This is a genomic window from Streptomyces sp. NPDC045022 (assembly GCF_056432605.1).
On record NZ_JBWKIR010000026.1, the window covers coordinates 1 to 53,567 of the forward strand.

65 protein-coding genes, 2 tRNA genes and 4 pseudogenes (1 of these 71 running past the window's edge) are annotated in these 53,567 nt (G+C 67.7%); 28 read left to right on the top strand and 43 right to left on the bottom strand.

Annotation, left to right across the window (positions count from 1 at the left end; all coding sequences use genetic code 11):
* Positions 1-75: 75 nt before the first annotated feature.
* On the bottom strand, positions 76-657 hold the full coding sequence (locus AC07C1_RS32635) for a hypothetical protein (RefSeq protein ID WP_478944921.1): 582 nt from the start codon (positions 655-657) through the stop codon (positions 76-78).
* Between AC07C1_RS32635 and AC07C1_RS32640 the strand changes: the two are divergent.
* A pseudogene (locus AC07C1_RS32640) lies at positions 584-1,432 on the top strand (tyrosine-type recombinase/integrase); the annotation flags it as partial. The gene AC07C1_RS32635 and the pseudogene AC07C1_RS32640 overlap by 74 nt on opposite strands.
* Before the next feature lie 99 nt (positions 1,433-1,531).
* On the opposite strand, the gene AC07C1_RS32645 reads toward AC07C1_RS32640, so the two are convergent.
* A tRNA-Pro gene (locus AC07C1_RS32645) sits at positions 1,532-1,605 on the bottom strand.
* A gap of 106 nt (positions 1,606-1,711) precedes the next feature.
* Between AC07C1_RS32645 and AC07C1_RS32650 the strand changes: the two genes are divergently transcribed.
* Both AC07C1_RS32650 and cobF read left to right on the top strand, forming a co-directional pair.
* Positions 1,712-2,230 (top strand): DUF309 domain-containing protein, encoded by a 519-nt coding sequence (locus AC07C1_RS32650; RefSeq protein ID WP_478944923.1) that lies wholly within the window; start codon positions 1,712-1,714, stop codon positions 2,228-2,230.
* A gap of 86 nt (positions 2,231-2,316) precedes the next feature.
* Complete coding sequence (gene cobF, locus AC07C1_RS32655; RefSeq protein WP_478944925.1) at positions 2,317-3,090, top strand: precorrin-6A synthase (deacetylating); 774 nt, start codon at positions 2,317-2,319, stop codon at positions 3,088-3,090.
* A gap of 82 nt (positions 3,091-3,172) precedes the next feature.
* On the opposite strand, the gene AC07C1_RS32660 is transcribed toward cobF, so the two are convergent.
* Positions 3,173-3,919, bottom strand: a complete 747-nt coding sequence (locus AC07C1_RS32660) for a cobalt-precorrin-6A reductase (protein WP_478944927.1) — start codon at positions 3,917-3,919, stop codon at positions 3,173-3,175.
* A 60-nt stretch (positions 3,920-3,979) separates the two neighbouring features.
* On the opposite strand from AC07C1_RS32660, the gene AC07C1_RS32665 reads away from it, so the two are divergent.
* The gene (locus AC07C1_RS32665; RefSeq protein WP_478944929.1) at positions 3,980-4,759 is read left to right on the top strand and encodes a TIGR01458 family HAD-type hydrolase; all 780 of its coding nucleotides are present in this window, start codon (positions 3,980-3,982) and stop codon (positions 4,757-4,759) included.
* On the opposite strand, the gene AC07C1_RS32670 is transcribed toward AC07C1_RS32665, so the two are convergent.
* From AC07C1_RS32670 to AC07C1_RS32680, 3 genes are all read right to left on the bottom strand, one after another.
* A complete protein-coding gene (locus AC07C1_RS32670) occupies positions 4,748-5,524 on the bottom strand; it encodes a sulfite exporter TauE/SafE family protein (RefSeq protein WP_478944931.1) in 777 nt (258 codons plus the stop codon). The two genes, AC07C1_RS32665 and AC07C1_RS32670, sit on opposite strands and share 12 nt — an antisense overlap.
* A 62-nt stretch (positions 5,525-5,586) precedes the next feature.
* On the bottom strand, positions 5,587-7,098 hold the full coding sequence (locus tag AC07C1_RS32675; RefSeq protein ID WP_478944933.1) for a long-chain-fatty-acid--CoA ligase: 1,512 nt from the start codon (positions 7,096-7,098) through the stop codon (positions 5,587-5,589).
* A 73-nt stretch (positions 7,099-7,171) separates the two neighbouring features.
* A complete protein-coding gene (locus AC07C1_RS32680) occupies positions 7,172-8,359 on the bottom strand; it encodes a thiolase family protein (RefSeq protein ID WP_478944935.1) in 1,188 nt (395 codons plus the stop codon).
* A gap of 151 nt (positions 8,360-8,510) precedes the next feature.
* On the opposite strand from AC07C1_RS32680, the gene AC07C1_RS32685 reads away from it, so the two are divergent.
* From AC07C1_RS32685 to AC07C1_RS32700, 4 genes are all read left to right on the top strand, one after another.
* Positions 8,511-9,320: a lysophospholipase gene (locus AC07C1_RS32685; protein WP_478944937.1), complete on the top strand. Its 810-nt coding sequence runs from the start codon at positions 8,511-8,513 to the stop codon at positions 9,318-9,320.
* Between the two features lie 86 nt (positions 9,321-9,406).
* Positions 9,407-9,898 (top strand): Dps family protein, encoded by a 492-nt coding sequence (locus AC07C1_RS32690; RefSeq protein ID WP_478944939.1) that lies wholly within the window; start codon positions 9,407-9,409, stop codon positions 9,896-9,898.
* Positions 9,899-9,927: 29 nt separating this feature from the next.
* The gene (locus AC07C1_RS32695; protein WP_478944941.1) at positions 9,928-10,272 is read left to right on the top strand and encodes a DUF3140 domain-containing protein; all 345 of its coding nucleotides are present in this window, start codon (positions 9,928-9,930) and stop codon (positions 10,270-10,272) included.
* Between the two features lie 23 nt (positions 10,273-10,295).
* Positions 10,296-10,943 carry an endonuclease gene (locus AC07C1_RS32700; protein ID WP_478944943.1) on the top strand — a complete coding sequence of 216 codons (648 nt, stop codon included), beginning with the start codon at positions 10,296-10,298 and terminating at the stop codon, positions 10,941-10,943.
* Between the two features lie 136 nt (positions 10,944-11,079).
* Here the strand turns inward: AC07C1_RS32700 and AC07C1_RS32705 are convergent, their stop codons facing one another.
* The gene (locus tag AC07C1_RS32705) at positions 11,080-11,934 is read right to left on the bottom strand and encodes a Cof-type HAD-IIB family hydrolase (RefSeq protein WP_478944945.1); all 855 of its coding nucleotides are present in this window, start codon (positions 11,932-11,934) and stop codon (positions 11,080-11,082) included.
* A gap of 161 nt (positions 11,935-12,095) precedes the next feature.
* Between AC07C1_RS32705 and AC07C1_RS32710 the strand changes: the two genes are divergently transcribed.
* Genes AC07C1_RS32710 through AC07C1_RS32725 form a run of 4 tightly spaced genes read left to right on the top strand, consistent with a single transcriptional unit; the run spans position 12,096 to position 16,077 of the window.
* Positions 12,096-12,908, top strand: coding sequence for an SAM-dependent methyltransferase (locus AC07C1_RS32710; protein WP_478944947.1), 813 nt, complete (start codon positions 12,096-12,098; stop codon positions 12,906-12,908).
* A 39-nt stretch (positions 12,909-12,947) separates the two neighbouring features.
* The gene (locus AC07C1_RS32715) at positions 12,948-14,351 is read left to right on the top strand and encodes a glutamine synthetase family protein (protein WP_478944949.1); all 1,404 of its coding nucleotides are present in this window, start codon (positions 12,948-12,950) and stop codon (positions 14,349-14,351) included.
* Positions 14,352-14,354: 3 nt separating this feature from the next.
* Positions 14,355-15,533, top strand: coding sequence for an amidohydrolase family protein (locus tag AC07C1_RS32720; RefSeq protein ID WP_478944951.1), 1,179 nt, complete (start codon positions 14,355-14,357; stop codon positions 15,531-15,533).
* Positions 15,534-15,540: 7 nt separating this feature from the next.
* Positions 15,541-16,077 (top strand): NUDIX hydrolase family protein, encoded by a 537-nt coding sequence (locus tag AC07C1_RS32725; RefSeq protein WP_478944953.1) that lies wholly within the window; start codon positions 15,541-15,543, stop codon positions 16,075-16,077.
* A gap of 68 nt (positions 16,078-16,145) precedes the next feature.
* On the opposite strand, the gene AC07C1_RS32730 is transcribed toward AC07C1_RS32725, so the two are convergent.
* A tRNA-Pro gene (locus tag AC07C1_RS32730) sits at positions 16,146-16,222 on the bottom strand.
* 125 nt (positions 16,223-16,347) lie between these two features.
* On the opposite strand from AC07C1_RS32730, the gene AC07C1_RS32735 reads away from it, so the two are divergent.
* Both AC07C1_RS32735 and AC07C1_RS32740 read left to right on the top strand, forming a co-directional pair.
* Positions 16,348-17,055 (top strand): transketolase, encoded by a 708-nt coding sequence (locus AC07C1_RS32735; RefSeq protein WP_478944955.1) that lies wholly within the window; start codon positions 16,348-16,350, stop codon positions 17,053-17,055.
* Between the two features lie 33 nt (positions 17,056-17,088).
* Positions 17,089-18,012 (top strand): transketolase family protein, encoded by a 924-nt coding sequence (locus AC07C1_RS32740; RefSeq protein WP_478944957.1) that lies wholly within the window; start codon positions 17,089-17,091, stop codon positions 18,010-18,012.
* Between the two features lie 185 nt (positions 18,013-18,197).
* On the opposite strand, the pseudogene AC07C1_RS32745 reads toward AC07C1_RS32740, so the two are convergent.
* The 13 genes and pseudogenes from AC07C1_RS32745 to AC07C1_RS32805 form a co-directional block, all read right to left on the bottom strand.
* Positions 18,198-18,421: pseudogene (locus AC07C1_RS32745) on the bottom strand (MFS transporter); the annotation flags it as partial.
* Between the two features lie 95 nt (positions 18,422-18,516).
* On the bottom strand, positions 18,517-18,876 hold the full coding sequence (locus AC07C1_RS32750) for an MmcQ/YjbR family DNA-binding protein (RefSeq protein ID WP_478944959.1): 360 nt from the start codon (positions 18,874-18,876) through the stop codon (positions 18,517-18,519).
* A gap of 30 nt (positions 18,877-18,906) precedes the next feature.
* Positions 18,907-19,437, bottom strand: coding sequence for an N-acetyltransferase family protein (locus AC07C1_RS32755; protein WP_478944961.1), 531 nt, complete (start codon positions 19,435-19,437; stop codon positions 18,907-18,909).
* On the bottom strand, positions 19,434-20,000 hold the full coding sequence (locus AC07C1_RS32760; protein WP_478944963.1) for a helix-turn-helix domain-containing protein: 567 nt from the start codon (positions 19,998-20,000) through the stop codon (positions 19,434-19,436). The genes AC07C1_RS32755 and AC07C1_RS32760 overlap by 4 nt, the downstream gene beginning before the upstream one ends.
* Before the next feature lie 46 nt (positions 20,001-20,046).
* Entirely contained in the window at positions 20,047-20,949 is a 903-nt protein-coding gene (locus AC07C1_RS32765; RefSeq protein ID WP_478944966.1) for a LysR family transcriptional regulator, read from the bottom strand.
* 31 nt (positions 20,950-20,980) lie between these two features.
* Positions 20,981-22,174: a glycine C-acetyltransferase gene (locus AC07C1_RS32770; protein ID WP_478944968.1), complete on the bottom strand. Its 1,194-nt coding sequence runs from the start codon at positions 22,172-22,174 to the stop codon at positions 20,981-20,983.
* Between the two features lie 51 nt (positions 22,175-22,225).
* The gene (gene tdh, locus AC07C1_RS32775; RefSeq protein WP_478944970.1) at positions 22,226-23,254 is read right to left on the bottom strand and encodes an L-threonine 3-dehydrogenase; all 1,029 of its coding nucleotides are present in this window, start codon (positions 23,252-23,254) and stop codon (positions 22,226-22,228) included.
* A gap of 184 nt (positions 23,255-23,438) precedes the next feature.
* Positions 23,439-24,014 (bottom strand): GAF domain-containing protein, encoded by a 576-nt coding sequence (locus AC07C1_RS32780; RefSeq protein WP_478944972.1) that lies wholly within the window; start codon positions 24,012-24,014, stop codon positions 23,439-23,441.
* A gap of 61 nt (positions 24,015-24,075) precedes the next feature.
* A complete protein-coding gene (locus AC07C1_RS32785) occupies positions 24,076-24,675 on the bottom strand; it encodes a GTP-binding protein (protein ID WP_478944974.1) in 600 nt (199 codons plus the stop codon).
* Entirely contained in the window at positions 24,653-25,024 is a 372-nt protein-coding gene (locus AC07C1_RS32790) for a DUF742 domain-containing protein (RefSeq protein WP_478944976.1), read from the bottom strand. Before AC07C1_RS32790 ends, AC07C1_RS32785 begins: the two co-directional genes overlap by 23 nt.
* 2 nt (positions 25,025-25,026) lie before the next feature.
* Positions 25,027-25,461, bottom strand: coding sequence for a roadblock/LC7 domain-containing protein (locus AC07C1_RS32795; RefSeq protein WP_478944978.1), 435 nt, complete (start codon positions 25,459-25,461; stop codon positions 25,027-25,029).
* Positions 25,462-26,048: 587 nt separating this feature from the next.
* A pseudogene (locus AC07C1_RS32800) lies at positions 26,049-27,962 on the bottom strand (sensor histidine kinase); the annotation flags it as partial.
* A gap of 467 nt (positions 27,963-28,429) precedes the next feature.
* Positions 28,430-28,747, bottom strand: a pseudogene (locus AC07C1_RS32805) (MBL fold metallo-hydrolase); the annotation flags it as partial.
* A gap of 92 nt (positions 28,748-28,839) precedes the next feature.
* Between AC07C1_RS32805 and AC07C1_RS32810 the strand changes: the two are divergent.
* Complete coding sequence (locus tag AC07C1_RS32810) at positions 28,840-30,405, top strand: recombinase family protein (protein WP_478944980.1); 1,566 nt, start codon at positions 28,840-28,842, stop codon at positions 30,403-30,405.
* Positions 30,406-30,530: 125 nt separating this feature from the next.
* Here the strand turns inward: AC07C1_RS32810 and AC07C1_RS32815 are convergent, their stop codons facing one another.
* The 21 genes from AC07C1_RS32815 to AC07C1_RS32915 all read right to left on the bottom strand — a co-directional run bounded on the left by AC07C1_RS32815 (position 30,531) and on the right by AC07C1_RS32915 (position 44,396).
* Positions 30,531-31,010, bottom strand: coding sequence for a deoxycytidylate deaminase (locus AC07C1_RS32815; RefSeq protein ID WP_478944982.1), 480 nt, complete (start codon positions 31,008-31,010; stop codon positions 30,531-30,533).
* Positions 30,982-31,245: a hypothetical protein gene (locus AC07C1_RS32820; RefSeq protein WP_478944984.1), complete on the bottom strand. Its 264-nt coding sequence runs from the start codon at positions 31,243-31,245 to the stop codon at positions 30,982-30,984. The genes AC07C1_RS32815 and AC07C1_RS32820 overlap by 29 nt, the downstream gene beginning before the upstream one ends.
* 129 nt (positions 31,246-31,374) lie before the next feature.
* A complete protein-coding gene (locus tag AC07C1_RS32825) occupies positions 31,375-31,578 on the bottom strand; it encodes a hypothetical protein (protein WP_478944986.1) in 204 nt (67 codons plus the stop codon).
* A 10-nt stretch (positions 31,579-31,588) separates the two neighbouring features.
* Positions 31,589-33,382: a DNA polymerase gene (locus AC07C1_RS32830; protein WP_478944988.1), complete on the bottom strand. Its 1,794-nt coding sequence runs from the start codon at positions 33,380-33,382 to the stop codon at positions 31,589-31,591.
* Positions 33,383-33,900: 518 nt separating this feature from the next.
* Positions 33,901-34,587, bottom strand: a complete 687-nt coding sequence (gene thyX, locus AC07C1_RS32835; RefSeq protein WP_478944990.1) for an FAD-dependent thymidylate synthase — start codon at positions 34,585-34,587, stop codon at positions 33,901-33,903.
* 79 nt (positions 34,588-34,666) lie between these two features.
* Positions 34,667-35,194 (bottom strand): hypothetical protein, encoded by a 528-nt coding sequence (locus AC07C1_RS32840; RefSeq protein ID WP_478944992.1) that lies wholly within the window; start codon positions 35,192-35,194, stop codon positions 34,667-34,669.
* A gap of 81 nt (positions 35,195-35,275) precedes the next feature.
* On the bottom strand, positions 35,276-37,300 hold the full coding sequence (nrdJ, locus tag AC07C1_RS32845) for a ribonucleoside-triphosphate reductase, adenosylcobalamin-dependent (protein WP_478945148.1): 2,025 nt from the start codon (positions 37,298-37,300) through the stop codon (positions 35,276-35,278).
* Positions 37,301-37,304: 4 nt separating this feature from the next.
* Positions 37,305-37,856 carry a hypothetical protein gene (locus tag AC07C1_RS32850; RefSeq protein WP_478944994.1) on the bottom strand — a complete coding sequence of 184 codons (552 nt, stop codon included), beginning with the start codon at positions 37,854-37,856 and terminating at the stop codon, positions 37,305-37,307.
* Positions 37,853-38,662: a metallophosphoesterase gene (locus tag AC07C1_RS32855; protein ID WP_478944996.1), complete on the bottom strand. Its 810-nt coding sequence runs from the start codon at positions 38,660-38,662 to the stop codon at positions 37,853-37,855. Before AC07C1_RS32855 ends, AC07C1_RS32850 begins: the two co-directional genes overlap by 4 nt.
* Positions 38,659-39,117 (bottom strand): DUF3310 domain-containing protein, encoded by a 459-nt coding sequence (locus AC07C1_RS32860; protein ID WP_478944998.1) that lies wholly within the window; start codon positions 39,115-39,117, stop codon positions 38,659-38,661. Before AC07C1_RS32860 ends, AC07C1_RS32855 begins: the two co-directional genes overlap by 4 nt.
* Entirely contained in the window at positions 39,114-39,317 is a 204-nt protein-coding gene (locus AC07C1_RS32865) for a hypothetical protein (RefSeq protein ID WP_478945000.1), read from the bottom strand. The genes AC07C1_RS32860 and AC07C1_RS32865 overlap by 4 nt, the downstream gene beginning before the upstream one ends.
* On the bottom strand, positions 39,314-39,913 hold the full coding sequence (locus AC07C1_RS32870; RefSeq protein ID WP_478945149.1) for a toprim domain-containing protein: 600 nt from the start codon (positions 39,911-39,913) through the stop codon (positions 39,314-39,316). Before AC07C1_RS32870 ends, AC07C1_RS32865 begins: the two co-directional genes overlap by 4 nt.
* Positions 39,837-40,238, bottom strand: coding sequence for a CHC2 zinc finger domain-containing protein (locus tag AC07C1_RS32875; RefSeq protein ID WP_478945002.1), 402 nt, complete (start codon positions 40,236-40,238; stop codon positions 39,837-39,839). The genes AC07C1_RS32870 and AC07C1_RS32875 overlap by 77 nt, the downstream gene beginning before the upstream one ends.
* Complete coding sequence (locus tag AC07C1_RS32880; RefSeq protein ID WP_478945004.1) at positions 40,210-40,347, bottom strand: hypothetical protein; 138 nt, start codon at positions 40,345-40,347, stop codon at positions 40,210-40,212. Before AC07C1_RS32880 ends, AC07C1_RS32875 begins: the two co-directional genes overlap by 29 nt.
* Positions 40,340-40,777 carry an endonuclease VII domain-containing protein gene (locus tag AC07C1_RS32885; RefSeq protein WP_478945006.1) on the bottom strand — a complete coding sequence of 146 codons (438 nt, stop codon included), beginning with the start codon at positions 40,775-40,777 and terminating at the stop codon, positions 40,340-40,342. The genes AC07C1_RS32880 and AC07C1_RS32885 overlap by 8 nt, the downstream gene beginning before the upstream one ends.
* Positions 40,770-41,114, bottom strand: coding sequence for a hypothetical protein (locus tag AC07C1_RS32890; RefSeq protein ID WP_478945008.1), 345 nt, complete (start codon positions 41,112-41,114; stop codon positions 40,770-40,772). Before AC07C1_RS32890 ends, AC07C1_RS32885 begins: the two co-directional genes overlap by 8 nt.
* Positions 41,115-41,191: 77 nt before the next feature.
* On the bottom strand, positions 41,192-41,920 hold the full coding sequence (locus AC07C1_RS32895; RefSeq protein ID WP_478945010.1) for an AAA family ATPase: 729 nt from the start codon (positions 41,918-41,920) through the stop codon (positions 41,192-41,194).
* Between the two features lie 89 nt (positions 41,921-42,009).
* The gene (locus AC07C1_RS32900; RefSeq protein WP_478945012.1) at positions 42,010-42,168 is read right to left on the bottom strand and encodes a hypothetical protein; all 159 of its coding nucleotides are present in this window, start codon (positions 42,166-42,168) and stop codon (positions 42,010-42,012) included.
* A 56-nt stretch (positions 42,169-42,224) separates the two neighbouring features.
* Positions 42,225-42,998 carry a RecB family exonuclease gene (locus AC07C1_RS32905; protein ID WP_478945014.1) on the bottom strand — a complete coding sequence of 258 codons (774 nt, stop codon included), beginning with the start codon at positions 42,996-42,998 and terminating at the stop codon, positions 42,225-42,227.
* The gene (locus AC07C1_RS32910) at positions 42,995-43,498 is read right to left on the bottom strand and encodes a hypothetical protein (RefSeq protein WP_478945015.1); all 504 of its coding nucleotides are present in this window, start codon (positions 43,496-43,498) and stop codon (positions 42,995-42,997) included. The genes AC07C1_RS32905 and AC07C1_RS32910 overlap by 4 nt, the downstream gene beginning before the upstream one ends.
* A gap of 403 nt (positions 43,499-43,901) precedes the next feature.
* Complete coding sequence (locus tag AC07C1_RS32915; protein WP_478945017.1) at positions 43,902-44,396, bottom strand: hypothetical protein; 495 nt, start codon at positions 44,394-44,396, stop codon at positions 43,902-43,904.
* 438 nt (positions 44,397-44,834) lie between these two features.
* Here AC07C1_RS32915 and AC07C1_RS32920 point away from each other — a divergent pair, with 438 nt between their 5' ends.
* A complete protein-coding gene (locus AC07C1_RS32920; RefSeq protein WP_478945019.1) occupies positions 44,835-45,155 on the top strand; it encodes an HNH endonuclease in 321 nt (106 codons plus the stop codon).
* A gap of 1 nt (position 45,156) precedes the next feature.
* Here AC07C1_RS32920 and AC07C1_RS32925 read toward each other — a convergent pair whose 3' ends face one another.
* Positions 45,157-45,420, bottom strand: a complete 264-nt coding sequence (locus AC07C1_RS32925; RefSeq protein WP_478945021.1) for a hypothetical protein — start codon at positions 45,418-45,420, stop codon at positions 45,157-45,159.
* Between the two features lie 155 nt (positions 45,421-45,575).
* Here AC07C1_RS32925 and AC07C1_RS32930 point away from each other — a divergent pair, with 155 nt between their 5' ends.
* From AC07C1_RS32930 to AC07C1_RS32985, 12 genes are all read left to right on the top strand, one after another.
* On the top strand, positions 45,576-45,704 hold the full coding sequence (locus tag AC07C1_RS32930) for a hypothetical protein (protein WP_478945023.1): 129 nt from the start codon (positions 45,576-45,578) through the stop codon (positions 45,702-45,704).
* On the top strand, positions 45,701-46,129 hold the full coding sequence (locus tag AC07C1_RS32935) for a phage terminase small subunit (protein ID WP_478945024.1): 429 nt from the start codon (positions 45,701-45,703) through the stop codon (positions 46,127-46,129). The genes AC07C1_RS32930 and AC07C1_RS32935 overlap by 4 nt, the downstream gene beginning before the upstream one ends.
* Positions 46,130-46,148: 19 nt before the next feature.
* Positions 46,149-47,714 (top strand): hypothetical protein, encoded by a 1,566-nt coding sequence (locus AC07C1_RS32940; RefSeq protein ID WP_478945026.1) that lies wholly within the window; start codon positions 46,149-46,151, stop codon positions 47,712-47,714.
* Positions 47,711-49,213 (top strand): phage portal protein, encoded by a 1,503-nt coding sequence (locus tag AC07C1_RS32945; RefSeq protein ID WP_478945028.1) that lies wholly within the window; start codon positions 47,711-47,713, stop codon positions 49,211-49,213. Before AC07C1_RS32940 ends, AC07C1_RS32945 begins: the two co-directional genes overlap by 4 nt.
* A gap of 74 nt (positions 49,214-49,287) precedes the next feature.
* Entirely contained in the window at positions 49,288-49,872 is a 585-nt protein-coding gene (locus AC07C1_RS32950; protein ID WP_478945030.1) for a hypothetical protein, read from the top strand.
* Between the two features lie 20 nt (positions 49,873-49,892).
* The gene (locus tag AC07C1_RS32955) at positions 49,893-50,978 is read left to right on the top strand and encodes a hypothetical protein (RefSeq protein WP_478945032.1); all 1,086 of its coding nucleotides are present in this window, start codon (positions 49,893-49,895) and stop codon (positions 50,976-50,978) included.
* Positions 50,979-50,981: 3 nt separating this feature from the next.
* A complete protein-coding gene (locus tag AC07C1_RS32960) occupies positions 50,982-51,602 on the top strand; it encodes a hypothetical protein (RefSeq protein WP_478945034.1) in 621 nt (206 codons plus the stop codon).
* Positions 51,578-51,907: a hypothetical protein gene (locus tag AC07C1_RS32965; RefSeq protein WP_478945036.1), complete on the top strand. Its 330-nt coding sequence runs from the start codon at positions 51,578-51,580 to the stop codon at positions 51,905-51,907. The genes AC07C1_RS32960 and AC07C1_RS32965 overlap by 25 nt, the downstream gene beginning before the upstream one ends.
* Positions 51,907-52,275: a hypothetical protein gene (locus tag AC07C1_RS32970; RefSeq protein ID WP_478945038.1), complete on the top strand. Its 369-nt coding sequence runs from the start codon at positions 51,907-51,909 to the stop codon at positions 52,273-52,275. The genes AC07C1_RS32965 and AC07C1_RS32970 overlap by 1 nt, the downstream gene beginning before the upstream one ends.
* Before the next feature lie 65 nt (positions 52,276-52,340).
* On the top strand, positions 52,341-52,661 hold the full coding sequence (locus AC07C1_RS32975; protein ID WP_478945040.1) for a hypothetical protein: 321 nt from the start codon (positions 52,341-52,343) through the stop codon (positions 52,659-52,661).
* 64 nt (positions 52,662-52,725) lie between these two features.
* The gene (locus AC07C1_RS32980; protein ID WP_478945041.1) at positions 52,726-53,310 is read left to right on the top strand and encodes a phage tail tube protein; all 585 of its coding nucleotides are present in this window, start codon (positions 52,726-52,728) and stop codon (positions 53,308-53,310) included.
* A gap of 94 nt (positions 53,311-53,404) precedes the next feature.
* A protein-coding gene (locus AC07C1_RS32985; RefSeq protein WP_478945043.1) for a hypothetical protein crosses the window boundary here: on the top strand, positions 53,405-53,567 show its 5' portion. Its footprint extends 146 nt past the window's final position; only the first 163 of its 309 coding nucleotides appear in the window; the start codon lies at positions 53,405-53,407; the stop codon falls past the right edge of the window.

Genomic DNA, 53,567 nt, shown 5'->3' on the forward strand with positions numbered 1-53,567 from the left:
AGAAGCCCCGACCGCATCTGCCGCCTTTTCCGCACCGCCATCCGGCACTACAGAAATCCTCCGATACCAAGGCATTTAAGGTGAAAACGACCTCTCAGGAGCCGTTTCCATCGACACGGATGCGGCCGCCGTAGACCGAGCGCAGCAGCCCGGCCCGGCTGCCGTCGTCCCCGGGGTGAGTTTGAGCTTCAGCACCGGCCAGTCGGCCAATGCCCTGCCATGGGCGAGGAGTTCGTCGTCCGGGCGGGCGCCGATGGACAGGGCCGTGGGCGCGAGCGGCAGTCCGGCCAGGCCCCACAGCCGGTGCAGGGGCTGCCCGCAGGCCTTGCCGAGCAGGTCGCGCAGCGCCATGTCCACGGCCGCCCGCGCCGCAGGTCCGACGCCGGCCTCGGCCAGCCGGTCCAGCACTCGCCGCAGTTCGTACGGGGACCCGGCGCCCGCCAGCAGCGGGGCGCCGCGGCCACCTCGGCCGGGTCGGCGCCGCGCGCGGTGCCGTACCCGCGCAGCTCCTCCCATGCCGAGGTGCCCTGTGCGCGGCGGCAGCAGGTCGGGGTCGCTGTCCAGCAGGTACGGCAGGGTGCCGCCCGGTGTCGTCGACCGGACCGTGCAGAACTGGATCGCCGACGAGCACAGCCGCTCAACGGTGAAGAACACCATCGCCGTGCTGGCCGCGTCATGGAACAGGCGGTGCGGGACGGCATCATCAGCGTCAATCCCGCCCGCGTGACCGGCTGGCAGAAGCTCTACAAGCAGGCCGAGACGAACTTCGTGATCCGCGCGCGCTGGCCCTGCCCGACTGGGACAGCCTCGGCCAGCCGGCCGACGCGCTCGTGACCGCCTCCCACGACGAGTGCCGCGGGTGGGGGGCGTCGTCGTCTTCGCCGCGTGCACCGCCGCCCGGATCGGAGAAGTCTCAGGCTGCCGCGTCAAAGACATCGACACCGACCAGTGGATCTGGACCGTGCGGCGCCAGACCACACCCGCACCCGGTGGACTGACCGACAAGGGCACCAAGGGCAAGCGGGCACGCAAGGTCCCCATCATCGAGGAGATCCGCCCCCTCGTCGCCCAGCGCATCCTGTCCGCCGGCCCCGATCCCGACGCCCGCCAGTTCACCGGCCCGCGCGGCGGACGCATCTCCACCGCGGTCCTGCGCGACGCGACCCACTGGGACGACGTGGTCGCCAAGCTCGGTTACGAACACCTGCGCCGCCACGACCTCCGGCACACCGGCCCGACCTGGTTCGCCGACGCAGGGGTTCCGGTCCACGTCCTGCGACGCATCGCCGGTCACGGCTCGCTCATGACCACCCAGCGCTACCTCCACCCGGACGTCCACAAGATCACGGCCGCCGGCGCAGCACTCTCCGCACACCTCAGCGCGGTCCGTGCCCCCCGCTCGCTCCCCGGCCCGATCGTCATGACCCGCTGACACCGGTCAAGGGAGCGCTGGTCCCCAACTGGTCCCCAACAATGGTCGAGGGCCGGTTTCGGTTCTCCGAAACCGGCCCTGACCTGCGACTCTCACAAGTCGGGACGACAGGATTTGAACCTGCGACCCCTTGACCCCCAGTCAAGTGCGCTACCAAGCTGCGCCACGTCCCGATGCGCTCACTCGCGGTGACCCGCGTGATCGTGCGAGCAGAACTTTACCCCACGTCCGGGGGTGCTCCGAAGAGGGCAGCGGGCGGTGCGGGGGACAATCGGCCGTATGACGAACGCGGGCGCATCGGACGGCAGGGACCGGGACGGGGACGGGCGGGCCCGCAGCGCGCGGCCCCGGGACGGGCTCGGCCGGCCGCTGCCCCATGGCACGGAGGGTGTACCCCGGCAGCCGGAGGGTGTGGTGCGGGCGCCGCGGGAGACGGTCGCCGAGGCGCAGGCGCTGCTGGACGCGGGGCAGCCGTTCCACGCGCACGAGGTGTTCGAGGACGCCTGGAAGTCGGGCCCGCAGGACGAGCGCGCGCTGTGGCGGGGGCTGGCCCAGCTGGCGGTGGGGCTCACGCACGCGGCACGCGGCAACAGCGTCGGCGGGGCACGCCTGCTGCGGCGGGGCGCGGGCGCCGTCGAGGAGTGGGCGGCGCAGGGGGGCGAGGACCGGCCGTACGGGATGGATCTCCCCGGACTCGCCCGGTGGGCGCGGGAGCTGGCCGGGCGTGTGCACCACGGGTCCGGTCCGGTGGACGCGCGGGCCGAGGCCCCCCGGCTCGGGTGGCGTGAGCCCGGATGACGGTTCCCGCCCGGGGCGGACGTCTTTTCGGCAGGGCGTGCGGAGGCGGTGGACGGGCTGTCGGTGGCATGCGGCAGACTCGGGGCGTGCGAAAGATTCATGTCATCGGTATCGGCGCGGGCGACCCCGACCAGCTGACTCTGCAGGCGGTCAAGGCGCTGCGGAGCACGGAGGTGTTCTTCCTGCTCGGCAAGGGCGAGGTGAAGAATGACCTGACCCAGCTCCGCCGGGACATGCTGGACGCGCATCTGGCCGAGGGGTCGTACCGGGTGGTGGAGGCCCGGGACCCGGAGCGGGACCGGGAGGCGGGCGGGGCGGCCTACTCGCCGGCCGTCGAGGACTGGCGCAGCGCGCGCGCCGGGATCTATGAGCGGCTGATCGCCGAGGAGCTGGACGAGGACGGCACCGGCGCGTTCCTGGTGTGGGGGGACCCGGCGCTGTACGACAGCACGCTGGGGATCCTCCAGGAGGTGCTGGAGCGCGGCACGGTGGCGTTCGAGTACGACGTCGTGCCCGGCATCAGCAGCGTCTCCGCGCTGGTCGCCCGGCACCGCACGGGCCTGAACCGGGTGGCCCGGCCGGTGCAGATCACCACCGGGCGGCGGCTGGCCGAGGGGTTCCCGGAAGGGGTGGACGACGTGGTCGTGATGCTCGACGCGCACCAGACCTTCACCCGGTACGCCGACCAGGACCTCGACATCTACTGGGGGGCCTACATAGGCACCCCGGACGAGATCCTCGCCTCCGGTCCGATCGCCGAGGCCGGACCGCGCATCGAGCGGCTGCGGGCCGAGGCGCGCGAACGCAAGGGCTGGATCATGGACACGTACCTGCTGCGCAGGAACCCCGGCGAGAACTGAAGGCTGCCGCGCGGGAACGCCGGCGAGGGTGCTGAAGTCTGCCGCGCGGGACGACCGGGGCGGGGCGGCGGCCCCCGGTCGATCACGCGGGGCCGAAACCGAGCTTCTCCAGGACGCCCGCCACGTCGCGCACCGCCGTCACCCCGGCCGGCAGTTCGGGCCGTCGTACGACGACCACGGGCAGCCCCAGTTCCCGGGCGGCCGTCAGTTTGGCGGCCGTCGCCTCGCCTCCGCTGTCCTTCGTGACCAGGACGTCGATCCGGTGAGCGCGCAGCAGCCGTGTCTCGTCGGCGACAGTGAACGGGCCGCGCGCCAGGACCAGTTCGGTGTGCGGCGGCAGCGGCGGTTCGGGCGGGTCCACCGACCGGACGACGAAGTGCGGGTCCGTCAGGTGGGCGAAGGCGGCGAGGCCCAGGCGTCCGGTGCTGAGGAAGATCCGGCGGCCCAGTCGGGGCAGGGTTTCGGCGGCCGCTTCCAGGGAGGGGACGCACGTCCAGTCGTCGCCCGGGCCGGGCCGCCAGCCGGGGCGGCGCAGGACGACCGCGGGGACCGAGGTGGCCGCCGCCGCACGGGCCGCGTTGGCCGTGATCGCCTCGGCGAAGGGGTGGGTGGCGTCCACCAGGGCGTCCACCTGGTGCGCACGCAGCCAGTCGGCGAGGCCGTCCGCCCCGCCGAAGCCGCCGACCCGGACCTCGCCCGGCACCGCCCCCGGCCGGGCGACCCGGCCGGCCAGGGAGGTGGTGACCCGGACGCCGGGGCGGGCGGCGAGGTCGGCGGCGAGGCGGCGGGCCTCGGTGGTGCCGCCGAGGATCAGGACGTGCGGGGGCATAGGGGTGAGCGTAGCGAGGTCGTGCGGGCCGGGACGCGACCCGGTCGCTACGGTCGGACCATGGAATCCGTGCGTGCCGTCCTGATCGACATCGACGGTGTCCTCACCGTCTCCTGGAAGCCGCTGCCCGGTGCGGTGGAGGCGCTGCGGAGGATCCGCGCGGCCGGCCTTGGCGTGGCCCTGGTGACCAACACGACCTCCCGTACCCGCGCGTCGATCGCCGAGACCCTGTCGGGAGCCGGTTTCGAGGTGGCCGCGGAGGATGTCCTCACCGCTCCCTCCGTGACGGCCGCCCATCTCGCCCAGCACTTTCCGGGCGCCCGCTGCACCCTCCTCAACAGCGGGGACATCGGGGCGGACTTCGGTGACATCACCCTGGTCGACGACCGTCCCGATGTGGTCGTCCTCGGCGGGGCCGGGCCGGAGGTCGACTACACGGCGCTGAACCGGGTCTTCGGGTACCTGCAACGGGGTGCGCGGCTGATCGCCATGCACCGCAATCTGTACTGGCGGACCGACGCCGGGCTGCAGCTGGACTCGGGGGCCTTCCTGCTCGGGCTGGAGAAGGCCGCGCGGGTCGAGGCGGAGGTCACGGGCAAGCCGTCGCGGGCGTTCTTCGCAGCGGCGCTGGCCCGGCTGGGTGTGGGGGCGGGCGAGGCGTTGATGGTGGGCGACGACATCGAGTCGGACGTGCTCGCGGCGCAGCGGGCCGGGCTCACGGGGGTCCTGGTGAAGACGGGCAAGTACCAGCCGGAGACGCACGAGCACGCGAGCGGCACACCCGACCACGTCGTGGACTCCTTCGCCGACCTGCCCGGGCTGCTGGGGCTAGCGCAGTAGCAGTTGCGCCCCGCCCACGATCGTCGCGGCGATCACGAGTCGCTCGAAGAGTTTCTGGTTGATCCTGTTCACGGCCCATTTGCCGAACACCGCACCGGGCACGACGAACGCCACGAGCGCCGCGTCAAGGGACAGCGAGCGGCCGTCGATCAGGCCGAGCCCCGCGCTGAACGGCACCTTCGACACGTTGACGATCAGGAAGAAGAACGCCGAGGTGCCGAGGAAGCCCAGCTTCCGGAAGCCTGCCGACAGCAGGTACATCGACATCACCGGGCCGCCCGCGTTGGCGACCATCGTCGTGAACCCACCGAGCACGCCGTACGAGCGCGCCTTCATCCGGCCCGCCCGGGTCGCGACCGCGTCCGGCGCGTCCGCCGCCGCGTCCTCGCGGCGCCGGCGCCACAGGGTGACGCCTGCCATCAGCAGCAGGATCGCGCCGATCGAGGTCCGTACGATTCCGTCGTCCGCCCACACCAGGAACAGCGTGCCGGCCACCACGCCCGCCGCGACGGCCGGGAACAGCCGCCACAGCGTGGGCCAGTGCGCGTGCCGCCGGTAGGTGAGGACGGCGAGCACGTCACCGGCGATCAGGACGGGCAGCAGGACGCCGGTCGAGGCGCGGGCGGGCAGGACCGCCGCGAAGAGCGCGAGGCTGACCGTGTTGGCCCCGCTCACGGCGGTCTTGGAGAAGCCGACGAGCAGGGCCGCGAAGGCGAGCGCGGCGAACCCCAAGCCGGATATGTGCCAGAGCGTCATCGTGTTCATGCGGGGACCGATGCTATGCGCACACAACCGGCCCGGGTAAGGACCGTCTCGCTGATCGGTCCCTACCGCTGCGTGTACCGCGCCCGCAGCTCCCGCTTGAGGACCTTCATGCTCGGCCCGAGCGGCAGCGCCTCCGCGAACTCCACGCGCCGCGGGTACTTGTGCCGGCCCAGGTGCTCCTTGGACCAGTCGGTGAGGGCGGCGGCGTCGGGGGCGGTGTCCGGCGCGGGCACGACGACGGCGCACACCTCCTCGCCGTGCAGTTCGTCGGGCAGGCCGATGACGGCGACCTGGGCGACGCCGGGGTGGCGCATCAGCACCTCCTCGACCTCCCTCGGGTACACGTTGTAGCCGCCGCGGATGATGACGTCCTTCTTGCGGTCCACGATGCGGAGGAAGCCGTCCTGGTCCTTGGTGCCGAGGTCGCCGGTGCGGAACCAGCCGTCGACCAGCGCCTCCGCGGTGGCCTCGGGGCGTCCGAGGTAGCCGGAGAAGACGTTGTGGCCGCGGATGACGACCTCGCCCAGCTCGCCGGCCGGCAGCAGTTCCACGCGGCCTTCCACCTCGGCGCGGGCGATCTCCACGTCGACGCCCCACAGCGGGTGGCCGATGGTGCCGGCCCTGGTGCCGAAGACGGGCTGGTTGACGGTGGCGGTCGGCGAGGTCTCCGACAGCCCGTAACCCTCGTAGATCCTGGCTCCGAACGCGGCCTCGAACCGCTCCAGTACGGCGACGGGCAGCGAGGCCCCGCCCGAGACGCACACGCGCAGCTCGGGCAGCGCGGCGGCGTCCGCGGCCGCCGCCGCGAGGGCGACGAACATCGTCGGCACGCCGTGGAAGGTGTTCACGCCCTCGCGGACCATCAGCTCGATCGCGCGGGCCGCGTCGAAACGGGGCAGCAGGACGAGCGTGGCGCCCGCCCGCCAGGTGGAGTTGAGGGAGACGGTCTGGCCGAAGGCGTGGAACAGGGGCAGCGCGCCGAGGGCGATGTCGTCGGCGCGGATGTCGTTGGCGTCGAACGCGTTGACGGTCGCGTTCATCACCAGGTTGAAGTGGCTGAGCACGGCTCCCTTGGGGACTCCGGTCGTACCGCTGGTGTAGAAGATCACCGCGGGGTCGTCGACGGCCCGGGTGAGGTACGACGGGAGCGGCTCGGCGTCGGCCGCGAGCTTCTCGAACTCCTCCCCCAGGGTGACCGCACGCACGCCGGTGGCGGCGGCCGCGGCCCGGCCGGTCTCCGCCTGGGCCGGGTGGACGAGCAGGAGCGTCGCCCCGCTGTCCCGCAGGACGTGTTCGACCTCCCCGGCCGACAGCAGCAGGTGGACGGGGACCACGACACCGCCGGCCGCGGCGATCGCGTAGTACGCGACCGGGAACTCGGTGGTGTTCGGGGCCATCAGGGCGACCCGGTCGCCCGGCCGTACGCCGAGGCCGGTGAGTGCGCCGGCCTGGGCCAGCGCCGTGCGCCACACCTCGGCGAAGGTGAGCCGGCGGTCCCCCTCGACGAGGGCGGTCCTGCCGGGGCGGCGCCTGGCGTTCTCGGCGAGGATGGACGCGACGGACAGGGTTGCCATGGGGTGGTGCTCCGTTTCCTTGCTGCGGCTCGTGTACCGAATCCCCTGTCGGGGAGCCCCCGTCGAAGCGTGGTCAATGCCTCTCGACCAGCACCGCGCTGCCCTGCCCCACCCCCACGCACATCGTCGCCAGCCCCCGCTCCCCGCCCGTGCGCCGCATCCGGTGCAGCAGGGTCGTCAGGATGCGGGCGCCGGAGCAGCCCAGCGGGTGGCCGAGGGCGATGGCGCCGCCGGTGGGGTTCACCAGGTCGGGGTCGATGCCCAACTGGTCGACACACGCGAGGGCCTGCGCGGCGAACGCCTCGTTGAACTCCGCCTCCCGCAGGTCGCCGATCTCCCAGCCGGCCCGGGCGAGCGCCTTGCGGGTGGCGGGGACCGGGCCGATGCCCATCACATCGGGGTGGACCCCGGCGGAGGCACCCGCGACATAGCGCCCCAGGGACTCCAGCCCCAGCTCGTTCAGCGCCTCCTCGCTGACCAGCAGCAGACCGGCCGCCCCGTCGTTCATCGGCGAGGCGTTGCCCGCCGTGACCGTACCGCCCTGGCGGAAGACCGGCTTGAGACGCGACAGCTTCTCCAGCGAGGTGTCCTCGCGGACGCACTCGTCCTGTTCGACCACAACGCCGTCCGGGCGCTCGACGGGCAGGAGTTCGTCGTCGAAGTGGCCGTTCTTCCGTGCGGCGGCGGCGAGTTGGTGGCTGCGCAGCGCGAAGGCGTCCTGGCGCTCGCGGGAGACGCCGTAGCGCCCGGCGACCTCCTCGGCGGTCTCGCCCATGGCCAGCAGGCCGTGCAGGTCCTTCATGGCGGGGTTGACCAGGCGCCAGCCGAGCCGGGTGTCGTGGGTCTCGATGCGCTGCGGCAGGGCCTCGTCGGGGCGGGGCAGCACGAAGGGGGCGCGGCTCATGGACTCGGAGCCGCCCGCGATGACGATGTCGGCCTCGCCCGCGGCGATCGTCCGGGCCGCGGTGGTGACCGCTTCCAGACCGGAGGCGCACAGCCGGTTCACGGTGGCGCCGGGCACGGACTCGGGGAGCCCGGCGAGCAGGGCGGCCATGCGGGCGACGTTGCGGTTGTCCTCGCCGGCCTGGTTGGCCGCGCCCCAGTAGACGTCGTCGATCCGGGCGGGGTCGAGGGCGGGCACGTCGGCCACCAGCCGGCGGATCACGGCCGCGGCCAGATCGTCGGGCCGGACGGAGGACAGGGCTCCGCGCAGCTTGCCGATGGGGGTGCGGCGGGCGGCCGCGAAGTGGACGGGACGCACGACTGGACTCCTGACCTACGACGCTGTGGATCAGCTGGGACGCGGTTGTTCCGCAGCCCCTCTTAATTAGCACTGCTAGTTTTAGACTATAGACCTCCGACCCGCTCACTGGGAAGATCCCCCCGGACCTTCCCGAGCAGCTGGAGGAGACATGCCCCACGTCCGTGAGCACGTCCTGGACGGCACCGGCGGCGCCGTGGCCGTACGCCAGTGGCCGCACCCGGCGCCCCGCTACCTGGCGCTCCTGGTGCACGGGTACGGCGAGCACGCGGGCCGGTACGGGGAACTGGCCGCCGTGCTCACCGGGCACGGTGCGGCCGTGTACGCGCCCGACCACCTCGGGCACGGACGGTCGGCGGGTGAGCGCGTGCTGATCGTGGACTTCGAGGACGTGGTCACCGATGTGCACGCCGTGGCGGACCTGGCCCGGGCCTCTCACCCGGGCCTGCCGCTCGTCCTGGTCGGCCACTCCATGGGCGGCCTGATCGCGGCCCGCTGCGCCCAGCGGTACGGGCGGGAGCTGAGCGCACTGGTGCTGTCCGGCCCGGTGATCGGCGCCTGGGAGCTGCCGGGGCGGCTGCTGGCCCTGGAGGAGATCCCGGACACCCCGATCAACCCGGCCGCGCTCTCCCGGGACCCGGCCGTGGGCGCCGCGTACGCCGCCGACCCGCTGGTCTGGCACGGGCCGATGAAGCGGCCGACGCTCCAGGCGTTCGTGCGGACCCTGGAGACCGTCACCGAGGGCGGTGACGTCGGCCCGCTGCCGCTGCTGTGGCTGCACGGGGAGGACGACCGGCTGGTGCCGCTGCCGGGCAGCCGGGTCGGGGTCGAGCGGCTCAGCGGCGGCCGGCTGACCGAGCGGATCTTCACGGGGGCCCGGCACGAGGTGTTCCACGAGACGGACAAGGAGCAGGTCTTCGCGGAGCTGATCCGCTTCCTGGACGGCGCGCTGCCCCGCTGATCAGGCCTGTTTGCGCCCCGTGACGCTGGGGCACCCGCCCTGTCGGACGTGACCGCAGACCACTGACGAAAGGGAACGGACGCACCATGACCGTGGTCAAGAGCACGCTGCCCAAGGAGGCTCTCGGCGTCACCGGGACCGCCCTTCAGGAGACCCTGGTCGACCTGCTCGGCCTGTCGCTGGTCGGGAAGCAGGCGCACTGGAACATCGTGGGCCCCCGGTTCAGGTCGATCCACCTCCAGCTGGACGAGGTGGTCGCGACCGCTCGTGCCCACTCGGACACGGTCGCCGAGCGTGCGGCCGCGCTGGGTGTCTCGCCGGACGGCCGCCCGGAGACCATCGCCGCGACCTTCGCGCTGCCCGGCACCAGGGACGGCTGGCTGCGCGACACGGAGGTGGTGGGGCTGATGGTGTCGACGCTGGAGTCGGCCGTCGGCCGGCTGCGCGAGCGGATCGAGGCCACCGAGAAGGCCGATCCGGTCACCCAGGACCTGCTGATCTCCATCACGGCCGACCTGGAGAAGCAGCGCTGGATGTTCCAGGCCGAGAACTGGCCGCGCGACGACGCCTCCAGCTAGGACACCCGCCCCCGTACGGAAGGGAAACCATGGCCGACCCCCTGGAACTCGACGCGCTGTGGGAGGACTTCCACCGCGTGGTGAACATGACCTCGGCGGAACTCGCGGCCTGGCTCAGGGTCCGGGACGCCGACGAGGAGGCGGAGCCCCTGCCCGAGCAGGCGGGCACGCCGACCGGGCAGCATGTTCTCGCCATCCTCCAGAAGCGCCGCACCGATCTCACCGAGGACGACATCCGGGTGATGCACAAGGTCGTCGACACCGTGGATGACCTCGCGGACATCGAGAACGAGCCCGAGCCGGAGCGGACGCCGGAGGACACCCGCCGCCGGCACCGGCTGATGACGCTGGGCCACGACCCGCTCAAGCCATGAGCCGCCCCCCGAGGCCATAGACCATGAACCGCGAAGAACGGGTCGTGCGCGAGCTGGTGTCCGGGCACGGGCGGACGTACGCCGAGGAGGCGGGCATCCGCCTGACCGACACCCCCCAGCCGCTGTACCGGCTGCTCGTGCTGTCCCTGCTGCTCAGCGCCCGCATCCGGGCCTCGGTCGCGGTCGCGGCCGCGCGGGCCCTGCACGAGGACCGCCTCGACAGCCCGCGCCGGATGGCCGAGGCCGACTGGCAGCAGCGGGTGGACGCGCTCGGCCGGGGCGGCTACCGGCGCTACGACGAGCGCACGGCGACCCAGCTGGGCGACGGCGCCGAGCTGTTGCTCGACCGCTGGCAGGGGGACCTGCGCCGCCTGCACGAGGAGGCCCACGGCGACACCGGCGAACTCAGGCGGCTGCTCCAGGAGGAGCCCGGCGTGGGCCCGGCCGGCGCCGACATCTTCCTGCGCGAGGCACAGCGCGTGTGGCCGGAGCTGGCGCCCTACCTCGACGGCAAGGCGCTGTCCGGGGCGCGGCGGCTCGGCCTGCCGGAGGATCCGGAGAGGCTGACCGCGCTCGCCGGGACCGCCGAACCGGCCGTCCTGGCCGCCGCGTTGGTGCGGGCCGCGCTCGACAAGCGGGTGGCCGAAGACTGTCTCGGCCGGGCCGCGTGATCGGGCGGGACCGCTGCCCGGCCACGTCCCGCGAGACCACCGGGGCCGGCCGGGCGGAGGAGCGAGGAGCACTGAAGAGGACGGCCACTTCGTCGCGGCAGCGGGCCAGCGGGCCAGCGGGCCACCAGGGTCACACCTACAGGCCGAGCACGCGGGCGATGGTGCGCAGCACGCCGTTGTCGTTGTTGGACGGGGCCACGTGGCGGGCCCGGCGTACGACCTCGGGGTGGGCGTTGGCCATCGCGAACGACCACTCGGCGGCGTCGAGCATTTCCAGGTCGTTGAGGTAGTCGCCGAACACCATGGTCTGCGCCGGGGTGATCCCGAGCGTGCGCTGGAGGCCGCGCAGGGCGGTGCCCTTGTTGGCGGTGCGGTTCATGACGTCGACCCAGTGCTCACCGGAGACGACGACCTGGTGGGTGCCGGCGAACTCCGCGAGGGCCGGGGCGGTGGAGCGCTCGGCGGACCCGAAGTCGAACAGCGCGACCTTGATGAGGTCGTCGTCGACGGCGGTGACGTCCGGCACGATCCGGTGCTCGACGTAGTACTTGCGCACCTCGGCCAGGAACGCCTCGTCGGTCCGCTCGACGTACGCCGACCGCTTGCCGCACACGACGGCGCCGACGTCCGCACCGTCCGCGACCAGCCGCCGTACCGTCCGCGCCACCCCGGCGGCGACGGACTTCTCCAGCGGGTCGGAACTCAGCTCCACGCCGTCCCGGACCACGTACGTGCCGTTCTCCGCGATGAACACCATGCCCTTGGCGACGTCCGTGAACTGCCCGGCCAGCGTGGCGTACTGGCGGCCGCTCGCCGGGCTGAACAGCACCCCGCGCCGACGCAGTTCGGTGAGCATCGGCCACAGCCCGTCGGGGATCCGCTTGGCGTCGTCGAGCAGCGTGCCGTCCATGTCGGTGACGACGAGCCGGATGTCGGCGGGGCCGACGGGCAGGCCGGGGGCGTCCAGGAGGGGCGTGGGCGTGGCGGGCATGTCCTGCTTCCGGTCGGCGACGGGGTACCGGACCAGTGTTCCTCATGGGCCGGAACGTCCCGAAGGCACCCCGAACCGCCCATGGTGCGCGTTTCCCGGGACAGCGCGATCGACGGGCGGCACAATGACGGCGGACAACCGCGGGTGAGGAGGGCGGCGACGTGACCAAGGGGCAGTCCCGGGCGGCCGGACCGGCGAAGCTGAACACCTCCGTGGCGCACAACGCCCGGGTGTGGGACTACTGGATCGGCGGCACGGACCACTACGAGGTCGACCAGCGGGTCGGTGAGCACGTCGCGGGGATGTTCCCGGTGATCCGGGCGGTGGCCCGCGCGGACCGGGGGTTCCTGGCGCGGGCGGTGCGGTTCCTGGCCGCCGAGCGCGGGATCCGGCAGTTCCTCGACATCGGCACGGGCCTGCCGACCGTGGACAACATCCACGAGATCGCCCAGCGGATCGCCCCCGAGTCGCGGATCGTGTACGTCGACAACGATCCGATCGTGCTCGTGCACGCCCGCTCGCTGCTCACCAGCTCCCCCGAGGGCGTCACCGACTACATCGACGCCGACGCGCACGACCCGGACGGCATCGTGCGGCGCGCCGGCGAGACCCTGGACCTGAGCCGGCCGGTCGCGGTGATGATGCTGGGCGTCCTGAACTTCGTGCTGGACACCGGTGAGGCCCGGGACATCGTGCGGCGGCTGATGGCGGCGGTGCCCTCCGGCAGCCCCCTCGTGCTCACCCACCCGACCTACGACGGTGACGTGGGCGGCGAGGGCAACATCGCCGCGATGGAGTTCTGGAACGCCAACGCCACCCCGCCGATCACCGCCCGCAGCAGGGCGCAGATCGCCGGGTTCCTCGACGGTCTCGACCTGGTCGAGCCGGGTCTGGTGCCGTGCTCGCAGTGGCGCGCGGAGCCGGCGTCCGCGGCCCCGGTGCCGCAGTTCGGCGCGGTGGCCGTGAAACGCTGAACCTGGCCGCTGCGCCGCAGAGCCCGCCGAGGAGGACGTATGACCACCCTTGCCGACCCCGTGCCCGGCGGGCGTCCCGGTGATCTGCGCCGGGTCGCCGCACTCACCGCCGACCTGGCCGCGAAGGGCGTACGCGGCATCGTGCTGGCCTACGTCGACACGGCGGGCGTCGGCCGGGTGAAGACGATCCCGACGGCGCGGCTGGAGGCGGCAGCGTCCTGGGGTGTGGGCATGTCCCCGGTGTTCGACACCTTCCTCGCGGACGACTCGATCGTCACCACCGACGTGCTCGGTTCCCCGGACGGCGACCTCAGGCTCTACCCGGACCTCGATCAGCTGGTGGCGCTGGCCGGGCAGCCCGGCTGGGCGTGGGCGCCGGTGGACCGGATCACCCAGGAGGGCGCCCGGCACCCGGGCTGTGCCCGAACCTTTCTGCGCCGGGTCGTCACCGACGCCGCCGAGCGGCACGGCCTCGCCTTCAAGGCGGCCGTCGAGATCGAGTGGGCGGTCGGGCTCGGTTCGGCGCCCGCCGGGGAGTTCGTGCCCGCGGTCTCCGGGCCGGCGTATGGCGCGATCCGGCAGGTCGAGCTGAGCGACTACACCGCCGACCTGCTGGCCGCGTGCGCCGCGCAGGGCGTGGACGTCGACCAGCTCCACCCCGAGTACGCGGCCGGGCAGTTCGAGGTCTCGGTGGGCGCGCTGGACCCGGTGGCGGCGGCCGACCGCAGCGTCCTGGTGCGCCAGACGATCCGGGCGGTGGCGCAGCGGCACGGCCTGCGGGTGTCGTTCGCGCCCGCGGTGTCCGCCGAGGGCGTCGGCAACGGCGGCCACCTGCACCTGTCCTGCTGGCGCGACGGGGTGAACCTGCACGCGGGCGGTGAGCGCCGGTACGGCATGACGGCCGACGCGGAGTCCTTCGTGGCCGGGGTGCTCGCCCACCTCCCCGCGCTGACCGCGGTCACCGCCCCCAGCCCGGCCAGTTATCTACGGCTCCAGCCCTCCCGATGGGCGGGGGTGTTCACCGCCTGGGGCCGCGAGACCCGCGAGGCGGCCCTGCGGCTGATCACGGGCATGGCGGGCCGCCGGGACCAGGACGCCAACCTGGAGGTCAAACCGGTCGACCTGGCCGCCAGCCCCTACCTGGCCCTCGGCTGCGTGATCGCCGCGGGTCTCGACGGCCTGACGCGGGCCCTGTCCCTCCCCGAGGAGATCACCGGCGACCCGGCCCGGTACGGCGTGGACGAGGCGGCGGCCCTGGGCGTACGGCGGCTGCCGCAGTCGCTGCCGCGGGCCGTGGAGGAGTTCCGCGCGGACCCGGTGCTGCGGGACGCGCTGGGCCCGGTCCTCGCGGACGCCGTGATCGCCGTACGCCTCGGCGAGGCAGCGGCCGTGGCCGGCCTCGACGACGCCCAGGTGGCGGCGGCCTACCGCTGGACGTACTGAACGATGACCAGCGCCTCGGGACCGGTCCACGAGACCCTCGCCGCGCTGCCCCTGGTGGACCACCATTGCCACGGTGCCGTGACGGCCGACCTGACCGCCGGTGCGTTCGAGTCCCTCATCACCGAGGGCGAGGCCTGGCCGGGTGTCTCGCCCTTCGACAGCCCCGTCGGTGTGGCCGTCCGCCGCCACTGCGCGCCCCTGCTGGACCTCCCCCGGCACGCGCCACCGGCCGACTACCTGGCCCGGCGCGCGGCCCTCGGCTGGCAGGAGGTCAACCGCCGCTTCCTGACGGCGTCCGGAGCGGAGGTGTTCTGCGTGGACACCGGCTACGCGCCGCACCCGGTCACCACCCCCGCCGAGCTGGCCCGCTCGGCAGCGGCCGCCGCTTATGAGGTCGTACGCCTGGAGCAGCTCGCCGAGGCGGTGGCCGCGCGGGGCGTGGAACCGGACGCGTACGCCTCGGCGTTCCGTACGGCCGCCGAGGAGGCCGTACGCCGGCCGGGTGTGGTGGCGGTGAAGTCGGTGGCGGCCTACCGCACCGGCTTCGCCGTCGATCCGGCGCGTCCGACGGACGGGGAGGTGACCGGGGCCGCCGCCCGCTGGCTCGCGCGGGGCGGCCGCCTCGCCGACCCGGTCCTGGTACGGCACCTGCTGTGGACCGCCGTCGACCTGGGCCTGCCCCTGCAGCTCCACACCGGCTTCGGTGACGCCGACGTACGACTGCACCGCGCGGACCCGGCCCTGCTCACCGACTGGCTGCACCTGACGTCCGGCACCATCCCGGTCCTTCTCCTGCACTGCTGGCCCTACCATCGCCAGGCCGCCTACCTGTCCGCGGTGTTCCGGCAGGTGTACCTGGACGTCGGACTCGCCCTGCACTACACCGGCCCGGCCCGCTGCCGGGCGGTGCTGGAGGAGGCACTGGAGATCACCCCGTTCCGCAAACTGCTGTACAGCTCCGACGCCTACGGTGTGGCCGAGTTCCACCACCTGGGCGCGCTCTCCTTCCGTCAGGGGCTCGCCGGCCTGCTCCAGGCCCGGGTGGACGCCGACGAGCTGAGCCTGCCCGACGCCCTGCGGATCGCGGCGTGGACGGGCCGCGACAACGCCCGCCGACTGTACGGACTGCCCGCAACCGAACCCGCCCGCGACCTCGGCGGGCCCCCCACCCGGAAAGTATGATCAAGCAATGTCTGACATGACCGAAACCACGCCCGGCTGGCTGACCACGGACGAGCTGGAAATGGCCAGGGCCCGGATGCCGATCCTGTACGTCGAGGCCGTGCCCGTGCGCGTGGACGACAGCGGCGAAGTCACCAGCATCGGCCTGCTGCTGCGCATCGGACAGGACGGAACGGTCAGCCGGACCCTGGTCTCCGGCCGCGTCCTGCACCACGAGCGGGTCCGCGACGCGCTGCTGCGCCACCTGGAGAAGGACCTCGGCCCGGTCGCCCTGCCCCGCGTCCCGCCCTCCCTGCAGCCGTTCACGGTCGCGGAGTACTTCCCGACGGCGGGCATCACGCCGTTCCACGACCCGCGTCAGCACGCGGTGTCGCTGGCCTACATCGTGCCGGTGGCCGGCGACTGCCGCCCGCGGCAGGACGCTCTGGACCTGCTCTGGTTCAGTCCGCAGGAGGCCGCCTCGCCGGCCGTGCAGAGCGAGATGCCGGGCGGGCAGGGGGTGCTGCTGAAGCAGGCCCTCGCGCATGTGGGCCTGACCCTCTGATCTCGGGGACACACGACAAAGGCCGTCTTCTCAGCGATGAGAAGACGGCCTCCGACCGGCAAAAAAGCTGGTCGGGACGACAGGATTTGAACCTGCGACCCCTTGACCCCCAGTCAAGTGCGCTACCAAGCTGCGCCACGTCCCGATACCCGTTTGACCTGGGGTTTCCCCGGTCGAAACGCGCAGGGAAACAATACCGCACTCGGGTCGGTGGTCGCGCATCCGTTTCCGCTTGACCTCAAGTTCGGTTGAGGTTGGATCATCGGCGGCATGACGATCACAGCGGATGAGCACCGTACGTACGGCCATGACGACCTGCCCGGGCTGATGCGTTCGATGACCGGTGACGAGAAGCACGGGCCGGCGGCCACCTCCACGCTCGACGTGCTGTGGGTGCTGTACGACCGGGTGCTCCGGGTCACGCCGGAGCGGCGGAACGATCCGGGCCGGGACCGGTTCCTGCTGAGCAAGGGGCACGGGCCCATGGCGTATTACGCCGTGCTGGCCGCGAAGGGCTTCGTGCCCGTCGAGTGGCTGCCCGGGTTCGGGTCGTACGACTCCCCGCTCGGGCATCACCCGGACCGCGTGCTGGTGCCGGGGGCAGAGATCGGCAGCGGGTCGCTCGGGCACGGGCTGCCCATCGCCGTGGGCACCGCGCTGGGGCTGCGGGCGCAGGGACTGCACGCCCCGGCGGTGTGGGTGCTGATCGGGGACGCCGAGCTGGACGAGGGCAGCAATCACGAGGCGATCGCCTTCGCCGGGCCCGCCGGCCTGGAGCGGCTGCACACCGTGGTGGTCGACAACTCTTCCGCCAGCCATGCGCTGCCTGGTGGGATCGCCGCCCGCTTCGAGGCCGCGGGCTGGTCCGCGGTGACCGTCGACGGGCGCGACCACGAGGCCCTGTACGCCGCGTTCACGACCCCGCACCCGGGCCGGCCGCACGTGGTCGTGGCCCGTGTCGAAGCGAAGAACGCCTGACCCAGTCCTGCTCTCCGGAAAGGGCACACCTCCATGGACACCATGCGTGACCGTTTCGCCCCCGTCGTCTCCCGGCTGCTGGACGAGGACCCGCGGGTCGCGGTCGTCCTCGCCGAGATCGGCGTGGACGGCTTCCGCGAGGCCATGCGCCGGCATCCCGACCGGGTGATCAACGTCGGCATCCGCGAGCAGCTCCTGGTCGGGGCGGCGGCGGGGCTCGCGCTCACCGGACTGCGGCCGGTCGTGCACACCTTCGCCAGCTTCCTCGTGGAGCGGCCGTTCGAGCAGGTCAAACTGGATCTGGGGCATCAGGACGCCGGAGCGGTGCTGGTGAGCGCCGCCGCCTCCTTCGACTGGCCGGCCGGGGGCTACACCCATATGGCCCCGGGTGACGTGGCCCTCCTCGACACGCTGGACGGCTGGACCGTACACGTGCCCGGGCACCCCGACGAGGCCGAGACGCTGCTGCAGCACGCGGTCGCCGCGGGCGACGACAAGGTGTACGTGCGGCTCTCCGCGCAGTCCAACCGGCAGGGCCGGGTGATCGACGGCGAGCGCTTCGTGACGGTCCGCGAGGGCCGCTCCGGTGTCGTCGTCGCGGTCGGCCCGGTGCTGGACGCCGTCCTCGGGGCCACCGAGGGGCTGGACGTGACCGTCCTGTACGCGACGACCGTACGGCCCTTCGACACGGCGGGGCTGCGCCGGGCCACGGAGACGGCGGGCAGCGATGTCGTACTGGTGGAGCCGTATCTCGCGGGGACGTCGACGGGCGCGGTGAGCGAGGCGCTGGCCGACATTCCGCACCGGGTGCTCGGGCTGGGCGTCGGCCGCCGTGAGCTGCGCCGTTACGGGACCATCGAGGAGCATGTGGCGGCGCACGGGCTCGATGCGCGCACTCTGCGGGAGCGGATCGGCCGGTTCGTGAGCCGCGGGCAGCGCGTCGCGACGCGAGCGTGAACCAGGGAGCCTTCGCCGCGGGACCTCTCGCGTCGGCCCGCACGAGACCGCGTATCGCCGGGACCCCGAGCAGGGCCGCGGCCACCCCCAGGCTCACCGCGCCGGAGACCAGCAACACCCGGTCGACGCCGAGCGCACGGGCCGCGGGGCCCGCGAGGAGCATGTGGCCGCGCACGGGCTCGATGCGCCGTCGAGGCCATGGCGAGGCCGACCGCGGCCGCGCCGTATCCGTGCTCCAGCAGGCCGGCGGCGAGCGCCACGGGCAGCATCGTGTCGCCGAGGCGGGCGACGGCCCGGGCCAGGAAGAACAGGGCGAAGTCCCGCGACCGGACGGCCGGGGCGCCGGCTCGGCTCGGCTCCCGTGTACGGTCCGTGCAGCGTTGTCGTGCCGTGAGTCCGTTCCGGTCACGTGAGGTGCTCCCCTCCCTGCCGACCCGGCGGGGCCACCAGCCGCTTCCGCCGCGCGGGATCATGCCACGCCCCGCCCGCGCCCACCGGGTGTTTTCAGCCCCCGGGCGGCAGCCCCAACTCGGGGTGGGCGTCCAGGAGTCGGGGCGGAGCCGCCTGGCGCCAGGAGTCGGCGAGGACGGCCCGCAACTCGCCCTCGTCCTCCAGCGCGGCGAGTCTCGCTCTCACCCAGGCGAACTGCGCCTCGTGGTCGGCGATCCAGAACTTGTCCGGCTCGGCCAGCACCAGTTCGTCACGCTCCTCCTTCGGGCAGCGCACGGCGATGGACGTCTCGTCCTCCGGGAGCGTGGCGAACATCTTCCCGGCCACCCGGAACGTGGGCATGCTCCAGGCGACCTTCTCCGTGGTGTCCGGCAGGGACAGGGCGATACGGCGTACGTCTTCTGCGTCCGGCATGCCACGCACGGTAGCCCGTGCCACTGACAGTCACCCCTGCCGAGCACCCGGCCGCTTGAAGTACAGGGTCGTGGGGCGCAACTCGCCCGCGGGGGTCCGGGCGTAGTCGGGGATGGTGCCGGCCCGGGTCCAGCCGGCCGAGCGGTACAGGTGCTCGGCCGGGCTGCCGGTCTCGGTGTCGAGGTGGAGGAGGGTGAGGCCGGCGGACACGGCCGCGTGCTCGGCGGTGGCGAGGAGCCGGCGGCCGAGACCCCGCCCGCGCGCGGTGCGGTGCACCATCAGCTTCACGAGTTCGGCGCGGTGGCGGCTGTTGGGCTTGCCGGGCAGCGCCAGGCTGACCGTGCCCACCACCCGGTCCGTGTCGTCCACGGCCACCCACACCGTCAGCCGGCCGGCCGCCACGGCGTCCGCCCGCTCCCGCCACCAGGCCGCGGCCTCCGCCTGCCCGAGCGGTGCGAGGAAGCCGACCGAGGCGCCCCCGGCCACGGTGTCGGCCAGCAGGCCGGCCAACTCCTCGGTCCGTTCCCGTAGGTGGGTGTCGTTCCAGCACAGCACCCTCATGGCCGTACCACCGCCAGCACATAGCGCGTCTCGCCGGATCCGGTGCAGCGGAACCGCGTCGGGCCGAAGACGCGCATTCGCAGGCAGTCGCCGGCGTCCAGGGCGTGACCTGTGTCGCCGACGGTCACCTCGAGCGCGCCGTCGAGGACCCACAGGTGCTGTTCGAGGCCGGGCACGGGCGGGCGGTCGTAGGCGATGTCGGCGCCCGGGGTGAGCCGGCCCTCGACCAGTTCGCCGCGCAGGCCGGCGTGCGGCGGCGACACGGACCGGCGTACGAAACCGGAGGCGCGGTCCGCCCAGACCTGCTGCTCCTCCGCCCTGACCAGTGGGGCCGGCTCGGCCTCGACCTCGCTGAGCAGTTGGGACATGGTGCGTCCGTAGACGTGGCAGAGGCGGTTGAGGAGTGCGGCGGTCGCGCTGATCTCGGCCCGCTCGGCCCGGGACAGGGTCGACCTGCTCACTCCGCTGCGCTCCGCCAACTCGCCCAGGGACCAGCCGTGTTGCGCCCGGAGTTCGGCGAGCCGGGCGCCGAGCCGGGTGTCGATGGGATCCTCGTCTCTCATATTCGGGAGGCTATCCCGAATATGAGACGAGCGTGTTACGGCGGGCTCACGCCTGTGCCGCCTCCCCCAGCGCCTCCAGCACCGGCCGGATCAACGGGTGCCCCTCGGCTCCCCGGCGTACGGCCGCGAAGACCCGGCGGGTCGGGGCCACGCCGTCGACCGGGCGGACGACCACGCCCGTGAGGTCCATGCCGTGCAGCGCGGAGCGCGGTACGAGGGCCACCCCGGCGTCGGCCGAGGCGAGGGCGACGACGGCCCGGAAGTCGTCGGAGGAGTGTTCCAGACGGGGCTGGAAGCCGGCGCTCTCGCAGGCCAGGACGACCACGTCGTGGCAGGGGTTGCCGGGGTACGGGCCGATCCACGAGTCCTTGGCCAGTTCGGCGAGGGGCACCTCGGCGGTGTCCGCCAGGCGGTGGCCGACCGGCACGACGGCGTCGAACGGCTCGGCGTACAGCGGGACATGGGTGAGCCGGGGGTCGTCGGCGGACGGGGCGCCCCGGTACTCGACGGCGACCGCCACGTCCACCTGCCGGTCCAGGACCATCGGCAGGCTGGCGTCGCCCTCGGCGTCCTGGACGCGGATGCGGATGCCGGGGGCGCGGGCCGAGAGGCGGGCCACGGCGGGCGCCACGACCTCGGCGATGCCGGTCGCGAAGGCGGCCACGGTGACCGTGCCCGCCTCGCCCGAGCTGTAGGCGGCCAGCTCGGCCTCGGCCCGCTCCAGCTGGGCGAGGACCGCGTTGGTGTGGCTGAGCAGGATCTCGCCGGCCGGGGTGAGCCGTACTCCCTTGGCGCCGCGCTCGACCAGGCGGTGGCCGGTCTCCTGCTCCAGGGCCGCCAGCTGCTGGGAGACGGCCGAGGGGGTGAGGTAGAGCGCGGCGGCTGCCGCGGTGACCGTGCGGTGGTCGGCCACCGCACGGAGGATGTGGAGCCGCCGTGCTTCGATCATGCCGTCAATTATCCCAGGGGGTCCGCCCCGGTCAGGCCTCCAGCTCGGCACGGGCCGCGACGAACGCGTCGACCGCGCGGTTGACGTCGTCCGTGGAGTGCGCGGCGGACAACTGGACGCGGATCCGAGCCTGGCCCTGCGGGACGACCGGGTAGGAGAAGCCGATCACGTAGACGCCGCGCTCCAGCAGCAGTTCGGCCATCCGGGCCGCCTTCGCCGCCTCGCCGATCATGACGGGCGCGATGGCGTGGTCACCGGGAAGGATGTCGAAGCCCTCCTCGGTCATCCGGCGGCGGAAGAGCGCGGTGTTCTCGGCGAGGCGGACGCGCAGGTCGTCGGCCGACTCCAACAGGTCGAGGACCTTGAGGGAGGCGGCGGCGATGACCGGGGCGAGCGTGTTGGAGAACAGGTACGGGCGGGAGCGCTGGCGCAGCAGGGCGACGATCTCGGCGCGGGCGGCGACATAGCCGCCGGAGGCGCCGCCGAGGGCCTTGCCCAGCGTGCCGGTGATGATGTCGACGCGGTCCATGACGCCGTGCAGCTCGGGGGTGCCGCGGCCGGTGGGGCCGACGAAGCCGACGGCATGCGAGTCGTCGACCATGACCATGGCGTCGTAGCGGTCGGCGAGGTCGCAGATCTCGCCGAGCGGTGCCACGTAGCCGTCCATGGAGAAGACGCCGTCGGTGACGATCAGGCGGCGCCGGGCGCCGGACGCCTCCTTGAGCTTGGTCTCCAGGTCCGCGAGGTCGCGGTTGGCGTAGCGGAATCGGCGGGCCTTGGACAGACGGATGCCGTCGATGATGGAGGCGTGGTTGAGGGCGTCGGAGATCACCGCGTCCTCCTCGCCCAGCAGGGTCTCGAAGACACCGCCGTTGGCGTCGAAGCAGGAGGAGTACAGGATCGTGTCCTCCTGGCCGAGGAACGCCGACAGCCGGGCCTCCAGCTCCTTGTGCACCTCCTGGGTGCCGCAGATGAAGCGGACGGAGGCCATGCCGTAGCCCCAGCGGTCCAGGGCCTGGTGGGCGGCGGCGATCACCTCGGGGTGATCGGCGAGGCCGAGGTAGTTGTTGGCACAGAAGTTGAGGACCTCGCCGGGGCGGCCGCCGGCGGTGACGTTGACGGTCGCGGACTGCGGGCTGTCGATGACCCGCTCGGGCTTGTGCAGGCCGGCGGCGCGGATCTCGTCGAGTGCGGCGCGCAGGTCGTCGCGGACAGAGTCGAACATGAGAGGGCTCCTGAAGGTGCTGACGGAGAAGGTGCTGACGGGCGAGGGGTGTTACGCGGTCCAGTCCAGGATGATCTTGCCGCCGGTGCCGCCGGCGGCGTCGGCGAAGGCCGCTTCGAAGTCGCGGTAGCCGTACCGGCCGGTGATCACCGGGGCGAGGTCCAGGCCGCTCTCCAGCAGCACCGACATCGCGTACCAGGTCTCGAACATCTCGCGGCCGTAGATGCCCTTGATGGTGATCATCGAAGTGACGATCCGGGCCCAGTCGACCGGGAACTCCTGCGCCGGCAGGCCGAGCATCGCGATCCGGCCGCCGTGCGTCATGTTGGCGATCATGTCCCGCATGGCCTCGGCGCGGCCGGACATCTCCAGGCCGATGTCGAAGCCCTCGCGCAGTCCCAGCTCCCGCTGCCCCTCGGCGATCGTGGACTCGGCGACGTTCAGGGCGAGGCTCACGCCGATCTTGCGGGCCAGCTCCAGGCGCTCCTCGCTGACGTCGGTGATGACGACGTTGCGGGCGCCCGCGTGCCGGGCCACCGCGGCGGCCATCAGGCCGATCGGTCCGGCGCCCGTGATCAGGACGTCCTCGCCGACCAGCGGGAAGGACAGCGCGGTGTGCACGGCGTTGCCGAACGGGTCGAAGATCGCGGCGACGTCGAGGTCGACGGGGACGCGGTGCACCCACACATTGGACGCGGGCAGGGCCACGTACTCGGCGAAGGCTCCGTCGCGGCCGACGCCGAGACCGACGGTGGCCCGGCACAGGTGGCGGCGGCCGGCCAGGCAGTTGCGGCACTTGCCGCACACCAGGTGGCCCTCGCCGCTGACCCGGTCGCCGATGCGGATGTCGCTCACATCGCGCCCGGCCTCGACGACCTGCCCGACGAACTCGTGCCCGACCACGAGCGGGGTGCGGATCGCCTGCTGCGCCCAGCCGTCCCAGGCCCGGATGTGCAGGTCGGTGCCGCAGATACCGGTCCGCATGACCTTGATGAGCACGTCACCGGGACCGATGGCGGGCTCCGGGACGTCCGTCAGCCAGAGCCCTGGCTCCGCCTTCTCCTTGACCAGCGCCTTCAACGCTACGGCTCCTGTGGGTGAGGTCCCGGTCCGCGGCATGCCGAAGGCGCCCGCGGGCCAGGTCAGGGGGGTGAGATCACCCCGCAATCTGCCGTATGCGCGGGCCGGGGTCCATCGAGCTTTTCTTAACCGCCGCCTCAGCTTTCCTTCATGCCCCTCGCGATACCCCCCGCGCTGCCCGCGCTCAGAGGGGCAGGCCGTCGTCCGCGCTCCGTTCGAGGCGTACGACCAGGTCGGCGGCGAGTGCCTTGATGGCCTCCAGGCCCGCCCTCCCCCAGACGCGGGGCTCTGTGTCGGCGGCGCACACGGTGCCGAGCGCCATACCGGAGCTGTCGATGAGCGGGGCGCCGAGATAGGACCTGATTCCGTATGCGTCGACGACCGGGTTACCGGCGAACCGCGGGTAGTCGCGGACCTCCTCCAGGACCAGCGCCTTGCGGCGGACCACCACATGGGGGCAGAAGCCGTGGTCGCGCGGCAGGACCCGGCCCAGCTCGGCTCTGCTGCCGTCCTCGCGGACGAACGGGGCGATGGCGGGGGCACTCAGGCCCGCGAAGAACTGATGCTCCTCGCCGACGAAGTTGACCATGGCGTACGGCGCCCCGGTGAGCTGGGCGAGGTGCTCGGCGAAGGCGTCCAGCGCGGGGTCGGGCCGGTCAGCGAGGCCGAGCCGGCGCAGCCGGTGGACGCGGGCGGGGGCCTCTCTGTCCTCGGGGGTGAGCAGCAGGCCCCGGACCGGCCGGGGCGGCTCGTAGCTCATGGCCGGGCTCCGTCGCTGTGGGCGTACCTCATATAGGGGCTCCGTGGGCGGTAGGGCGGAATCACATGTGGGCGCCACGGCTGGGCGCGGGCTCCGGGGTGTGGGCGAGGAGGTGGCGTACGAGGGTGAGCAGGGTCTGGACACCGGAGCTGGAGATACGGGCGTCGCAGCGGACGACCGGAACCTCCGGGTCGAGGTCGATGGCGGCCCGCACCTCCTCGGGGTCGTAACGGAATCCCCCGTCGAACTCGTTCACGGCGATGATGAAGGCGAGCCCGCGTTCCTCGAAGAAGTCCACGGCGGCGAAGCAGTCCTGCAGCCGGCGGGTGTCGGCGAGGATCACCGCCCCGAGCGCGCCCTCGGACAGCTCGTCCCACATGAACCAGAACCGCTCCTGCCCCGGAGTGCCGAACAGGTACAGCACATGTTCCGGATCGAGGGTGATCCGGCCGAAGTCCATGGCGACCGTCGTCTCCATCTTGTTCTCGATGCCGTCGAGATTGTCCGTGGCGACGCTGACCGTGGTGAGCAGCTCCTCCGTGCTGAGCGGCGCGATCTCGCTGACCGCGCCCACGAAGGTCGTCTTGCCGACCCCGAACCCGCCCGCCACGAGGATCTTGAGCGCGGTGGGGAATGGGTCAGAGCTGTCGTCGTAGTCCATCGAGCACTGCCTCCAGCAGAGACCGGTCAGTGGGAATGTGGTGGAAGGCGGGTGGCCTGGTGGTCAGCGCACCGCAGTCGACCAGGTCCGAGAGCAGCACCTTGGTGACCACCGCGGGCAGTTTCAGCTGAGCGGCGACCTCGGCGACCGAGACAGGCGCACGGCACAGGTGGAGCGCCTGTGCGTGCTCGGGTCCCAGGTAGCCGAGCGGGGTCACCCCGGTGGCCATCACCTGCGACATCAGGTCGAGGGCGATGCTCGGCTCGGTGCGGCCGTTGCTGACCGTGAACGGGCGCACGAGCCGTCCGGCCGCGTCGTCCAGCCAGGGCCCGTCGCCGGCTGCGGCCACGCTCAAGGCCTCGTCGCCGTGGGTCCGACGGCATGCTGCCGGGGCGCGGTCACCAGGTAGGGGCGGACGCTCTTGACCAGCATCGCCATTTCATAGCCGAGCACGGCCGCGTCGGCCTCGCGACCGGCCAGCACCGCCAGGCAGGTGCCGGAACCGGCGGTGGTGACGAACAGCAGCGTCGAGGCGAGTTCGACGACGACCTGGCGGACGTCTCCGCCGTCGCCGAACCGGACGCCGGCGCTGCGGCCTAGCGAGTACAGCCCGGAGGCCAGGGCCGCCATGTGGTCGGCGCTGTCGGGGTCGAGACCGTGTACGGACTTCACCAGTCCGTCGCTAGACAGGAGCACCGCGCTGCTGGTGTGCGGTACGCGCTGCACGAGGCCGCTCAGCAGCCAGTCGAGGTCGGATGCGTGGGCGGTCGGCGCATCGCTCGCCATGGTGGATCGACTCCTTGGGGTACGAAGATCTGCGGGAGCGCTGGATGGGGGGGTACCGGGGGTGGGGTGCGTACGGGCGGGTGCGGTCAGCCGGCCGGGGCGCTCCCGTCGGTCCGGCCGGTGCCACGGATGCCGTCGGATACGGGCGCGTGGGCGCGCGCCTGGGGTATGGGAGCCGGGGCCGTGTGGTCCGGGGGCGTGCCGTCCGGGACCGTGTAGTCCGGGGCCGCGGGGGCTGAGGGGGTGGACTCCGGGCCCATGTGGTTCAGGCCCGTGTGGTCATGGTCCGCGTGTTCGGGCCGTGCCCGCATGGGTTCCGGGGACTCCGGTACGGCGGACTGCAGGTGACCGCTCGACATGTGCGCGGCATCCATGTGCGCGGCATCCATGTGCCCGGTGATCGGGTGAGCCGCTGTGATGTGGGAGGACGGCATATGGGGGGACGGCATGTGGGCGGAGTCCGTGTGCTGCGACTCCGGGTACGCCACCTCGCCGTACGCCACCTCGCCGTACGTCGACTCCCCATATGTCGACTCCTCGTGCACCGGCTCCCTGCCCGTCGGCACCGCGCCCGGCGTCTCGTCGACCGCCGAATCCCTGTGCTGCTGCGCCTCCGCGAGTCCGATTCCACGTTGGAAGGCGGCCATCAGTCCCGGGTCATGGCCCTCGACGGTGTCGCCGTCCTGGCGGGGTGCGGGTCCGCCGCGCAACTGGGGAACGATGTGCTCCTGGGCACGGCGGCGGGGCAGTCGGGGCTTGTCCATGGTGCCGCGCACACTGTCGCCGCGTGGGATGGGCGGCATACCGGCGTGTGCCTCCACCACCGGCCGGTCCTCGGCGCTGATGCCGGGCACGGCCTCGGCGGGGGTCGCCCGCGAGCCCTGGGCGCCGCGCACCGGGAGCGGGGCGGGGACAGTTCCGTTCCGCCCGTCGTCGCCGCTCTCGGTACCACGCCGAGCCGTCCTGGTCTCGGGCTCCCGCCGCCCGGACCCGCGCTGGGCGTGCCGCCGCCGACCGGTACCGGGGGCGGCCCCGGCCCCGGGTCCGGCCTGGGACCCGGCCCCCGCCTCCGGCCCGACCGTGGATCCGGCCGCATACCCGTCTCCGGGCCCAGCGGCGGATCCGGCACCGGTCCCGGGGTGGGCCGGGGCACCGGGCTCCCTCCGTGCCGCCGGGATCTGCGCGGGCGGCGGTACGGGCGCCGGCACCTGCTGCGTCTGCCGCGTCGCCCCGGTGTCCGCGGGGTCCGGCGGCTGGTCGACGGCGGCGTCGGCAGTCGTCCCCGGTACCTCGGGCGGCGTTCCCAACAGCGCCTGCGGGACGACGAGAACGGCCTGCACACCGCCGTAGATGTTGGTCTGCAGCCGCACGGTGATGCCGTGTCGGCGGCCGAGTTGGGAGACGACGTAGAGGCCGATGCGGCCGTCGGCCAGCAGGCTGGCGACGTTGACCTGGTCGGGGTCGGCGAGCAGGGCGTTCATCCGGTGCTGTTCGGCGACGGGCATGCCGAGTCCGCGGTCCTCGACCTCCACGGCGAGTCCGGAGGTGACGAGGTTGGCGCGGAGCAGCACCTGGGTCTGCGGCGCCGAGAACACCGTGGCGTTCTCGATGAGTTCGGCGAGCAGGTGGATCACGTCGGCGACGGCGTGGCCGCGCAGTTCGCCGTCGATCGGCGGTACCAGTTTCACCCGGGAGTACTGCTCGACCTCGGCGATGGCGGAGCGCAGCACCTCGGTCATGTTCACCGGGTTGCTCCACTGGCGCCGGGAGACGGCGCCGCCGAGCACGGCGAGATTCTCGGCGTGCCGCCGGATGCGGGTGGCCAGGTGGTCCACGTGGAACAGACCCTTGAGCAGGTCGGGGTCCTCGATCTCGTTCTCGAGATCGTCGAGGATCGAGATCTCCCGGTGCACCAGGGACTGGAGCCGGCGCGCGAGGTTGACGAAGACCTCCAGCTTCTGCTCGCTGCCCGCCTGGCTGGAGAGCTGGGCGGCCCGCACGACGGCGGTGACGGCGCCGTCGTGCGCGCGGGCCAGATCGGCGGCCAGCAGTTCGAAGTCGTCGGCCTCCTCGGGCGGCCGGCGGCGCGGGCTGCGCTGCGGCGGGGTCTCGCCCTGGCGCAGCGCGTCGACCAGGGCGTGCAGGTCGGCCTCCCCGCGCGCGGCGGCGCGGCGCAACGCGTCGACTCGGTCGGTGACGGAGCGGGCGGCGCGGTCGGCGGCCACGGCGGCGATGAGGATGCCCGCGACGGCCACGGCGACCGCTCCCGCGAGCACGGCCCACAGGGTGGGTCCGGTGCGTGCGCCGGTGGTGCGGATGCTGAACAGCACGGCGGCGGTGGCGCTGAGCGCGACCGCGAGGGGCGGCAGTACCGCGAGCCGCATGAGCTGGGGCCGTATGTGCGTTTCGGGCAGTGCGGGAGCGGGTCGGGCGACCGGTCGCCCGTGCCGGCCGCTCTCGCGGCGGTCGGCACGGGTGGCCGGTGCTCGGAGGTGAGACATCTGCGTCCTCGTACTGGTCCGTCGGGCCTGTTTCCTCACGCGGTGCGCGCGGCGGGCATGCGTCATCGCGGTGCCGGTCGGCGGGACCGGTGTACCCGGCCGCGTCGCCCGACGGACACTGACAGTAGTTGCCTGCGCATCATGTGCGGTGGGCAGTTGACAAACTCCCCCGAGGAGCGTCCCGCTCTGGTATGAAGCCTCGTACGAAAGACCGATGACCCGGCCGGGCATCCCCAGCCGATCCGAAAGGGACCGATAAGACCTGGTCAAAACCGGTCACAAAAAGCAGACGACGGGCGGTGGGCCTGGCATTCGCCCGGCCTTCACCGCCCGTCCGTTTTCCGGCAGTTGTCCGCCCCCTTCGCGCGCCCGGCCGCTCGCTTCAGCGGCTCACTCTCCCCCCGCTATTACGGAGAGTATGGGTTTTGGCCCTGACTCGGCAGGCCCGGGGGGCCGGAGACGACGCGTCAGCCGCGCTTGGGCGGCTCGGCGACGAACGCCCCGACGGAGCGCCAGGTCCGCCGGACCTCCCCCGACACGGCTCGCCACCACGCCTCGGCCGGGAGCTTGCCCGTCGGCTCGAAGGGCTCCCCGGGCCGGGGCAGGGCCACGGCCTGGCCGGCCTCTGCCGCCGCCTCCTTCGTCCACTCTCCCGGCTCGGCCCAGGCGTGCGGGGCGAGGTTGAAGGTGCCCCAGTGGATCGGCAACAGCGCGCCGTGCGGCGCCCCGCCCTGCAGGTCGAGATGGGCCCGCAGGCCTTCCTCGGGTGTCATGTGGATGTCGGGGCAGATCCACACCGTTTGTATGCCGTGTAGGCCTCCAGCGTGTGACCTATGTCCCAGGCCACCCCTACTGTCTCGAAAGTTAGGATTGGCCAGTGCATGACGTTGAGTGGTCTCCTGCTGAGCTGCGGGAACTGGAAGAACTGCGGCAGCGGGAAGCTCTACTCCCGGCGAACGCTCCCCGAGCCCTGCTCTCCATCCGCCTGTCCGTCCTCACGGACGAGACGACCTCACCTGTCCGACAGGAGCTAGACCTTCGCCGCTTCGCCCTCAACCGCGGATGCCGCGTGGCGGGCGTCGCCCGCGACCTGAACGTGTCTGCCACCAAGGTCCCGCCGTGGAAGCGCCCCGAGCTGGGCGAGTGGATCAACAACCGAGCGCCCGAATTCGATCAGATTCTCTTTTGGAAGCTGGACCGATTCGTCCGCCGCATCTCCGACCTGCACCTCATGATCGAATGGTGCAAGGAGTACAACAAGGTCCTTGCCGCCGATAAGGACCCAATTGACCTGGATTCGCCCTATGGCGAAATGATGGTCACCATGATCGCCGGTATGGCCCGCATTGAAGCGGCCAACACCGGTGTCCGCCTCGAATCGCTGTGGAAGTACGCCCGCACCACGGAACGGTGGGTGATCGGCAAGCCGGTCTACGGGTACACCACCGTCGAGACTCCCGAAGGCCGGCGCCTGGTCCAGGACCCCCAGAAGGTCAGGGTCCTGAAGTGGGTTCTGGGCATGCTGCGGCGAGGCCGGTCCATGTATAAGGTCACGCAGATCCTCAACCGGGCACAGGTGCCGGCGGCAGGTGGCGGCCTCTGGTACGCGCGCAACCTCGTTTCGATCCTCAATAACCCGGCCTTGAAGGGGCTCCGGACCATCCGGCCGCCCAAGTCCAAGTCCAAGGACGTGTCCCGCATCGTCTACGACACGGACGGGCAGCCCATGAGGGTTGCCCCGCCGATCTTCACCGACGACGAGTTCAACGAGATCCAGGACCTACTGAAGCGCAACGCCAAGCATGGGAGGAAGGGCAGCAAGGGGAAGAAGCTGTCTCTCTTCCTCGATGTGATCAAGTGCGGACACTGCGGCGCCAACATGTACCAGCACGTCTCATACAAGAACCTGAAGACCGGACGGAAGGAGTACCGCAAGCTGCGGTGCTCGTCGTACACCAAGGCGCCCTGCGGTGGGCCTGTATTCGATGCTGAGCCTGCGTACGCGTCGCTGTCCGCCACCGTGCTCGATCAACTGGGCGACTATGAGGTCGTGCACCGTGAGTACGCCCGAGGCGCGGAGAGCCTAGCTCGGGTCACGGAGCTGAAAGCGTCCATCCAGCACTACATGGAGGGCCTTGCCCCCGGAGGCATCTACCACCAAGCCGGGTTTCTCACCAAGCAGGCGACCGAGACGCTTCAATCGCTCGGCGCCGAGCTGGAATCGATCGACCCGGAGTCAACGAAGGACCGGTGGACGTACAAGAGCAAGGGCGTGACCTATCGCGACCACTGGGCAGACCTCGGTGTGTCTCAGATGGAGGAAGACCTACGGAGGGCCGGCATCACGTTCGTGGCGCATCCGGATCATGCGGACCTGCTGATCCCTGACGACGTGAAGCAGAGACTAGCCGTCAAGGACGACTACTTTAAGAAGAAGCTGTAGACCAACAGAAAGACCCCGCTGGGCAGTTGCCCAGCGGGGTTCGTTCTTACGGCTCCACGATCTTGACCAGCGTCCGTTCCCCGGACGGGCTAACGCGGTAGATATAGACCTTCACGTCATGCCCTTCAGACGTTCCAACGCTGGATCTTCGTCCCGTGGACGAGCCAGACCACGTGAGTGATGCCTACGCCTCGGATGAGCTTCCGACAGTCGCCGCAGGGCTCGAAGGTGACGTACAAGGTGGTGCCGATTCGGTCCTCTGGCCTGGCCCACATGATCGCGTTGGCCTCGGCGTGGTACTCGATACAGCTCTCATAAGAAGTCCCGGCCGGCACATCGCTGTTGCACCGCTCGCAGTCGCCTTCGAGGCAGCTCGGCCCGCCAGGGGCGGAGCCGTTGTAGCCCGTGATGACCGTCCGGTGGTCGGGGCGGACCAGTACCGCCCCGACCTGTTTCCGAAGACAGTCACCACGCTCTGAGGCAGATTCAGCGATGCTCAGGAAATAGCAGTCCCAACAAGGACGCTTCGCACCATGCAGGATGGTGCAGGCGTAGTGAATCTGACAGCTCAGGGCCTTACTCCTCGTCGTCTTCCAGCTCAGCACTGCGGAGGAGACCGGCGATCGTGTCGGCCAGCATCTCGGCCTTCCAGAAGTCGGCAGCCATCTCCTGAGCAAGGCGGTACGGAACGCCCGCGGCAAGGGCCAGCTTCAGGATGTCGCCAGAGATGATGGCGATGCCGGCCGCGTACTCACCGCGCTTTTCCAGGCCCGCAAGGGCCATCTGGTGCTCGATGTCCGAGATGATGGACTCAGCCTCAGGGTTGTTTCCGTTATTCATTCGCAGCGCTCCGCATCGTTGTCTTCAGCACACTGGGCACACAGGCCGGTTTCTACGTCGTCAAGGCTGAAAAGCCCTACGGCCTCGTAGTTCTGGCACCATTCACAGTCTTCGATCTCTTCCAAGGGCTCAGCTCACGACGTAGACAGTCGAGACCTTGACGTATTCGCGTCCCGTCCAGACCTCAGAAGAGTCCTTCTCGATGCTCGTGCCGGCCTCTTCGTAGGCGCTGCTGGAGCAACACCCGCATCCGGGGTCACGGACCACGACGTGGAGGTCCCCGAACTCCTTGAGAGTCCGCTCCGCATCGGCAATCAACTCACTCAGCTTCAAAGTGCCCCTCCTAGTGCTTGCTGTCTTCGAGGTCGAGAATGGAGCCCCATGAGCGGTCTCCGATCTCGCCTTCCGCGGGAATCAACACGCCCTTAACCGTGAACTCCATGATCCGAGCAGCCTTCTCGGTCAGTTCCTTCGCTCGCTCCTTCGGGAAGCTGAAAACGATCTCGTCGTGGATCACGAGCCGAATCCAGGGAGTGAACCCAGCCTTGTCGAGATTCAGCACGGCTCGGGCCGTGATGTCTCGGCTTCCGGACTGGATGTAGTAGTTCAGGGCCGCGTAAGCGCGGCTCTTGTCCACCGGGAGCCGGCGGCCGGTAATGGTGTAGATGTGGCCGTACCGCTTGGCCTCGGACATGAGCTTCTTCGAGAGCTTGTCCACCCACGTATAGGTGTCGTTGAACGCCTTGATGGTCCTGCGGGCAACCTCTTCGGTCACACCCGCATTCGCCATCAGGGCCTTCCACCCACCGCCGAAGACAGTCAAGAAATTCGCTTGTTTGCCGGTCTTTCTGGACACCTTGGCGGCGTCCGCGGTGATCTGGTGGAGATCCTTGTCATTTAGGAACGCGTCGATCATCACGGGATCACGGCTTTCGGCTGCCAGGAACCGCAGCTCCATGTTTCCGAAGTCGATGGACACCGATACGTGGCCCTCTTCAGCGAGGAACGCAGACCGCACATAGCCGTCCCCAGCAGGGAACGTCTGTGCCGCGATAGCGCCGGAAATCGACATCCGTGCCGTTCTGGCCTGGAGAGGATTCACGCTCGCATGTACGCGTCCCTGAGAGTCCATGCCGTTGATGGCGGCCTCGAACCACGTCTTCCGCCACTTAGCGGCCTTCGTGGCTTTCTTGACTGCCTCGGCCAACGGGTGATCGATGGAGTCCAGTACCTCGGCATCCATGCTGAAGTTGCCCTTGGGGGTCTTCTTCGTGAGCCTGAAGCCGAAGCTCTGGAATGCCTCGATCAGTTGCTTGTCAGAGTTGACGTTCTCAACCCACTGGCTTGCGACCTTGAGCCACTTCTCTTCTTCGGCCTTCAGCTCGGCAATACGCATCTCTGCGTACTCTCGATCAACCAGGTAGCCGGTTCGCTCCGTTTTCGCCATGACGTGTGCGAGTCGGTGTTCCCAGCCAATCAGACCCTTAGCCTTCGAGCGCGCCGGTACCTTCGGCAACAGGATGTGAAGCAGCCGGTAAGCGAGTACCGGGTCCATTCCCGCATAGAGAAGGTACTCAGGATCGAATGTCCTGACGACAGGCCAGATATCCGCCTTCTTGACCTTGTAGCGCTTAGCTATCGCAGCCATAGAGCCCTTGACCTCTTCGGCCAAGGTGGCGCATATGTAGAACTTCGTCAGCTCTTCGAGTTTGAGGCCGGGGCCGCCCTCTTTGACCTGCCTGGGGTCAACAAGGTGAGCGAAAATCTTGGTGTCGAAGGTCTTCGGGGCCAGCTCTTCGAGCGGGACACCGAGAGTGCGCTCACTTACGTGCTGGTCGAAGGTGCCGTTATGAGCTATCAGCCAGCGAGCCTTGCGAAGCGCCCAGATGGCAGCGGCCTTGAACTCCGGATTGATCTCGACTGGCAGAACCCAGCTTTCAATCCCGTTTCCGAACTGTGCCAGCCGAATACGGAAGCCACGGTCTGAATGCCACCAGTCGAGCCCGGTCGTCTCGGTGTCGAATCCGAGGACGGGGTTAGCCTCGATGAAGTCGATGAACCGATCCAGGTCCCAAGTGGTCCTAGCTACGTTGATCCGTACCGTCTGGCGCTTGATCTTGTAGGTGATGACCTGCATTGAGACCTTTCAGGTTCAGCGTCGGAAGATGGATTCGAAGGACCATCCGAGGAAGTAGCCGACAGCCCAGCCGAAGACGGCTGCCAGCGCGAAGAATGCGAAGATGAAGAGGGAGTCGTCGTAGGCCATTAGTTGCCGTTCCGAGCAATCGCGGCCAGGACGAGGATCAGGTACATGGTGAGCATGCCTGAAACGAAGTAGATGAAGTTCACGGTGTTTCCTCACAGACGTGATCTCGGGCAGCGTTGACGAGGGCGAGCAGAGTTACTTCATTGCCTTCACAGCAGGCACAACCGCCCGCGGCGATGGACCCGCCGCATTCAAGGCAATCGATTTCGACTCCGCCGTTGTCCCATCCGTAGACGTGGACTCGACTGAGGTTCGTCACCGATGCATCAGACACCGCGCGGGCGTCTCTCCTGCCTTGGCGTACGTCCAGAGCCCGCAGGGGGCTGAGGTCCAAGTCCAGACATCAGCGGCCAGGAAGAGGACCAGGACCAGGACCCAGCCAGCCGCCTTCATGGCGCCACCCGTCCGTTCTTCTCGAAGGCCGCGTAAGTCAGGGGCATGGTCCGGGCGAACTCGGTTTCCATCCCTTCGGCAACCATCTCGATCTCGCGCTGAGGGAACGACGGGAAGGCCGCGTTCTCTCGTGCGGTCCGAAGGCCAAGGAAGTGCATGAGACTCCGGGCATTACACGTGGCGTAGAAGCTGGTGTAGATGTTCACGGGGAGGACCATGCGAGCCACCTCGCGGGCAACTCCGATGTCGAGAAGGCGCTGATAGGTGCTGTACGCCTCGGTGCTGATTCGACGCAGGTCACCGCTTACGGCGCTCTTCTGCTTGTAATCCCCCTGAATGAAGTCGTAGGCGCCGGGCTTTCCGATCTGCCGCAGGGGCCGACCATCGGCCGGCACGTAGAAGACCGGCTCCAGCTCCTTGTACCTTCCCGACTCTTCGTTATAAGACCAGCCGGAACGGTGGCGGAAGAATTCCCGCACAACGAAGATGGGAGCCTCGATGTAGAAGGTGAAAGACGTGTGCTCGAAGGGCGATCCGTGCCGGTCCCGCATCAGGAAGTTGATCAGGCCGGCGTCACGCTCGGACGCCTCGTTGAACCGTGTTTCTCCGCCCTGAGTGGATACCCGAGCGGCGAAGGTAACGTCCGAATCTTCGGCCGCATGCTTGATCAGGTCGACGGTCATTGAGGACCGGAATTCCATGTTTCTCCCATGCAAAAGGGGAGCCAGGCCGTACCCGGCTCCCCATCAACAGCGTGCGGTGTTACTTGTTGGCCTTGAAGCTGCCGTCCTTCTGCTTCCACAGCGGCTCGCACTTGTCGCCGTCCGGGCCGTCACAGAAGAGGGCGGTCCAGTTGGCCTTCGAGACCAGCGAGCGGCCGTGCGGGCAGTCGTCGCCGGCCGTCTTCGGGGCCGCCTGGCCCCCACCGTCCCGACGCTCGACCTTGCCGCCGTTGAACCGCTTCGGGGCGCCACCGCCACCGGGATTGGCTCCGCTGCCCTTGTACTGGCCTCGGGTGTACTCCGCGGCCTTCGCCGTGAGGTCGATCAGACCCTCAGACTTCATCGCGGCCAGCAGCTCGGCACCGCGCCTGGCGGTGTCCTCGGCGCTGTGACCGTAAACGGCGGGAGTGATCCATTCCGCGTCAAAGCCATTACCGGCCTTCAGCGTGAAACCGATCTTGAATGGGGCGGGACCATCGGGGGCAGCAGGCAAAGGCTTCTCCTTCTTCGGGGTTTCGGGCTCTTCGTCCCAGGGGGAGCGCTCGTCAAACGGGTCCGGATAACTCACTCGGAATCCCTTCCTCTATTTCCATAGTGCAGCGTGAACGTCACAGTCGCAAGTTTTGGAACGTGTGACGACCTTCACGTGTCAGATTGGGCAGGCTCCGCTTGCGCAGATCTCATCGAAGCCGGTGTCCTCGGTCTCGATGCCGAGACGAGTAGCCGCCTCTATGTACTCCTCGCGCGTGATCCGCTCGTACGGCGCCTGAGCGCGGGACAGCTCCGGGAAGATCGTGGAGCCCTTCAGTCGCGGCATGAACTCCAGCAGGATCGCCGCCACGTCTTCCACCGTGTACCGCTCGGGGTCCACGGAGGCCGTGTAACTCACCGCCTGGTCCGCCCAGTACCCCTGATAGAGGGCCTGAACCTCAAGCATGTCTTCCAGAGACAGCATGCCGGCGTGCTCGATCACGGACGGGTCCATGACCTGACCCACCAGCGGGTCACGAGTCGGGATGGCGACTACGGCCGTGTTCGCCGCGTAGACGCACGGCTCGACGTGATAGCCGGCCTCTCGGTACTCCTCCACCTTTCGCGCCTCTTCCGGCTCCACCAGAGAAAACCGGATACGGCGAACGAAGTAATCGCTGAAAGGAGCATGGATACCTTCCCCGCTGACGCCGGCCACCTTGCTGATCGTCCCTGTAGGGGCGATGACACGCTTCTTGATCGGGACCGGAATCCGCAGCTCGTTCGCGTAGTCGATCGCAGCCGCGTCCACCTCATCGGCCAGCAGCTCAAGCGTCCGCTGGATCTGCCAACTGCCCGCAGCCTCGGAATACTTCAGCCCGTTCTTCGCGACGAAATCCGCGAACCCCAGATGCCCCACACCGATGCGGCGGTACCGAGAGATGGCCTCCTTACTCTTCGGATCTGCCACGTCCGCGCAGGTGGCCCGGATCAGGTACCGAGTCACCAGCCGGTGAGCCTCAAGCAGTCCCGAGGTGTCCACGTTCCCGACCTCGTCCACGAACGCACCGAGGTTGACCGAGCCCAGGTTGCACGGCTCCGCGGGAGTCAGCAGAGCCTCACCACACGGGTTGGTCGTGTAGACCCCATCAACCTCGCCCACAGCGCTCAACGAGCTGTTCCAGAAGCCGGGTTCACCGTTCGAGAGAGCACCCTGAGCAAGGCTCTGAAGAACCACCTCGGCCCCGAGGTGACCGCTGGAAGCGGCCTCAATGAACTCGTCGTCCACCTCGATGCTGATGTTCGTCGTCCAGTGACGGGACATGTCGGCCTTGGCCGCCAGGAACTCGTCAATCTGCGGATCGTCCCAACGCATGATCGACATGCGAGCGGAGCGACGGACGCCACCAGAGACGATGCAGCGGGCAATCTCGTGGTCGATCTCCATGGCCGCGATGCCACTGAGCGGGGCGTACTCGACCGGTCCGAAGACCGACTGAGTCAGGATCTTCCCTACCTCGATCAGCATCTCAGCGAAGGGAGCGGGGCCCGATGCCGTGCCGCCGAACGACCGTAGGGGGGCGCCCTTGTGCCGTACTCGGGTCACGTCGTACACGCGCTCCTGGTGCCGAGTCTCGGGGTCATGCGCCGTACGGATCAGATCCCCGAGGGCGTCAGCCCAACCCTCCCGAGAGTCCTCTACGCCGTAGGCGCCGGCCCACGTGTAGCTGTACTCAGTAGAGAGGAGACCGGCCTCCGCCATGTCCAGGTAGTCAGGGTGTGAGGGGTCACAGACCACGTGCACCTTCACCGGACTGACGACGGCCGGAAAGTCGGCAAGGTAGTGGTTGCTGTAGTTGGCTCCGACGCCGCCACCCTCCGCCAGGCGGAGAAGCGTGAACGTGAAGTGCTCGGCCGGGTCCTCGCGGTACCAGCCAGCAGCCCAGCAGTTGTTCAGCGCGTAATCATTGACGCCACTGCTCTTGAGATGACGCCCCGCGGGCATGATCTTCCATGCCTCGATCAGCTCGACCAGGCGCTCAGCCTCACCCGGCTCGATGTACCTCTCATCAACGAGGGCCACGTTGCCGGCCACCACTCGGCGGACGGTCTGGGGCCAGGTCTCCAGCTCTCCAGACGGCAGCTCGCGCCGGTAGGTTCGCTCGTAGACAGTCTTAGCAGTTTCGGTCTTCCAGTGAGTCAGGGTCTTACCTTCCCGTCCGTATTCCTCGGTTCATTTCCGCGGTGAGGGCGTCGATCGCCCGGTATCCGCGTTTCTTGTCGGCGTCGCTCTCCGGACTCATTCCGTAAACGAAGTGCCGCATGATGGCGTCCTGGTAGTCACGGTTCAGGCGCTTGATGCCCTTCTCGGCATCCATCCGTGCGGAAAGGATGTTGTCCGTGATGACGCACCGGGTCAGATCGTCTTTCTTGCCGATCTGCTCGGCCACCTCTGCGTCTGTGTAAACGAAGGACCGCATCACGCCTCGAACCTCGTCAGGCGTGTAGTGGTACTGGTCGTCCATGAGATCGAGGTAGGCCCGTTCCTTGGCGGCATACCGCCGACCAGCGGTGTAGAAGATCTTGCGAAGGATCTCCTCGTTGTCCTGGTATCCGGCGATGATGTGCTGTTCCTGAACTGCGTGGAGCATGATTTCCTGCTTCACGTCGTCAGGCTCCACAATCGTCCACTTGGCCGCGATCTCGAATGCGATCTTTTCGGCCAGCGGCTCAAGGGCCTCCCAGTCGATTTGGGTCATGCAGCGTCCTTGCCTACGAACTGGCCCTTCGGACCTCGCTTGATCTTTCCGTACCTCTGGCCTTCCACGACGAAAGAGCCGTCATCCTCAACCGGAATGGCGTGAGGAGTCGCGCCGTACGCTCCGACGTAGAAGAGGCCAAATCCCTTCTGCCAGTTCGCGGGACCGTTCTTCAGGTATCCGGCCTTCCGAACGTCCATGAGGTGTCCGACTTCGAAGCCGTAAATGGTCTTGAGCTTGCCGCCGTATCCCGTGGACTCCGGAGAGATGGCCAGCCGGTGAGTGTGGCCCATGACCACGCTTACGCCTGCCTTCTTAGCCTTGGCCGCAGCCGTACGGCCTGCAACCTGATTCAGGCCCGCCGATTCGTGGCCGTGAATCGCCACCCACCCAGGAGCGAACTCGTAGTAGGGCTGGAGCTTCTGAACGTCGTAGGCCGCAAAGTCGAGAAGGTTCTCGAAGCGGTAGAACTTGTCTTCCGCAGCGAGAGCCGGCGCCCGGCTCGCAAGGTACTTCTGAGGCCGCTCGTCATGGTTACCTTCGAGGATGCCTATGGGGCCGTCGTAGACGTCTCGCAGGGGCTCCAGGAAGTTCCTCTTGGTGTACTCCGAATCACGGATGACGTTGCCCTCGAACTCGGCCCTGGTCCCCGCGGACCAGCGGGACGGGGCCGGGTAGTCCACCAGGTCACCGATCTGAATGACCTCGTCGGGGGCGTACTCCCCAATGAAGCGAATGACGTTCTTCAGTGCCCGCTTGTCCTCAAACGGGGCTTGGATGTCACTGACTACGACAACACGCTTCACGCATTCTCCAGACGCTCTATCTCGCGGTTGATGTACCAGGCCGCCTTACGGAGGTCCGTAAGCGGCTGGTCGTGCTTGTGGCCAGCCCGCATGATGTACTTCAGCGCGTTGCCAAGGGTGAAGTTGAAGTTCTCGGTCACGTCGATGACTTCCAGGCCGTTGGGGAGCCAGGTGTAATGCGCCGGGTGGTTCACCTCGTCGTGCTCCTGGCCCTCGTCGTCGGCCGCCATAGCATCGACCAGTTCATCGATGAGTTCCAGGTACTCCGCCAGGTCCGCGGCCGACAGCTCCTCTTCCGCGAATCCCAGGGTGGAGCCATTCGGGAATGTCACTTCGTACGGGAAGATCTCGTTTTCCTTGTAGTCGGTGACCGCTGCCCGATGCCCTCGGAACTGCGAGGTGTAAAGGGTGGAAGGATTCGAGATGACTACGACCTCGCCGGGCTTGAACTTCACAGCTCCTCCAGCTCCTCATCCTTGAAGTAGCAGCCACCGGCAGACAGGCCGCCGATCTGGTGGCCGTCCATCAGGACGGAAGTCGCCTCTTCGGTCTGGGCATAGTCAACGGCCTCGATGATTCCCGTCAGGCCGGCCGTGCCGTCCTTGACCGTGGCCCGGACTCGGACTCGCGTACCGGGCTTCCAAATTGACTTCACAGGCCGATCCTTTCTCGCAGGGCGACAGCCCCGTACTCATGCAGGAATGAATTGGAATCGTGGCCGTCATTCATGACGATCACCTTGGCGTTAGGCAGGGAGGCCGCTAGCTTCTCGGCCGCCTCAATGCCCGGCTTGTCGCCGTCAGCGATGATGTAGACCGTCTCGAATCCCATAAGAGCCGGAAGGAAGTGGTCGCGCCACGATGACGTGCCCTGGTAGGCGATGGCCGACACCCCAACCGACTCCCACACCATCGCGTCGAACTCGCCCTCTGTGATGACGATGAACGGGCTATCGGTGATGAGTGCCTTGGTGTTGAAAAGCCGGGGCTGATCGCCAGGGAGAGTCAGGTACTTCCCGTGTCCGCGGTGATTTTCCTTCTGGCTCGGGGCGAGATAGTTGCCGTTCTCGTCCCGCACGCATTCGTCGGCAATACAGCGGAACCGGATGGTGGCTACGCCGTGCGGGCCCTTCGCCGGCCGCAGGTACGGGAGCACGAGACTGCCCGCCCTCTGCTCATGTCCAGTCAGCGCCGAACCGACGAACCCCAGGCCGAAGCGTTCCGCTACGTCGCCCAGGCCGCGAGCCCTGATGTACTCCTCGGCCGGGCTCCCCTTGTACTGCTGGTGGTACGTCCTCGCGGCTTCCACCGAACCGCTCATGTGCCCAATCTTGGGCTTGTCGGAAGCCAATGCCCTCCTCCCGCATAATCACGTCAAGGCTGTCTTCCGACACCTGACAGACAAAGCAATTCCAACGCTGCTTCTCTGTGCTCACCGAGGCGCTGGGATTCTCCTCAACGTGAAGCGGGCAGAGGATCTTGGACCACCCTGCCCGCTGTTTCACGTCTATCGCGTAGTAGTGCTGAAGAACCGCAGCGATCGGCGGCTTAACGACCGAACTGTGGGGCCGGCTCACCGATCCGCCTCACGTGGACGGGGAAGTTGTACTGACGGTTCACGGAACTCATGAACTCCTTCTCGCCACGCCACTTGCGGTAGTCGAACTTGATTCGCTCGTCAGTCATCGTTTGCCCTATCCCCATCAAACGTGTATCTCGGACCCAGAACCTTCCAGGCCGGATAATCCTCAAGGTAGTCAGCAGCGGCCCTGAGAACTTCGGGCCTGTCCCGTGCTCCGCGGGCAAGGAGTTGCCCGTTGCATCGCTGGCAAAGCAGTCCGCGGATTGCCTCGGTCTTGTGGCAGTGATCCACCGCCAGATTGGCCTTGCGCGTTTCCTTGCAGATAGCGCACCGACCGCCTTGGGCCTCGAAGAGGAGTTGGTATTCCTCGTTCGTGAGTCCGTAGGTGGATTGCAGGCGGGCATTTCTCGACGCGGCCCGCCTGGTCGCCTTGCGACAGGCGGAACAAACCTTGCCCTTCGGGGTGAAGAACTTGACGGCCCTGTTTTTGTCGCACCGCCCACAGCGCCGGTATCCGGCGCGAGGCTCAGACACGCGGCCTCAGGGCCGCCTCAAGCCGCCGCTGGTCCTTGGCGGAAACTGCCTCGTCGGCAAGGCCCTGGAGGTAGGAGAGGGGGAGAACTTCCCACGCGGTCCCGCGCTCTGTCGGCATCGACACCGCGACGACGCGAGCCGCGCTGTATCGGGTGTGGAACTTCAGCTCCTTGGCCAGCCGGTAGAGTCGCATCTTTCGAGCGCTCTCCACCGAGAGGACCAGGGCCACGACACCACCGCCAGCTTCCTGAATCTGGTTTTCGGTGATGTTGGGGTTCTCATCGAGAAGAACATCCACGATTTCCCGCTGAAGCGTGTATCCGCAAGTTCCGTTCATTTCCCCTCCCCTTTCCTATTACCAACGTAGATCAGGGTCGTCACAGTCGCAAGTTTTCTGACAGTGACGTAGTTCACTCATAGGCCATCGGCTACGTCCATGAGCTGCATGTTCGAGCTGTTGAACTCGTAGCTGCTGAACGTCTGGCCGCTGGGGTCGGCAAAGCCCTCTCGGTTCTTGACGGGAGAGACGTGCAAGATCGCTCCATCCATCTCGTCAGTCTCCTTATGGATCGTCAGAATTACGTTTGGGACACGGCCGATCTTCCCCTTCACGCCCGAGAGCGGAATGGGCTGTAGGCCGTCGCTGTACTCGCCGGTGACGTGATGCAGGGCCAGGACGTGAGCCCCGGTGTACCGCGCCATCTCGGAGAGGTATTCACACATCGACTCCAGACCGAAGGTGAAGCTCTCGGCATCGCCCACGGCTCCCGCGTCGATATTGGTGATGTTGTCGCAAACCACCAGATGAGGGAACATTCCGAAGACTTCGAAATAGGCCCGGAGGTCCGTTTCGATGGTCTTCAGCGTGGGACGTGCCTCGTAGTTGAAACGCAGCCACCAGCGCTTACCGAGGTAAGCCGTGTACTCCCCGAACTGGTCGGCCAGGAGCTTGCTCTTCACGTCCCTCACGTTGTCGCCCGTGAGGATGGCCGTGGCTCGGGTCAACTGGGTAGCGGCGTTCGAGTCGGCCGAGTAGTACAGCACCGGGATGTTGCCGTACAGCGCAAGGTTCAGGGCGAATAGTGACTTGCCTGTGCCGGGGCCGGCGGCGATGAGCGAGAACTCACCGCGCCGGAATTCCACGTCATGACGAGCCAGGCCCCGAAATGGAGAAGGGAGCGGTTCGCCTGCCGCTCCCTTGACCAGAACTGATTGTGCCAGGCTGTAGATCGTTACCCTCCAAAGTCCGCGAGAAGGTCAGCGGCAAGGTCACGTTCCTCGTCGGTGTCGAAGTAGAGGTTGTCAACCGCTCCCCGAAGAGCCGTGCGGATAACCGCGAGTTCCGCGAAGGTCAACTCGGCCCTTACGTTCGGCTTGCTCACGTTTGCCATAACCGTTCTCCTCTCCTAATTCCAAGTTAGCCGAGCGTCGTCACAGTCGCAAGTTTCTAGCGAAAAAAACACGCGTGTGAGACATCACAGAAATTGCAGTCGTAGCCGGGAGACGCGGGGAAGTCGCCGGCCTTCACGGCTGCGTCCATCGCCGCGTACCGCTCGCCCAGCTCGTCAGCGGTGACCTGGTCCAGCTTTACCGGCCGGGAAAGGCGCCCATCCTTGGCGAGGTACCAGTCAGCGTCATTGACCTCGACGCCGTACAGCTCCCTCACCGCGATGCCGTAGGTCTGGAGCTGGAACTTGGACTTCGTGGACCCCGTCTTGAGGTCCCGAGGCCGGACGGTGCCCTTCACCGTCACGAGCTGGTCTATGTAGCCGCGGACCTGGACCCCGCCCAACTCCACGAGGAAGTACAGCTCAAGCGCCGGCACTCCCTCAGGGGTCGTCCAGATGGCGGGGCCGTTCTCCTTGGCCCACTCGACGTAGTAGGCCGTCTGCTCCTGGCCCAGGACGTACCGGCGCTCGATGTCCTCACCGCCCGTGTACCGGCCCGCAGCCAGCCACTTGTCAGTGTCGGGCTCCTTCTCCAGGGCCTTGTTCGTCAAGGCCGCGTACTCGTCAGAGAAGACCTGTACGACCTCCTCTGCGCTCATGGTCCGGTCGGACCTCTCGAAGGCTTCAGCAGCGCTGTGGAAGGCCGTGCCGTGGTTGGACCAGGCCGCGGGTATCGGGGTGACGCGCTCTACCCGCTGGAGGTAGAAGCGCCACGCGCACTTCTCGTACTGCTCGGTCTGGCTAACGGATCTGGGTTGTGTCTCGATGCTCAAGCAAGTACCGCCTTTGCGTATCTGATGATCTTGAATGAATTGCTACCGGGAAGCTGAGCGTGAGGCCGATCGATACTCACTCGCTCCACCTCGACCATGAGTTCGCCATGCAGTTCAACTAGGAGCGAGCGCACGCGACTCCTCCCTTCGTCGTCCATCAGGTCAGACATGATCACGTCCACGTACCCGACAGCCGCCCTCGGACGGCTCTCCGAGTAGGCCCGCGTGCGGATGATCAGGACTCCGTACGTCTCGTCATCCTCCCTGCACACCATCTCTGTGCACTGGTCGATCAGCTCAAGCAACTCTGCCTTCAGCCGGCGCTCCCCCCGTACGGCACTTCCGAACTCGTTGATGGTGAAGCCGCGTCCGAGACCGTAGAAGTCCGGGATCGCGTGCTCATGCGGCACGTCTTCCTTGTCTCGGACGTGCGGTATATGACCCCCCAGGACCACCTTCGGGATCGCACCAGAGTCCTCGACTCCCAGCTCAAACGTCATGAGCGCTCCCATGGTCCAACCCCCCGCACAGGGGTGTCTGTCCGTTCGCATGTGTGGAGACCGTGTGGAGGTCTCTGTGAATCAACGTAGCAAGGTGGACGTCTGGTTAAAACCCTGCATTTTTGCAGGTGAGAGCGCATGACGTGTTCGGTGTCACATACAACCGTTCAGTGGATCTTGCGACCGTGACGTACGGCGATCAAGGGTCAGGCGATTCGGACACTATGGACCTGACGGAGGCATGAGTTCCGGTTACTGACTACTCAGAGTGAAGATTCAAGGGATTACAAAATGTTGAACGTTCCATGAATCTACGCGGGGAGACTGGCAGTCGGGCATCAAAAAACCTCCCGACGCCGTTGTCGAGAGGTTTCCAAGTTACTCGCGGTCGCTAAGGCAACCCTTACTGCTTGGGCTCGTCTGGAAGGTCCAGTGCCTTGCGCAGCTCCTCCGAAGGCAGGTCGCGGCCCTCGGGCCAGCGGATCACCATGCGCCCGTCTGACGGAAGCCGGGGCACCAGTACCCAGGGACCGCCCTCGGCATCCGGCTGAAGGTCCAGAACGGATTCACCGTCGCGGACCAGGCGCTCAAAGCGGGCCGCCGCGCCGAGCTGCGTCTTGCTCAGCGCTGTATCACCGAGCTGCCGGCGCAGGAATGCGTAAAGGTCACGGGCACGGTTCAGATGAATGAACTCACCACGCCTTGTTTCAGCGACAGGCCAAGCGGCTTCAAGAATGGCTGTTGCAGAAGCTCGAAAAGGCGCACGCTGAATGCCCATAGCGTTTAGCCTGAAGGTAACAGCTTGACGAGTAACACCGAACATTTCGGCAATTTCCAGATCGGAAAAGCCGTTTCTGTAGAGCTTTTGCAGCTCCGGATTGTCCGGTAGTTTCGTCATCGTTCCTTAGTTCCTGTCAGTGTGGTTTCGCCACTGGCTAGATCCAGTGGGTCTGGTTTCATCACTGGGCATGACGGTGTCGATCTTCAACAAGATAGCGCCAACCCCGTCACAGTTGCAAGCCCCATCCGTGGAGTGAGCTGCGAAGACGATCTATCACTCCTTGCGTCTGTGACCTGCATCTCACTTCCTTGGACTGGTGTCCCAAGCCCCGTTCAGTGACACCGACATCAGTAGTGAAAGAGCGAACGAAGTGAGCGAATGAACAGCTCAAAGAGATTTTTAGAACGACTGTTCGAGTCTCTGTACTAACTACTAGACATCTTAGTTTCTCCTGTTTGACCCCCTGTTGAGCCCCAGGCTCCAGCGGCGTGTCCAGGAGTCGGCCCCGGCTGCCAGATCAGAAGCCAGCCGGGGCCTCAGACCTACGGAGGGGACATGCCCAGGGCCAAGAGCATCTGCCTGACTACGGGCTGTCTCGTCCCGGCCGTGAGAGACGGCCGCTGCGGAGAGCACCAGCTCCGAAAGAGCTGGGACAGGACGAGTGCTCGAAACGCTTCACGACCCCGTGATTGGTCGAAGAGAAAGTCTCGGGTTCTCGCCAGGGACCGCTTCACCTGTCAGCAATGTGGGGCGAGAGAGCACCTTGAGGTGGACCACATCGTCCCGGTAGCCCGCGGGGGCTCATGGGAGCCAGACAACCTCTGGACCCTCTGCAAGCCGTGTCACAGACGGAAGACCTACACCGAGCGTGGCTGACTCAGGTCCCCTCGTACGTAACGGGGACCCCGTACACCAGGTACCCGATCTGGGTCCCCACCCCTACCTCGCCCCCGCTAACGCTCGAAATCGGCTCAATCCGAAGTCCGACCACCGCCGTGGCTCCCCACTTGGCAACGGCCTCCTTGAAGTTCTCCAGCGCCTCGTTCAGAGGCCGATAGCTCACAGACCAGTGCATATCCCAACTAGCCGTAATACGGCACTTAGGGATGGTGCCCGTCGAGTAGAGCAGCACGTCAGCCATGACTTCATGCTGCGGGCTCATAGGAAAACCCGCATCTTTGCTGGGGCTGAGCGAGGGATCTCACTGCCCTGGCGTCTGACCCATTTCATTCCTTCCGGAGGTTCCCCATGTCCGCCTGCCGTGGCGCTTGTCCTGACTGCCCCTACGACTTCTGTTTGCCGGCCACGCCTGTGCGACGGCCGACTAAGGCACAGGAGCGGTCCGGTTGGCGTCAGGACGCGCTCTTCGAGCTTGAGGAGCTGGGTGACCTCTACGGCATCGATCCGGAGGCGGTGAGGCTGTGACGAGAGGCCCGAAGCCCAAGGACAACGCGGTCCGCCGCAACAAGCACGAGCACGCACAGATGCTCTCCAGCAGCTCGACCGAGGGCCGTGCCCTCCCGCCTGGTCTCGGCATCAAGACGGCCGGCGCCCGTCGCTTCTGGCGCACCTGGGCCACCTCGCCGCAGGCCGGTAAGTGGGCTGAGACCGACTGGGCCGAGCTGGAGATCACGACTCGACTCGTGGACGGCTTCTACCAGGGAGACATGAAGCTCGCCGGTGAGATCCGTCAGCGCGTTGCCAAGTGGGGCGCCACCACGGAGGACAGGGCGCGCTTGCGCATGTCCATCGAGGACGACGCCCAGGACCACGACCCGGCCGCCGAGACGACCGCGGCCGACCCAACCACAGACCTAGACGAGGAGCTGTACCGACTCCTATCCGAATGACGAATCGAGGTGACTGCCCTTGCAGACAGGCAACCTGCCTGAAGGAGTCCCCTCCCCCAAGGAGACCTTGGGATACGAAATCATTCGGTGGGCACAGCGGTACATCGTGCAGCCGGACGGCGAACGGGCCGGTGAGCCTTGGGAGTTCACTAAGGAACAGCTCCGGTTTGTACTCCACTTCTACCGGATCAACCCGGATGGGACCTGGCGCTACAGCGCCGGCACCCTGCGACGAGCCAAGGGTTGGGGCAAGACGCCGCTGTTGGCGGCCCTGGCCATCGTTGAGTTCATCGGCCCCTGCCGGTTCAGCCACTACAACGCCTTCGGTCTCCCGGTAGCCAAGCGGGTCCCGCTGCCTACCGTTCAGATCGGTGCTACGGCGCTGGATCAGACTGAGCAGACCCTCGAAATGATTCGAGGAATGCTCTCCGAGTCGCCCGCTGAGAAGGAATACGGGCTAGACATCGGTAAGAGCATCGTCCAGTTCAAGAGCGGCAAGCCCGGCTCGATCAAGCCGAAGGCGACTGCCGGCCGAACCAACGAGGGCAACAGGCCGACCTTCGCCCTGATGGACGAGGTTCACCACTGGGTGGGCTCGAACGGTGGCCCTGACTTCTACCAGACCATCAAGCGAAATATCGAGAAGACCACTTCCGCAGGATCTCGCTGGTGTTGCACGACAAATGCCTACAATCCAAATGAGGATTCGGTCGCTCAGCAGATTCACGAGTCGGACATGGTCCGGCAAGGTTTCTGGCTCTATGACTGCCTCGAAGGTGACATCGAGCCTGACGAGCTGCGGGACGAAGCCAAGGTCCGCCAGGCCCTCAGGGAGGCGTACGGAGACGCCACCTGGGCCGACATCGACGGCCTGACTCGCACGATCCTCTTCGACCGCACCACACCGGACAGCACCTACCTCAGATTTTTTTGCAACAGGATTGCGGAATCTTCTGACGGCTGGATGAGCAAGGCCGAGTGGGACGAGTGCTTCGAGGACCAGGACCCCATCAAGCCCGGTGATCAGATCGCTTTGGGATTCGATGGAAGTGTCCGCGGAGACGCCACAGGGCTCGTAGGAGTCAGGCTCCGCGACGGGAAACTCTTCGTCCTCCATCTTCAGGAGAATCCCCGCGACCCCAACCGCCCCGATTGGGAGGTTGACGTTCTCGCAGTGGAGGCCGCTGTTAAGCGGGCCTTCGAGACGTACCGCGTTGAGTGGATGTACGCCGACCCTCCTTATTGGCAAGAGAACATCGGTCGGTGGGCCCTCGAATGGGGCGACGACTACGTATTCGAGTTTTGGACCAACAAGCCAACTCGCATGGTCCAAGCCGTCGAGAGATTCCGTACCGCTGCCATGGTCCAAGACCTACTGCACGACGGAAACGACGACCTTACCCGCCACGTGCTGAACGCCGTGGTTCGGGAAGTTCCTCAGGGCTTCCTCATAACCAAGGATTCTCCGAGGTCCAAAAAGAAGATCGACCTTGCTGTGTGCGCGGTCCTCGCATTCGAGGCGAGGGCTGATGCCATCGCGGATGGGCGGCTTAAACGACGTAGAGCTAGGGTGGTTGGATTTTGAGCGGACTCGGAATTGACACTTCTCCCAATGAAGTGCCCGTTGGCTTGGCGCCGGCCACACCGGAACAGTGGCTTGACTGGCTGTACTCCAAGCTGGCTCGCCGCAAGGCGGTATACCAGATCTACGGCCAGTATTACGACGGCTACCACCAGCGGCTCATGTTCGCTCAGGTCCGCCACTTCGACCAGTTCCACAGCACTTTCGACACGTGGCGAGACAACTTCTGCGGCATGATCGTGGACTCGGTGAATGAGCGGCTGTTCATCGACGGATTCCGGATGACCGACGAGCCCGACGCCGACAAGGACGCTCGGGACATCTGGCAGCGGAATTTCATGGACTCCGAGTCGAACGCTGCGATGCTCGACGCCATGATTCAGGGCGTCTCGTACGCCGTGGTGTGGGCGGACAAGAAGGGCGACCCGACTATCACCATCGAGTCGGCCGAGAACTTCATTGTCCAGTACAAGCCGGGGAGCCGTCACGAACTGGACGCCGCAGCCAAGTTCTATTACGACGACTGGGGCCGTCAGTGGGTCACTCTGTGGCTCCCTGACGCCGTTTACAAGTTCTCCAAGGGCACGTACACCTGGGAGGCCGGCGACGCCTCCCCGAACCCTCTCGGCGTGATTCCGGTCGTCCCCATCTCCAACCGGTCCCGTCTCCTGCGTGATCCGGTCTCAGACCTTCACGTGGTCATCCCGATCCAGGACGCGGTGAACAAGACCGTCGCTGACGCCCTGGTGGCCTCCGAGTATGCGGCCTGGCCCCAGCGGTACGTCACCGGCCTGGAGATCGTGGAGGACGACCACGGCAACCCCGTCGAGCCGTTCAAGGTTGCAGTGGACAAGCTGCTCCAGGCCGAGGACCCCAACGCCAAGTTCGGCCAGTTCGAGGCTGCGAACCTCTCGAACTATGTGGTCCTGGTCGAGATGCTGGTTCAGCACATGGCTTCGATCAGCCGCATTCCCTTCCACTACTTCATCAACGGTGGCGGGCAGATTCCTTCCGGTGAGTCGATCACCGCGGCTGAGGCCGGTCTCATCGCTAAGACCAGGGAACGAATGCTCCACTTCGGTGAAGCCTGGGAACAGGTCATGCGGTTGTGCTTCGCCGTAAAGGGCGACGCCCGTGCAGAAGCGTGGTCCGCAGAAACGATTTGGCGGGACCCAGAGAATCGCACGGAAGCGCAACACATGGATGCTCTTCTGAAGCTCCAGATGATTGGCGTTCCCAGAGACCAACTTCTTTCCGACGCCGGATATACGCCGCAGCAGATCGAGCGCTTCCAGGACATGAGGGAACAGGACGCGAAGGCCGCAATGGAACTCGCGACGAAGTACCCCATGCCGATACAGGAGCCCGATGGCGACGAGCCTCCGGGCAAGGACAAGAGTGCCGGACCTCCCGGCATGTCGCAGAAGGCCCAGGACACGGCTAAGAAGCCGCCACAGGGCAACAGCGGCAATCAGGCCCGGAAACAGAACCCGGCCAAGTAACACGTACACATCACGACGGCTGCCGAAATGGCGGCCTTTTTTCATGCCCGCATACCGAAATGGATGGGTGACCCATGAGTGACGACAACCAGCAGAGCACTTCCACCGGCAATGAGCCGGGGCAGCAGTCGACTGACGCACCGCCCCAGGACCAGACGCCGACCGTCGAAAGCCTTCAGGCAGAGATCGACAAGTGGAAGGCCCTTTCCCGCACGAACGAGCAGCGGTGGAAGGACGCGTCTGCCGAACGCGACCAGTTCAAGCAGGCGTCTATGACGGACGCAGAGAAGGCGCTCGAAGCCGCAAGGGCTGAGGGCCGGAATGCTGCGCTCTCTGAGGTTGGCACTCGACTTGCTGAGGCCGAGCTTCGTGCCCTGGCCGCTTCTGCCGGCGTGGATCTCCCCCCGGCTGAATTCCTCAACATGTCCCGGTTCGTCAACGACGGACAGGTGAACGCCGACGCGCTTTCTGAATTCGTGTCGTCACTCCCCAAGCGGGATGCTCCGCCCGCTTTCCGCCAGGACATCGGTCTTGGCCGCCAGGGATCTCCCGGCGCAAACCAGCTCACCAGAGCTGATCTCGCAAATATGACCCCCGCAGAGATCAATAAGGCCCGCCAGGACGGCCGCCTTGACTCGCTTCTCAGGGGTGAAATCTGACCTATCCAGTGAGGTAATGCATGGCTTTTAACACTCAGACTGGGACCGGCCTTCAGGCAGCGTCCGGCAATACTTTCATTCCCGAGATCTGGACTGCGGAACTGCTCCAGGATCTCGAAGAGGAGCTTGTACTCGCTTCCGCCAAGTTCACGAACCGCCAGTACGAGGGCGAGTTCCGGCGTGAGGGCGATGTCGTCCACATCCCGCACTTCGTGAACGACCAGGTCGCGGACAAGGGCCTGGTGCCGGCGTACGGCTCCATCGGCTCGGCCGACCACGCTTCGCTCCAGTACATCGACATGCGGGTGGCGAAGGGCTCCAGCTTCCACATCGAGGTGGACGCGCTGCACCAGCTCCAGACGAAGAGCGGCATCGACCTGATGTCCAACCTTATCGCCCAGCGTGCTCGCGCTATGGCGGTCAAGCTCGATGAGGTCGTGGCTCAGACTCTCCTCGCTGCGGTGTCCGGCAAGGACCTGAACGGCTCGGCCGACCCGGCTGCGACCGTTTCCGGCCTGCCTGCCCTGCACGGCAAGATTGACGAGATCACCGACGCCCCGACCGGCGACAACACCACGCGCAAGCCCGCGGACCGCGCTCTGTCGGTCTACGACTACGTGGTTGCGATGCTTGAGAACCTGGACGTGAAGTCGGCCCCCGCCGACCGGTTCCTCTTCATCTCCCCGCGTATGCGCTCGCTCCTGCTCCAGGACCCCAAGTTCGTTGAGGCGCAGGTCTACGGCGGCTCCCCGGTCATCCCCGGTGGCTTCTCCGCCATCGGCACCATCCTCGGTGTCCCGGTCACCGTGGCGAACGCGCTCGGTTCCCACACGCGCCCGAACAACCCTCTGATCCGCAAGGGCAACCAGAAGTTCGAGGCCGTTGACCTCTACATGGGTTGCACCGCGGCTACCTCGGTGGTCATCCCGTTCGCGCAGATGGAGGCGTACAAGCCTCAGGCCACCTTCACCGACGCGATCAAGTCGCGTGTGATCTACGACGCCAAGGTCATCCGGCCGGAACAGCTCGTCGTGGCTCGCGGTGTTGAGGCCGCGCTCACCGCTCACAACGCCTCTGTGACCGTTACGCAGACCGAGGTCGTCTGATTCATGGCCTTCGTAACGCTGGACGACGTGACCGCCCGCCTTGGGCGGTCCGCCGCAGACGACACGGAGGCCGCCAGGATCGCCGCGTTCATCACAGACGCAGAGGGTCTAGTCACGGACTACTGCCGGACGGACTTCGAGCAGCACCAGGACGAGACGTTCGACCTGTTGGTGGAAGGGGGCCAGATCACACTGGCCCCCACGCTGTTCCCCAACCTGGTCATCTCCTCCATCACGCTGCACGACGAGTACGAGGACCGCGTTCTCACGACCGACGAATGGAAGGTCATGGGGCGGGTCCTCTACCTGCGCCACGCTCCCGCGTACACCACCGTCACAGTCACGGCGTCGTGGGGCTGGGTGTCAGTGCCGGCCGCGGTGACGGCGGCCGTGTGCTCCGAGGTGATCCGGTGGCTAAGCGTCTCCCCCGGCACCGTCATGGAGAAGACGGGCGATCTTGAGGTGCAGTACGCGACCAATGCGTACAGCCAGGGCCTCAGCGAGGCCGCTAAGTCGATGCTGAGCAAGTACCGCCAACGTGTTGCGTCGATCTCCCTGCACCGGGCCGATACCCACCGACCCGACAGAGCGGAGATCACATGGCGCTATTCAACGACCGTATAGAGATCCACCGCGCCCAGCTCGTTGCCGACGACTACGGCAAGCATCGGGACTGGGCCAACGCCACCGTCGTGTGGTCCGGCATGGGTGCCGGCGTCCCGTACCGGCGTGCCTGGAAGGCCGACGCTGCCTCTCGTGAGACCGCGCTCAACCGCGCGACGTTCTACCTCCCCGGCGATGTCGACGTTGATTCCGCTGACCAAATCCTCTTTCAGGGAAACGTCTGGACGCCCGAGGGCGAGGCGTGGAAGTGGAAGCTCGGCTCCCGCCAATACACGATGCTGAACGTGAGGATGGTGACCAAGTAATGCCGAAGCGTCGGTATGGAAACGACCGCTTCACGTTCGAGCGCAACGCAGGCTTCGAGACCAAGCTCATGCACTCGGCTCCAGTCAAAGCCCTTGTGACGGCTAAGACTTCGGAGCTTGCAGGGCGAATGGTTAAGGCCGCCCCTCGCGGCCCTCACGTAACTACCGACGAGTTCTCGATCAAGAAGAACATCACCCCGTACGTCGAAGTGGTCGGGGATGAATGGGTCGGATACATCGTCATTGAAGAGAACGAACGAGCGAGGCACGCGATGCTTCAGGAAGAGGGATACCGCGACCCTGCCGGGCACCGGCATGCCGGGCGGTTCTTCTTCAAGAAGGTGCTGGAACAGGAGCGTGTTGATTGAGAGTTGACCCGCTCCCCCTTCTGATCGACTACCTGAGCACGTGCCCCGACATTCCTGCGGGCTCTGTGACAGGCACCCTCGTAGGCCGGAGTGTCGGTGAGACCACGGTCTACCTGATCCAGGCCGGTGGCTACCGGCTGACGCGGGACCGTATGGACCGCATGGACATCCTCTACGACGTGTACGGCCAGAGCACGGCAGAGGCCGGCTCCCTCGCCTACGTCGTGCGTGACCAGCTCCTAGAGCACCTGCCGGGCCAGGCCCTCAGCGGCGCCCTGGTGCTCGACGTACGCGAGATCTCGGCTCCTCACTGGCACCCAGACGAGCAGTCGCTTGAGCCCGCCTACACGGGCGAGGTCTCCGTGTTCCTCACCACCGACGACTAACAGCTCAACTCCCCTGCTGCGGCCCCCTTTGGGGCCGTTTTTTGTTTCCCCCAAAGGAGCCTGCATGCCCAACGTGGATACTTCGAAGATTCGGTTTGCGCCGAATGGTTACGTCTACATGGCGCCGGCCGTAGGCGCCACGCTCCCCACCGACGTGGGCGACGGTACGACCGCCCCGACCGGTTACACCTCTCTCGGCTATGTGACTGACGCGGGTGTCACCATTACGCCGCAGGTCAACACGGACCCGGTGAATGTCTGGCAGTCGGCAGTTCCGGTGCTTTACAACGTCACTTCCGCCACTTTCTCTATCCAGGCGACTTTCACCGAGTCCAACATCAACACGACTGAGCTTTTCTTCGGTGCGTCGTGGACCGAGGTGACGGGTAGCGGCGGCACTCCCACCGGTACCTACAAGCTCGACCTCGCCAGCACGCCGGCACTTCAGGAAATCTCGCTCGTCGTGGACTGGTCGCAGGGCAGCATCCATAACCGAGTCGTCATTCCGCGGGCCATGGTCCAGGACCGAGGCGCTATCACGCTCGTCCGTACGGCGGCTCAGGAGTACCAGCTCACCATTGAGGCGCTGGATTCCAACGGCGTCCTCGGATCCGTCTTCACGAACCAGGACATGAGCGGCACCCCCTGATCGGGCCTGAATTAATTCCCGCCCCTGCCGGGGAGGGCTCGTAGTCCCCGGCACCCTCTCTCACCCCAAACCCCTTTGCTTCCTTGGAGTATCCATGCCCGAAAAGAAGACTGAGACCGTCGAGACCGTTGAGACCGTCGAGGTTCCCGACGCTGACGCCGAGCTGGTCGCCGCTGAGGCTGAGGCCACCGTCGACGTGATCGAGGTCGAGCACAACGGCCGTACCTACGCCCTCCCCTCTCCGCTGGACTACCCGG

Bases quoted from the DNA above. Each gene is read 5' to 3' on its own strand.
- AC07C1_RS32635 (WP_478944921.1), bottom strand. From the start codon at position 657: ATGGTGTTCTTCACCGTTGAGCGGCTGTGCTCGTCGGCGATCCAGTTC.
- AC07C1_RS32650 (WP_478944923.1), top strand. From the start codon at position 1,712: ATGACGAACGCGGGCGCATCGGACGGCAGGGACCGGGACGGGGACGGG.
- AC07C1_RS32660 (WP_478944927.1), bottom strand. From the start codon at position 3,919: ATGCCCCCGCACGTCCTGATCCTCGGCGGCACCACCGAGGCCCGCCGC.
- AC07C1_RS32665 (WP_478944929.1), top strand. From the start codon at position 3,980: ATGGAATCCGTGCGTGCCGTCCTGATCGACATCGACGGTGTCCTCACC.
- AC07C1_RS32670 (WP_478944931.1), bottom strand. From the start codon at position 5,524: ATGAACACGATGACGCTCTGGCACATATCCGGCTTGGGGTTCGCCGCG.
- AC07C1_RS32675 (WP_478944933.1), bottom strand. From the start codon at position 7,098: ATGGCAACCCTGTCCGTCGCGTCCATCCTCGCCGAGAACGCCAGGCGC.
- AC07C1_RS32685 (WP_478944937.1), top strand. From the start codon at position 8,511: ATGCCCCACGTCCGTGAGCACGTCCTGGACGGCACCGGCGGCGCCGTG.
- AC07C1_RS32690 (WP_478944939.1), top strand. From the start codon at position 9,407: ATGACCGTGGTCAAGAGCACGCTGCCCAAGGAGGCTCTCGGCGTCACC.
- AC07C1_RS32695 (WP_478944941.1), top strand. From the start codon at position 9,928: ATGGCCGACCCCCTGGAACTCGACGCGCTGTGGGAGGACTTCCACCGC.
- AC07C1_RS32700 (WP_478944943.1), top strand. From the start codon at position 10,296: ATGAACCGCGAAGAACGGGTCGTGCGCGAGCTGGTGTCCGGGCACGGG.
- AC07C1_RS32705 (WP_478944945.1), bottom strand. From the start codon at position 11,934: ATGCCCGCCACGCCCACGCCCCTCCTGGACGCCCCCGGCCTGCCCGTC.
- AC07C1_RS32715 (WP_478944949.1), top strand. From the start codon at position 12,948: ATGACCACCCTTGCCGACCCCGTGCCCGGCGGGCGTCCCGGTGATCTG.
- AC07C1_RS32720 (WP_478944951.1), top strand. From the start codon at position 14,355: ATGACCAGCGCCTCGGGACCGGTCCACGAGACCCTCGCCGCGCTGCCC.
- AC07C1_RS32725 (WP_478944953.1), top strand. From the start codon at position 15,541: ATGTCTGACATGACCGAAACCACGCCCGGCTGGCTGACCACGGACGAG.
- AC07C1_RS32735 (WP_478944955.1), top strand. From the start codon at position 16,348: ATGACGATCACAGCGGATGAGCACCGTACGTACGGCCATGACGACCTG.
- AC07C1_RS32740 (WP_478944957.1), top strand. From the start codon at position 17,089: ATGGACACCATGCGTGACCGTTTCGCCCCCGTCGTCTCCCGGCTGCTG.
- AC07C1_RS32750 (WP_478944959.1), bottom strand. From the start codon at position 18,876: ATGCCGGACGCAGAAGACGTACGCCGTATCGCCCTGTCCCTGCCGGAC.
- AC07C1_RS32755 (WP_478944961.1), bottom strand. From the start codon at position 19,437: ATGAGGGTGCTGTGCTGGAACGACACCCACCTACGGGAACGGACCGAG.
- AC07C1_RS32760 (WP_478944963.1), bottom strand. From the start codon at position 20,000: ATGAGAGACGAGGATCCCATCGACACCCGGCTCGGCGCCCGGCTCGCC.
- AC07C1_RS32765 (WP_478944966.1), bottom strand. From the start codon at position 20,949: ATGATCGAAGCACGGCGGCTCCACATCCTCCGTGCGGTGGCCGACCAC.
- AC07C1_RS32770 (WP_478944968.1), bottom strand. From the start codon at position 22,174: ATGTTCGACTCTGTCCGCGACGACCTGCGCGCCGCACTCGACGAGATC.
- AC07C1_RS32780 (WP_478944972.1), bottom strand. From the start codon at position 24,014: ATGAGCTACGAGCCGCCCCGGCCGGTCCGGGGCCTGCTGCTCACCCCC.
- AC07C1_RS32785 (WP_478944974.1), bottom strand. From the start codon at position 24,675: ATGGACTACGACGACAGCTCTGACCCATTCCCCACCGCGCTCAAGATC.
- AC07C1_RS32795 (WP_478944978.1), bottom strand. From the start codon at position 25,461: ATGGCGAGCGATGCGCCGACCGCCCACGCATCCGACCTCGACTGGCTG.
- AC07C1_RS32820 (WP_478944984.1), bottom strand. From the start codon at position 31,245: ATGAATAACGGAAACAACCCTGAGGCTGAGTCCATCATCTCGGACATC.
- AC07C1_RS32830 (WP_478944988.1), bottom strand. From the start codon at position 33,382: ATGCAGGTCATCACCTACAAGATCAAGCGCCAGACGGTACGGATCAAC.
- thyX (WP_478944990.1), bottom strand. From the start codon at position 34,587: ATGACCGTCGACCTGATCAAGCATGCGGCCGAAGATTCGGACGTTACC.
- AC07C1_RS32850 (WP_478944994.1), bottom strand. From the start codon at position 37,856: ATGACCCAAATCGACTGGGAGGCCCTTGAGCCGCTGGCCGAAAAGATC.
- AC07C1_RS32880 (WP_478945004.1), bottom strand. From the start codon at position 40,347: ATGACTGACGAGCGAATCAAGTTCGACTACCGCAAGTGGCGTGGCGAG.
- AC07C1_RS32890 (WP_478945008.1), bottom strand. From the start codon at position 41,114: ATGAACGGAACTTGCGGATACACGCTTCAGCGGGAAATCGTGGATGTT.
- AC07C1_RS32900 (WP_478945012.1), bottom strand. From the start codon at position 42,168: ATGGCAAACGTGAGCAAGCCGAACGTAAGGGCCGAGTTGACCTTCGCG.
- AC07C1_RS32910 (WP_478945015.1), bottom strand. From the start codon at position 43,498: ATGACGTTTGAGCTGGGAGTCGAGGACTCTGGTGCGATCCCGAAGGTG.
- AC07C1_RS32915 (WP_478945017.1), bottom strand. From the start codon at position 44,396: ATGACGAAACTACCGGACAATCCGGAGCTGCAAAAGCTCTACAGAAAC.
- AC07C1_RS32920 (WP_478945019.1), top strand. From the start codon at position 44,835: ATGCCCAGGGCCAAGAGCATCTGCCTGACTACGGGCTGTCTCGTCCCG.
- AC07C1_RS32925 (WP_478945021.1), bottom strand. From the start codon at position 45,420: ATGGCTGACGTGCTGCTCTACTCGACGGGCACCATCCCTAAGTGCCGT.
- AC07C1_RS32950 (WP_478945030.1), top strand. From the start codon at position 49,288: ATGAGTGACGACAACCAGCAGAGCACTTCCACCGGCAATGAGCCGGGG.
- AC07C1_RS32955 (WP_478945032.1), top strand. From the start codon at position 49,893: ATGGCTTTTAACACTCAGACTGGGACCGGCCTTCAGGCAGCGTCCGGC.
- AC07C1_RS32960 (WP_478945034.1), top strand. From the start codon at position 50,982: ATGGCCTTCGTAACGCTGGACGACGTGACCGCCCGCCTTGGGCGGTCC.
- AC07C1_RS32965 (WP_478945036.1), top strand. From the start codon at position 51,578: ATGGCGCTATTCAACGACCGTATAGAGATCCACCGCGCCCAGCTCGTT.
- AC07C1_RS32970 (WP_478945038.1), top strand. From the start codon at position 51,907: ATGCCGAAGCGTCGGTATGGAAACGACCGCTTCACGTTCGAGCGCAAC.
- AC07C1_RS32980 (WP_478945041.1), top strand. From the start codon at position 52,726: ATGCCCAACGTGGATACTTCGAAGATTCGGTTTGCGCCGAATGGTTAC.